Annotated in this window: 60 protein-coding genes, 3 tRNA genes and 2 pseudogenes (2 of these 65 only partly in view); 10 read left to right on the forward strand and 55 right to left on the reverse strand. The window is 53.5% G+C overall.

Going from position 1 to position 56,324, the window contains the following annotated elements; translation table 11 throughout:
• From B9L21_RS07955 to B9L21_RS07995, 9 genes and pseudogenes are all read right to left on the reverse strand, one after another.
• On the reverse strand, positions 1–2,165 hold the 5' portion of the coding sequence (locus tag B9L21_RS07955) for an MHYT domain-containing protein (protein WP_063857366.1). Its footprint begins 565 nt before the window's first position; the window shows 2,165 of its 2,730 coding nt (coding positions 1–2,165); the start codon lies at positions 2,163–2,165; its stop codon lies off the left edge, out of view.
• A gap of 527 nt (positions 2,166–2,692) precedes the next feature.
• A pseudogene (gene uvsE / locus B9L21_RS07960) lies at positions 2,693–3,654 on the reverse strand (UV DNA damage repair endonuclease UvsE).
• A 128-nt stretch (positions 3,655–3,782) separates the two neighbouring features.
• Positions 3,783–4,052 carry a hypothetical protein gene (locus tag B9L21_RS07965; RefSeq protein ID WP_063165917.1) on the reverse strand — a complete coding sequence of 90 codons (270 nt, stop codon included), beginning with the start codon at positions 4,050–4,052 and terminating at the stop codon, positions 3,783–3,785.
• 24 nt (positions 4,053–4,076) lie between these two features.
• Entirely contained in the window at positions 4,077–4,577 is a 501-nt protein-coding gene (locus tag B9L21_RS07970; RefSeq protein WP_063165918.1) for a hypothetical protein, read from the reverse strand.
• A gap of 300 nt (positions 4,578–4,877) precedes the next feature.
• Positions 4,878–5,066 (reverse strand): hypothetical protein, encoded by a 189-nt coding sequence (locus B9L21_RS07975; RefSeq protein WP_063165919.1) that lies wholly within the window; start codon positions 5,064–5,066, stop codon positions 4,878–4,880.
• Complete coding sequence (locus tag B9L21_RS07980; protein WP_063165920.1) at positions 5,063–6,292, reverse strand: DNA polymerase IV; 1,230 nt, start codon at positions 6,290–6,292, stop codon at positions 5,063–5,065. The genes B9L21_RS07975 and B9L21_RS07980 overlap by 4 nt, the downstream gene beginning before the upstream one ends.
• A 128-nt stretch (positions 6,293–6,420) precedes the next feature.
• Complete coding sequence (locus B9L21_RS07985) at positions 6,421–7,047, reverse strand: LysE/ArgO family amino acid transporter (RefSeq protein WP_063165921.1); 627 nt, start codon at positions 7,045–7,047, stop codon at positions 6,421–6,423.
• Positions 7,044–8,486, reverse strand: a complete 1,443-nt coding sequence (locus tag B9L21_RS07990) for a PH domain-containing protein (protein WP_063165922.1) — start codon at positions 8,484–8,486, stop codon at positions 7,044–7,046. Before B9L21_RS07990 ends, B9L21_RS07985 begins: the two co-directional genes overlap by 4 nt.
• Positions 8,476–8,958 (reverse strand): PH domain-containing protein, encoded by a 483-nt coding sequence (locus B9L21_RS07995; RefSeq protein WP_063165923.1) that lies wholly within the window; start codon positions 8,956–8,958, stop codon positions 8,476–8,478. Before B9L21_RS07995 ends, B9L21_RS07990 begins: the two co-directional genes overlap by 11 nt.
• Before the next feature lie 206 nt (positions 8,959–9,164).
• Between B9L21_RS07995 and B9L21_RS08000 the strand changes: the two genes are divergently transcribed.
• Positions 9,165–10,538, forward strand: coding sequence for an amino acid permease (locus B9L21_RS08000; RefSeq protein WP_063165924.1), 1,374 nt, complete (start codon positions 9,165–9,167; stop codon positions 10,536–10,538).
• A 115-nt stretch (positions 10,539–10,653) separates the two neighbouring features.
• On the opposite strand, the gene B9L21_RS08005 is transcribed toward B9L21_RS08000, so the two are convergent.
• The 4 genes and pseudogenes from B9L21_RS08005 to B9L21_RS08020 form a co-directional block, all read right to left on the reverse strand.
• Positions 10,654–11,238 carry a YdhK family protein gene (locus tag B9L21_RS08005; RefSeq protein WP_063167351.1) on the reverse strand — a complete coding sequence of 195 codons (585 nt, stop codon included), beginning with the start codon at positions 11,236–11,238 and terminating at the stop codon, positions 10,654–10,656.
• 8 nt (positions 11,239–11,246) lie between these two features.
• Positions 11,247–12,689 (reverse strand): annotated as a pseudogene (locus B9L21_RS08010) (heavy metal translocating P-type ATPase); the annotation flags it as partial.
• A gap of 14 nt (positions 12,690–12,703) precedes the next feature.
• Complete coding sequence (locus tag B9L21_RS08015) at positions 12,704–13,021, reverse strand: metal-sensing transcriptional repressor (RefSeq protein WP_063165925.1); 318 nt, start codon at positions 13,019–13,021, stop codon at positions 12,704–12,706.
• A gap of 182 nt (positions 13,022–13,203) precedes the next feature.
• Positions 13,204–13,404: a CUE domain-containing protein gene (locus B9L21_RS08020; RefSeq protein WP_225995635.1), complete on the reverse strand. Its 201-nt coding sequence runs from the start codon at positions 13,402–13,404 to the stop codon at positions 13,204–13,206.
• A gap of 50 nt (positions 13,405–13,454) precedes the next feature.
• Here B9L21_RS08020 and B9L21_RS08025 point away from each other — a divergent pair, with 50 nt between their 5' ends.
• Positions 13,455–13,991: an endonuclease/exonuclease/phosphatase family protein gene (locus tag B9L21_RS08025; RefSeq protein WP_063165927.1), complete on the forward strand. Its 537-nt coding sequence runs from the start codon at positions 13,455–13,457 to the stop codon at positions 13,989–13,991.
• Positions 13,992–14,013: 22 nt separating this feature from the next.
• Here B9L21_RS08025 and B9L21_RS08030 read toward each other — a convergent pair whose 3' ends face one another.
• From B9L21_RS08030 to B9L21_RS08040, 3 genes are read right to left on the reverse strand one after another with little or no spacing between them, the layout of a single operon-like run.
• Positions 14,014–14,559, reverse strand: a complete 546-nt coding sequence (locus B9L21_RS08030) for a TVP38/TMEM64 family protein (protein ID WP_409071370.1) — start codon at positions 14,557–14,559, stop codon at positions 14,014–14,016.
• Positions 14,560–14,613: 54 nt separating this feature from the next.
• Positions 14,614–15,294 carry a response regulator transcription factor gene (locus B9L21_RS08035; RefSeq protein ID WP_063165929.1) on the reverse strand — a complete coding sequence of 227 codons (681 nt, stop codon included), beginning with the start codon at positions 15,292–15,294 and terminating at the stop codon, positions 14,614–14,616.
• The gene (locus B9L21_RS08040) at positions 15,294–16,670 is read right to left on the reverse strand and encodes a sensor histidine kinase (protein ID WP_063165930.1); all 1,377 of its coding nucleotides are present in this window, start codon (positions 16,668–16,670) and stop codon (positions 15,294–15,296) included. The genes B9L21_RS08035 and B9L21_RS08040 overlap by 1 nt, the downstream gene beginning before the upstream one ends.
• A 353-nt stretch (positions 16,671–17,023) precedes the next feature.
• On the opposite strand from B9L21_RS08040, the gene B9L21_RS08045 reads away from it, so the two are divergent.
• From B9L21_RS08045 to B9L21_RS08055, 3 genes are all read left to right on the forward strand, one after another.
• Positions 17,024–19,114 (forward strand): DNA topoisomerase III, encoded by a 2,091-nt coding sequence (locus tag B9L21_RS08045; protein ID WP_063165931.1) that lies wholly within the window; start codon positions 17,024–17,026, stop codon positions 19,112–19,114.
• Positions 19,115–19,229: 115 nt separating this feature from the next.
• Complete coding sequence (locus B9L21_RS08050) at positions 19,230–19,427, forward strand: hypothetical protein (RefSeq protein WP_063165932.1); 198 nt, start codon at positions 19,230–19,232, stop codon at positions 19,425–19,427.
• Entirely contained in the window at positions 19,427–20,254 is an 828-nt protein-coding gene (locus B9L21_RS08055) for a serine/threonine protein kinase (protein WP_063165933.1), read from the forward strand. Before B9L21_RS08050 ends, B9L21_RS08055 begins: the two co-directional genes overlap by 1 nt.
• Before the next feature lie 633 nt (positions 20,255–20,887).
• On the opposite strand, the gene B9L21_RS08060 is transcribed toward B9L21_RS08055, so the two are convergent.
• The 5 genes from B9L21_RS08060 to B9L21_RS08080 form a co-directional block, all read right to left on the reverse strand.
• Positions 20,888–21,667 (reverse strand): enoyl-CoA hydratase/isomerase family protein, encoded by a 780-nt coding sequence (locus B9L21_RS08060; RefSeq protein ID WP_063165934.1) that lies wholly within the window; start codon positions 21,665–21,667, stop codon positions 20,888–20,890.
• A 165-nt stretch (positions 21,668–21,832) separates the two neighbouring features.
• Entirely contained in the window at positions 21,833–22,603 is a 771-nt protein-coding gene (locus B9L21_RS08065) for an SDR family NAD(P)-dependent oxidoreductase (protein WP_063165935.1), read from the reverse strand.
• 69 nt (positions 22,604–22,672) lie between these two features.
• Positions 22,673–23,425 (reverse strand): SDR family NAD(P)-dependent oxidoreductase, encoded by a 753-nt coding sequence (locus B9L21_RS08070; RefSeq protein WP_063167352.1) that lies wholly within the window; start codon positions 23,423–23,425, stop codon positions 22,673–22,675.
• A gap of 272 nt (positions 23,426–23,697) precedes the next feature.
• The gene (locus B9L21_RS08075; RefSeq protein ID WP_063165936.1) at positions 23,698–24,006 is read right to left on the reverse strand and encodes a hypothetical protein; all 309 of its coding nucleotides are present in this window, start codon (positions 24,004–24,006) and stop codon (positions 23,698–23,700) included.
• A gap of 44 nt (positions 24,007–24,050) precedes the next feature.
• Positions 24,051–24,329, reverse strand: a complete 279-nt coding sequence (locus tag B9L21_RS08080) for a hypothetical protein (protein ID WP_225995636.1) — start codon at positions 24,327–24,329, stop codon at positions 24,051–24,053.
• Between the two features lie 195 nt (positions 24,330–24,524).
• Here B9L21_RS08080 and B9L21_RS08085 point away from each other — a divergent pair, with 195 nt between their 5' ends.
• Together B9L21_RS08085 and B9L21_RS08090 are read left to right on the forward strand one after the other, a co-directional pair.
• Positions 24,525–24,731 (forward strand): hypothetical protein, encoded by a 207-nt coding sequence (locus tag B9L21_RS08085; protein WP_063165937.1) that lies wholly within the window; start codon positions 24,525–24,527, stop codon positions 24,729–24,731.
• 35 nt (positions 24,732–24,766) lie between these two features.
• Positions 24,767–26,149: a trehalase family glycosidase gene (locus B9L21_RS08090; RefSeq protein WP_225995637.1), complete on the forward strand. Its 1,383-nt coding sequence runs from the start codon at positions 24,767–24,769 to the stop codon at positions 26,147–26,149.
• A 33-nt stretch (positions 26,150–26,182) separates the two neighbouring features.
• Here B9L21_RS08090 and B9L21_RS08095 read toward each other — a convergent pair whose 3' ends face one another.
• From B9L21_RS08095 to chrA, 6 genes are all read right to left on the reverse strand, one after another.
• Complete coding sequence (locus B9L21_RS08095; protein ID WP_063165939.1) at positions 26,183–26,968, reverse strand: ABC transporter ATP-binding protein; 786 nt, start codon at positions 26,966–26,968, stop codon at positions 26,183–26,185.
• Positions 26,965–28,044, reverse strand: a complete 1,080-nt coding sequence (locus B9L21_RS08100) for a nitric oxide synthase oxygenase (protein ID WP_269465523.1) — start codon at positions 28,042–28,044, stop codon at positions 26,965–26,967. The genes B9L21_RS08095 and B9L21_RS08100 overlap by 4 nt, the downstream gene beginning before the upstream one ends.
• Before the next feature lie 562 nt (positions 28,045–28,606).
• Positions 28,607–28,849, reverse strand: coding sequence for a hypothetical protein (locus B9L21_RS08105; RefSeq protein WP_063165941.1), 243 nt, complete (start codon positions 28,847–28,849; stop codon positions 28,607–28,609).
• 89 nt (positions 28,850–28,938) lie between these two features.
• Positions 28,939–29,373, reverse strand: a complete 435-nt coding sequence (locus tag B9L21_RS08110) for a DMT family transporter (RefSeq protein ID WP_063165942.1) — start codon at positions 29,371–29,373, stop codon at positions 28,939–28,941.
• Between the two features lie 446 nt (positions 29,374–29,819).
• Positions 29,820–30,038: a hypothetical protein gene (locus B9L21_RS08115; RefSeq protein ID WP_225995638.1), complete on the reverse strand. Its 219-nt coding sequence runs from the start codon at positions 30,036–30,038 to the stop codon at positions 29,820–29,822.
• A gap of 25 nt (positions 30,039–30,063) precedes the next feature.
• On the reverse strand, positions 30,064–31,266 hold the full coding sequence (gene chrA / locus B9L21_RS08120) for a chromate efflux transporter (protein WP_063165943.1): 1,203 nt from the start codon (positions 31,264–31,266) through the stop codon (positions 30,064–30,066).
• A 72-nt stretch (positions 31,267–31,338) separates the two neighbouring features.
• On the opposite strand from chrA, the gene B9L21_RS08125 reads away from it, so the two are divergent.
• Positions 31,339–31,842 carry a QueT transporter family protein gene (locus B9L21_RS08125; RefSeq protein ID WP_063165944.1) on the forward strand — a complete coding sequence of 168 codons (504 nt, stop codon included), beginning with the start codon at positions 31,339–31,341 and terminating at the stop codon, positions 31,840–31,842.
• 188 nt (positions 31,843–32,030) lie between these two features.
• Here the strand turns inward: B9L21_RS08125 and B9L21_RS08130 are convergent, their stop codons facing one another.
• The 20 genes from B9L21_RS08130 to B9L21_RS08230 all read right to left on the reverse strand — a co-directional run bounded on the left by B9L21_RS08130 (position 32,031) and on the right by B9L21_RS08230 (position 46,984).
• A complete protein-coding gene (locus B9L21_RS08130; RefSeq protein ID WP_225995639.1) occupies positions 32,031–32,210 on the reverse strand; it encodes a hypothetical protein in 180 nt (59 codons plus the stop codon).
• Positions 32,207–33,208 carry a multidrug resistance efflux transporter family protein gene (locus B9L21_RS08135; protein WP_172796443.1) on the reverse strand — a complete coding sequence of 334 codons (1,002 nt, stop codon included), beginning with the start codon at positions 33,206–33,208 and terminating at the stop codon, positions 32,207–32,209. Before B9L21_RS08135 ends, B9L21_RS08130 begins: the two co-directional genes overlap by 4 nt.
• A gap of 454 nt (positions 33,209–33,662) precedes the next feature.
• On the reverse strand, positions 33,663–34,862 hold the full coding sequence (locus tag B9L21_RS08145; protein ID WP_063165946.1) for an ABC transporter substrate-binding protein: 1,200 nt from the start codon (positions 34,860–34,862) through the stop codon (positions 33,663–33,665).
• A gap of 131 nt (positions 34,863–34,993) precedes the next feature.
• A complete protein-coding gene (locus B9L21_RS08150; RefSeq protein ID WP_063165947.1) occupies positions 34,994–35,701 on the reverse strand; it encodes an ABC transporter ATP-binding protein in 708 nt (235 codons plus the stop codon).
• On the reverse strand, positions 35,694–36,458 hold the full coding sequence (locus B9L21_RS08155) for an ABC transporter ATP-binding protein (RefSeq protein ID WP_063165948.1): 765 nt from the start codon (positions 36,456–36,458) through the stop codon (positions 35,694–35,696). Before B9L21_RS08155 ends, B9L21_RS08150 begins: the two co-directional genes overlap by 8 nt.
• A gap of 2 nt (positions 36,459–36,460) precedes the next feature.
• On the reverse strand, positions 36,461–37,498 hold the full coding sequence (locus tag B9L21_RS08160; RefSeq protein ID WP_063165949.1) for a branched-chain amino acid ABC transporter permease: 1,038 nt from the start codon (positions 37,496–37,498) through the stop codon (positions 36,461–36,463).
• Positions 37,498–38,361, reverse strand: a complete 864-nt coding sequence (locus B9L21_RS08165; protein ID WP_063165950.1) for a branched-chain amino acid ABC transporter permease — start codon at positions 38,359–38,361, stop codon at positions 37,498–37,500. The genes B9L21_RS08160 and B9L21_RS08165 overlap by 1 nt, the downstream gene beginning before the upstream one ends.
• Positions 38,362–38,422: 61 nt before the next feature.
• Positions 38,423–39,004, reverse strand: coding sequence for a TetR/AcrR family transcriptional regulator (locus tag B9L21_RS08170; protein ID WP_063167355.1), 582 nt, complete (start codon positions 39,002–39,004; stop codon positions 38,423–38,425).
• Positions 39,005–39,024: 20 nt separating this feature from the next.
• Positions 39,025–40,194 (reverse strand): thiolase family protein, encoded by a 1,170-nt coding sequence (locus B9L21_RS08175; protein WP_063165951.1) that lies wholly within the window; start codon positions 40,192–40,194, stop codon positions 39,025–39,027.
• Between the two features lie 102 nt (positions 40,195–40,296).
• A complete protein-coding gene (locus B9L21_RS08180; RefSeq protein WP_063165952.1) occupies positions 40,297–40,701 on the reverse strand; it encodes a MaoC family dehydratase in 405 nt (134 codons plus the stop codon).
• Positions 40,698–41,147 carry a MaoC family dehydratase N-terminal domain-containing protein gene (locus B9L21_RS08185; protein ID WP_063165953.1) on the reverse strand — a complete coding sequence of 150 codons (450 nt, stop codon included), beginning with the start codon at positions 41,145–41,147 and terminating at the stop codon, positions 40,698–40,700. The genes B9L21_RS08180 and B9L21_RS08185 overlap by 4 nt, the downstream gene beginning before the upstream one ends.
• An 18-nt stretch (positions 41,148–41,165) precedes the next feature.
• The gene (fabG, locus tag B9L21_RS08190; RefSeq protein ID WP_063165954.1) at positions 41,166–41,930 is read right to left on the reverse strand and encodes a 3-oxoacyl-ACP reductase FabG; all 765 of its coding nucleotides are present in this window, start codon (positions 41,928–41,930) and stop codon (positions 41,166–41,168) included.
• A 36-nt stretch (positions 41,931–41,966) separates the two neighbouring features.
• Positions 41,967–43,145, reverse strand: coding sequence for an acyl-CoA dehydrogenase family protein (locus B9L21_RS08195; RefSeq protein ID WP_063165955.1), 1,179 nt, complete (start codon positions 43,143–43,145; stop codon positions 41,967–41,969).
• Between the two features lie 170 nt (positions 43,146–43,315).
• The gene (locus B9L21_RS08200; protein ID WP_063857367.1) at positions 43,316–43,669 is read right to left on the reverse strand and encodes a methyl-accepting chemotaxis protein; all 354 of its coding nucleotides are present in this window, start codon (positions 43,667–43,669) and stop codon (positions 43,316–43,318) included.
• 65 nt (positions 43,670–43,734) lie between these two features.
• Positions 43,735–44,289 carry a permease gene (locus tag B9L21_RS08205; protein ID WP_318825733.1) on the reverse strand — a complete coding sequence of 185 codons (555 nt, stop codon included), beginning with the start codon at positions 44,287–44,289 and terminating at the stop codon, positions 43,735–43,737.
• Between the two features lie 559 nt (positions 44,290–44,848).
• The gene (gene nfsA, locus B9L21_RS08210) at positions 44,849–45,598 is read right to left on the reverse strand and encodes an oxygen-insensitive NADPH nitroreductase (protein ID WP_063165958.1); all 750 of its coding nucleotides are present in this window, start codon (positions 45,596–45,598) and stop codon (positions 44,849–44,851) included.
• 96 nt (positions 45,599–45,694) lie between these two features.
• Positions 45,695–46,528 (reverse strand): pirin family protein, encoded by an 834-nt coding sequence (locus tag B9L21_RS08215; protein ID WP_063165959.1) that lies wholly within the window; start codon positions 46,526–46,528, stop codon positions 45,695–45,697.
• 200 nt (positions 46,529–46,728) lie between these two features.
• Positions 46,729–46,821 (reverse strand) — tRNA-Ser (locus B9L21_RS08220).
• 9 nt (positions 46,822–46,830) lie between these two features.
• Positions 46,831–46,903, reverse strand: a tRNA-Ala gene (locus tag B9L21_RS08225).
• A 7-nt stretch (positions 46,904–46,910) separates the two neighbouring features.
• A tRNA-Pro gene (locus B9L21_RS08230) sits at positions 46,911–46,984 on the reverse strand.
• A gap of 194 nt (positions 46,985–47,178) precedes the next feature.
• Between B9L21_RS08230 and B9L21_RS08235 the strand changes: the two genes are divergently transcribed.
• Complete coding sequence (locus tag B9L21_RS08235; protein ID WP_063165960.1) at positions 47,179–47,943, forward strand: hypothetical protein; 765 nt, start codon at positions 47,179–47,181, stop codon at positions 47,941–47,943.
• 15 nt (positions 47,944–47,958) lie between these two features.
• Positions 47,959–48,429, forward strand: coding sequence for a hypothetical protein (locus tag B9L21_RS08240; protein WP_063165961.1), 471 nt, complete (start codon positions 47,959–47,961; stop codon positions 48,427–48,429).
• A gap of 163 nt (positions 48,430–48,592) precedes the next feature.
• Here B9L21_RS08240 and B9L21_RS08245 read toward each other — a convergent pair whose 3' ends face one another.
• The 8 genes from B9L21_RS08245 to B9L21_RS08285 form a co-directional block, all read right to left on the reverse strand.
• Positions 48,593–49,573: an ABC transporter permease gene (locus B9L21_RS08245; protein ID WP_063165962.1), complete on the reverse strand. Its 981-nt coding sequence runs from the start codon at positions 49,571–49,573 to the stop codon at positions 48,593–48,595.
• Complete coding sequence (locus tag B9L21_RS08250) at positions 49,566–50,480, reverse strand: ABC transporter ATP-binding protein (RefSeq protein WP_063165963.1); 915 nt, start codon at positions 50,478–50,480, stop codon at positions 49,566–49,568. Before B9L21_RS08250 ends, B9L21_RS08245 begins: the two co-directional genes overlap by 8 nt.
• Positions 50,477–51,280: an SGNH/GDSL hydrolase family protein gene (locus B9L21_RS08255; protein ID WP_063165964.1), complete on the reverse strand. Its 804-nt coding sequence runs from the start codon at positions 51,278–51,280 to the stop codon at positions 50,477–50,479. Before B9L21_RS08255 ends, B9L21_RS08250 begins: the two co-directional genes overlap by 4 nt.
• 117 nt (positions 51,281–51,397) lie before the next feature.
• Positions 51,398–52,357, reverse strand: coding sequence for an MBL fold metallo-hydrolase (locus tag B9L21_RS08260; protein ID WP_063165965.1), 960 nt, complete (start codon positions 52,355–52,357; stop codon positions 51,398–51,400).
• A gap of 380 nt (positions 52,358–52,737) precedes the next feature.
• Positions 52,738–53,625: a sulfite exporter TauE/SafE family protein gene (locus B9L21_RS08270; RefSeq protein WP_063165966.1), complete on the reverse strand. Its 888-nt coding sequence runs from the start codon at positions 53,623–53,625 to the stop codon at positions 52,738–52,740.
• A 366-nt stretch (positions 53,626–53,991) separates the two neighbouring features.
• Positions 53,992–55,350, reverse strand: a complete 1,359-nt coding sequence (glnA, locus tag B9L21_RS08275) for a type I glutamate--ammonia ligase (protein WP_063165967.1) — start codon at positions 55,348–55,350, stop codon at positions 53,992–53,994.
• Positions 55,351–55,574: 224 nt separating this feature from the next.
• Entirely contained in the window at positions 55,575–55,964 is a 390-nt protein-coding gene (locus tag B9L21_RS08280; protein ID WP_063165968.1) for a gamma-glutamylcyclotransferase, read from the reverse strand.
• A gap of 259 nt (positions 55,965–56,223) precedes the next feature.
• Positions 56,224–56,324: the 3' end of a thioredoxin family protein gene (locus B9L21_RS08285; RefSeq protein ID WP_063167356.1), read on the reverse strand. Its footprint extends 463 nt past the window's final position; 101 of the gene's 564 nt are visible here — the last part of the coding sequence; its start codon lies off the right edge, out of view — the gene reads right to left on this strand; its stop codon occupies positions 56,224–56,226.

The following is a 56,324-nucleotide window of genomic DNA, read 5'->3' on the forward strand; positions in this document are numbered from 1 at the left end:
TCGCTTCCCTTGCCAAGTTTGCTATTTACCGCTATTGTGCCGCCAAGCAAGCGCACGACTTGTTTAACGAACGCTAGTCCAATGCCATTGCCATCAACTTGATTGCCTCGGATTCGATAAAACGGCTCAAAAATGTTTTCTTTCTCCTCATCCGGGATGCCGATTCCACTGTCTTTGACACGGATCGTGACTTTCCCCTGCTCCTCTGTTCCTTCGACCACCACCGTACCGCCATCACGGTTATACTTAATGGCGTTATCAAGCAAATTCAGTAATGCTTGTCTGAGTCTTGTAGCGTCTGTATATAAGTACACATGCTCGCTCGAAAAAGCTTTATAGATGAGGCTAATGTTATTTTTCTTAGCGAGTGGTTCCATCCATTTCACACTTTCCTCAATGACTTCATTCGGATGCACCACATCGTATAGCAAGTGCGATTTTCCCGCTTCCATCTTAGCTAAGTCTAACATGTCATTCATTAAACGCAGCAAATGTCGGGCGCTTCCTAAAATTTCTCGTACCAATTCGCGCTGCTCGGTATTGAGAGAATCATCCATCTCAAGCAATTGGGCAAACCCTAACACACCATTTAGCGGAGTCCGAATTTCATGACTTAGACGCGAGATGAAATGGGACTTTGCTTCGTTGGCTTTTTCCGCCTCTTCTTTAGCCTGCCATAACGCTTTCTCCATCATCTTTCGTTCTGTAATATCGATTGCCGAGCCGATGATTTCCGTTACTTGGCCGTTCTCTTTGATTGGGCGCAAGCTGACTAAGTAGTCAATTCCGTTGATATTTCCTTCATAGTACAACGCTTCCCCCGTTTCCCACGCATACTGATAATATCGTTCTTTTTTGTCGGCGATGGGCTTGGGCAAAAAATCGTGCACTGTCTTGTCCAACACGTGTTTTGGATCAATTCCTAGATGGTGAAACAACTCGCCGCCGCATAACGTATGAACGAATCGGCCGTCTCTTTTGGTGAATTTAAAGATAAGCCCTTGTTGTTGGCAGATGGTGTTCCACAAATCTTGTTGCACTTTCTTTATACGTTCCTGATATTCGACTAGTTCGGTGACATCCTTTCCGATCATAAACAATCCAATGACATCCTTGTCTCCTATAATCGGGATCAAAGTAAGTTCCATCATCACCGGGTTGTCGCGGTCAGTTTTTATGGGCACAGACAAAACGGAAGATTCCCCCTTTTTCGCCTTTGCTAAGCATTCCTCAATTTTTTGATGATCCTTCCTAAAAAACAAGTCATATACATTGTCTGGCAGGTCACCTTGACGAACTTGTAACATCTCTATTGCTTTTGGATTGATGCTCGTAATCCTCCCATTAAAGTCCACGGACAGTACGAGATGGGGATTGCGGTCCACTAAACATTGATAATGGACCTCGGTTAGCCGCTTTTGCCGCAATACCTCGCGCCGCTCGATATGGATCATAGTGCTGGTCATGATCAATATAGCCAGCGTAATAAACGCAAGAATGTCAGCCAAGCCGTCAGTCGGGATCGCTATCGTCTGTTCTATGGGCCGTGCTTCCTGGCCATGAGGCAGCCGGAACGACATTCCTTTCATTGCGGTATAATGCATGGCCGCGATTCCGCACCCCACCACGATAGAGCTAATGGTCTTTTTGAACACTTGACCGCTATTCGTGCGATAGACCATAAAAAGAATAAACAATGCTAGAAACGAAGCAAAAAACGACAGAACAATCGACAGACAAACAAAAAACGGATGATGATGCATAACCATCTCCGTTTTTATCGCCACCATCCCTACATAATGAAGCAAACTAATGGCCGTTCCCATGAAACTGCCGCTCAGGGCAAAATGCCAACCTTTTTTTCGATGATAAGAAACTATATACAAAGCATGAAACGACCAGCACACTGCCAGTAAAAACGATAAAACAGCCGGAGTCGCTCTGTAAGACACAGGAAAAGGTAGCCGATACCCAAGCATGGCAGTAAAATGCATAGACCAAATTCCCAATCCAATAATGATGGATCCTAAAAAGACCCAAGCAGCTTTCCCTTTATCACTTTCGGCGACCTTCGCTGAAATGGCCAAGGATACGTAAGAAGAAACAACAGCAATCACTGCGGAAATGACGATGAAATATGGATCGTGGTATCCTGTAATTCCCATCATACTTCCCCATTCATAAAAAAATCGGGAATCCCCTACTTCATGATAAAAAAAGACCGTAACATTGACAACAGAGTCATCTACCTACTCTTTCCCCTATTTACTACCAAGACAAAAGGCGGGCGAGAACGTTTTGAGCAATCCGCCCTAGCGTTCTTAACCGTTTACGGCACTGATTTTGCCGATGTTCTTTGTCCGGTTAGCTATGGTGCAAGTCATTTCTTTCATGTCCAAGTCTTGTTTGTCCTACCATCGATTTATGCTGCGAGGCGAAGAACATGTTTCGGTTCACCATGTTTTCTTCCATCTTTCTATTGCCTGCTATTATTTATCGCACAAAAAGGCGATGAGCTTCTTCTGCCTATGCGTCATTCTGGAAACAGGGAATTTCTCAGTTAAAAGCCCATCCCGGTTTGTGGGGATGGGCTCGATTAGCGAGGCCCTTCGGCCGTCTTTTGTGGTCTATCAGCTTTTCGCTGCTCGATCTAGCGGAGCATTTGGCCAAAAGTTTGGCGGATAGGGATTGATTATTTGACAAAAAAACTCGCCCCGTCGATCCATTCGATGTCGTCATATTGTTTGAGGTCGCGTACAAGCTGGAACAGCGCTTCATCTTTTTGTTTCGCTTCGATCATGCAGTCAAGCTGCCGGACGGTGCCTTTGACTTCTCGCAAAAAGCGGATGAACATCTCAGCATCGACAAAATCGTGATGGGCGCGGAACTGTCTGTCGCTTTTTGGGCTTGAGAGATGCATTTTCATCGGCAGCGGCGAGTGGCGCCATGTCGCCACGATCCGTTCCCAGTCCGGCCGCCAGTCTTCTTCGTCGTGATTGGCGAGATGATGGTGCAAATCAAAAACGAGCGGCACGCCGAGTTTTTCGCATGCATAGAGGGCATCGCGCAACGTAAACACCGTATCATCATTTTCGAACATGATCATTCGCTGCAGCGGAGCGGGGATGTACGCCCAATTATGGATCAGCTGCTCCAACGCTTTTCTTTGTCGCCATACCCGCCGCCCATGTGGAGCACGCACCGGTGTTCTAGGTCAATCCCCATCCCTCGCAGCAACTCCCCATGCAGCTTTAGCGCGTTCAACGAGGCATGGAAGACATCGGAGTCAGGAGAATTGAGCACGACAAAATGCTCCGGGTGGAAATCAAGCCGCATCGGATACTCATGCAAAAACAGCGCGATCGATCGCAACGCTTCACGGATCGGAGCGAGATAATCCCAGCTCTCTAGTTCCGGATGATTGGCAAGCGGAATGAGCCGCGAGCTGAGGCGGAAAAAACGGATGTCATGCGCCTTGTTATATTTGAGCAGGCGAAGGCAGTTTTCGACATTGGAGAGAGCAATCCGCTCAAGCTTGCGGATCGCCGCCTCGCGATCGCGAATGGCGCGAAATCGCGCCACGGTCATCGTTTGAGAGGGAGAGCAATGGGGAACGTGCACACTCATAGCGACATAGCCAAGCCGGACGACGATCATAACCTTCACCTCGATAGTTTAGCCAACGATCCATTTCCGCCCGTTTTGGCGGACAACGTTATTATGCGGCCGAAACCGATCCGTTATGCAGCTACACGTTCCTCTTGCTTTTAAAGCGGACACCGTTAAGAAGGAAAATAGAGCTCTACAGCCCGATGCTGGCCATAAAACCGATAATGCCTCGGGAAATCGTGTACGATCTCATAGCTTGGGTAGTCATCCAACCGAATGGACCAGCGAATGCGCCCATCTTTGATGAAAGATAGCAGACCGTTTGATCGCTCGATGCCATCAAAGAAAAACCCGTCACGCGCCACCAGCTCGTCTTCTTCATAGAAGTTGACGACAACTTGGCGATGGCGGTATTCCGTCAGCAACGAAAGCAAGTCACCCACGTTTTCTCTCTCCCTTACACGTGATTAGATCGGCCAAAAGAGATGAAGGAGAAACAAACCGGCAAACAGCAAGGCAGAGACAAGATGAAACTTTCTTCTCCACCCTGACGCTTTTTGCCGGCGGAGGACGCCGGCAAATAAGGTGATGGCCAACATCGTGAGGCTTGCATAACCGGTCACTAGCTTCCCATGGCCAAAACCGATCACCGCTCCGAGTTTCCATGCCATCATTGCTCCATGGAGGACAATCAAGCTCGTTCCAGCGACGGCAAGCGGGATGTGGGCTTTCATCATGCTTCTTGCTATCCGCGCTAACGTGACTTTGACCTTCCGGATTTTTGTTTTGCGGATGACAAGGAAGATAAAATACATATTGACATTGACCAAAAACAGCAGCACCGCCACTTGCGCCAGCCATTTTCCTGCCAACACCGCAGCCGAGTCGTTCGGGCGGAACAGCCAGATATAAACCGCCGTGCCGATCACCAACAGCGCATTAATGATCATCCAAACATAGTGGGCCATACATCCCTCCATGGTTGTTCCGTTTACCATCCATTTTACCCCAAAAAACCATCCCGCCGGAGTGAGGATCATCACACCACAAACGCAGGGGGGTGGCACTTCCGATGCCTAGACGCTTCCCCTCATTGGCGGTTTTCACTCAACCAACGCCAATCGATTCATCCCATGTCCAAGAGAGCGACGCTCTGCCTGAGATGAACCGATGGCTACTTTGTCACCAGGGCTCGATGGTCCATAACCGTTTGTCTCTAACCGGTGCCGCAGCATCTAAACTCGACGGCGGGCATCGTCTTTCGCTTGTTATAACGCCAGATATACCCCGATTCCTGCCGCTAGCACAATGGCCAATCCGGCATAAATCAACGCTAGGCGGGTGAGATTGCCTTTGGTTGCTGATGTGTACTGTTCGTCTCCCCGCCCCGACAGCGCGAGCGTGCCGATGAGGCCTGCAAGCATCACGACAGCCGCGGCAATTAGTAAGATCGTCAACGTTCTTCCCCCTCTTTCGTTTGTCTGTCGGACGAAAGCAGCTCAACACCCATCTGCAAGGCGCGGGCGCCAAACTTCGCCCGCAGCTGTTCCACCGCTTTCCAAAGCGGTTCCATTTTCGCCTCTTCTTCATATTGAAACAAATCCAGCTGCTTCACCGCCCTGGCCCGGTCAAACACATGGAGCGCGGCGACGCCAAGAAGACGCACCGGACGGCCGTCCCAATGCTTTTGGAACAACCGCGCCGCATAGGAAAAGATTTCTTCGCCGTCCGATAACGGCTCGATTCCAGTTTGGCTGCGGGTGATCGTGTGAAAATCGTGGTAGCGAATGGTCAGTTGAACGGTTCGCGAGGCAACCCGCTTTTCGTTCATCCGGGCGCCGACCGATTCGGCCAGCTGGCGCAAGACAGCGAGCAGTTTCTGTTCTTCCTCGATATCGTACGGCAGCGTTGTTGAGTGTCCGATCGATTTTCGCTTTTCCGCCGCTGTTGGATCCACCGGACGCGGGTCGATGCCGTTCGCCCGCTCGTAAAGGCGCGAGCCATAAATGCCAAACGTCTGGCGAAGCCGCTCGCGGTCAGCTTTGGCGAGATCGCCGATCGTATGGAGGCCAAGCGCATGCAGCTTCTTCGCTGTTTTGTCGCCGACGCCATGCATCTGTTCGACCGGAAGCGGCCATAACACAGACGGGATATCGCGCTTGCGCAGCACGGTGATGCCAAGCGGCTTTTTCCTGTCGCTTGCCATTTTCGCCAAAAACTTATTCGGGGCGATGCCGATGCTCACCGGAATCGACAGCCGTTCAAGCAGCTCTTGTTGGATATGGCGCGCCAATGCGAGCGGGTGAACCGTCGGCATCCGCCCGGTCACGTCCAAATAGCCTTCATCAATCGAGGCCCGCTCCAAAACAGGCGAGAAGCGCTCGAGCCATTGGAACAAGCGGCGGCTCATTTCGCGATACAATGGGAAATCCGGCGGCCGCACGACGAGCGATGGACAGCGTTTTTTCGCTTCCCAAAGCGGCATCGTCGTATAGATGCCAAACTGTTGTTTCGCCACATAACTGGCCGCCAGCACAATTCCTTTCCGTTCTTTCGGGTCTCCTGCCACAACGACCGGTTTTTTCTGAAGCGACGGATCACGGGCGATCTCACAGCTGGCGAAAAACGAATTGGCGTCTACGTGAAAAATAATCCGTCCATGCGATTCGCGCTCCGTTTGCATCTTTCTCTCCTTCTTTTCTTTCGTTGATTCCTATTTTAGCAGATCATCCGTTCGCTGGGAACAACTCAGGCCGCTTCAAGATACGGTTTCGTTGTATTCATGCTAGGTGCGCCATCCCTTCGGACGTCTTAGGGCAGCCAATCACGAAATAGCTTCATGAGCATATATCCGCCCACTCCCCAAATGAGGAGCGCGGAAATCCGGTTCATCCAGCGCAGTCCTCCCCCGCTGCCGTCGAAACGGCCAACCATTCTTCCGGCGAGGGACAGCCCCACAAACCAAATCCAGGAGACAACAATGCACGCCGCCGCAAATATCGCTTTCTCCATTCCCGTATAGCGGAGCGAACCCGTGCCAATGACGCCGATCGTATCGAAAATGGCATGAGGGTTCAGCAGCGATACCGAGGCGGCAAAAGCGATTTGTTTGCGGGGCGGAAACCGTTCCGCCGCTTCGCTTCCGCCAGCGGCGGGGGCGCTTTTCCATGTACTCCAGCCCATATACAGCAAAAAAAGAATGCCAGCTCCCATCACGGCTGTTTTCAGCCAAGCGGAACCAAGCCAAACGAGCGAGACGCCCAAAACGGCGAGGAAAATCAACAACGTATCACACAACGACGCCGTCAGCACCGCCGGCAAGGCATGCCGCCAACGCCGCTGAACCGCTCCTTGGGTCAAAATGAACACGTTTTGCATCCCCAGCGGCAAAATGAGTCCAAACGCAAGGATAAGCCCGTGAAGAAAGGCCTTCATCATGCTTGGTTCCTCCCTTTCCCTTGCAGCCAGCGATAGATTGAAGCCGCATCCTCTTCATCCACATCGACGACGCGGGCGCGGGTGCCAAGCGGCATAACAGCGGCGGAAATCGTGGCTAATCGTTTTCGCTGTTGCCACCATGTCGCCGCCACCTCAACCGCTTGCAGGCGATGTTTCAACATGTATGTGGTCGTTCGGCGGAACCAGCCGCTGCGGAGTGTTAACTGCCTTGAAGAAAGCGCCCAGCCGGCTGCTTGATAGCGCCGCGACCCGATCCACAGAGCAAGCGGCAGCGCAAACAAAAGCCCCGCTCCCCATGGACGCTCGATGTAAGCAGCCAATGCCAGCGGGGCCGCTAACCAATAAAGCGGCCGAAGCATATAGCGGATTTGAGCCCGCTTCGGCAATGGACGGAACGCAACACCGAGATCGTACTCCGGCAGGCACGCGTGAATAATCGAGGAGACGCGCTCTTTTTTTACAAGCGGGCAAAGAACCACATCCCCCGGTGGACCGCCATCAAGCGCCCCGCCGGCATGAATGAGCGATACGGTCGCATACCCGAACAGACGACGCAGCCAGCTCTCATGGATCATCACCCCTTGAACGCGGCCAATAGGGACTGAAACCGTTTGGCGTTCGAGCCAACCGCGGGTGATGACAATCGTATCTTCTTGCCTGCGCACGGCAAACGAAGCGAAACGGATCATATTTTGCCCGATCGCCACCCCATACGCGGCCAACAGCGCCACCAAACCGATGACTCCGATGTACCACCGCCCATGTCCGTTCCATGTCGTCTGTACATTGCGAAAGAGCGCTTCATACGGGATCAGGTCGCCAAGTTGGGACAAAAAGGTCCAAACGGCCGCCACGACGCCAAACGCTCCCCCGCTTGTCACAGCGGCAAGCCATACTTCCTTTATCGAAAGCGTAAATAAAGGAAGAGACAATGGCCGATTCCCGTGCTCACACGGCGGCCGCCCCCCTGCCTGCTCTTTTGCCCGCTCAATCTCGCGCTGCAAGCGGTGCACTTCTTCCCTCGACACGGCGGCAAGCGCCACTTCTGCTTCCCCAAGCCCGCCCCCGGCGGTTTCAATATGAACTTTTACGACTCCAGCTAGCCGCTGCCATATTCCTTCCGTTGTAGAAATGCCTTGAATGCGCTCAAACGGGATCGTCCGTTTTTTGCGGACAAACAACCCTTCTTCCACTTCCAGCGTTTGGCCGTCCCAGCCGTATTTGAAACGAACCCAGGAAAGAACGCCGGCAACGATCGTGTAGGCGAGCACAAGAAGCGGCATGACGAGATCCCGCCAAGAAAAATCACCGCGGCTGCCAGCTATGACAACTACCAAAAGCGGGAGCAGCACGTGTTTCAGCTCCCTCCCTACTCCCGTTACCATCGCAATGGGATGAAGACGGCGCTTAGTCATCATCCTGATCCGCCGCCTTCGCCCGCTCGGCGATCAGCCGGCAGAGCCGTTCCGCCTCCGATTCAGACAGAGCGGGGATTTCATGGACGGTAGCGGCCGTGAAAATCACGACCGAAGCCAACCCGTACCGTTTGAGCAAAGGGCCTTGCCGGACATCGACATGTTGGACGCGATTCATCGGAACTAACGTCCATGTCGTTGACCAAACGCCGTGCTGAATTTCTATGTCTTCGTCGCGAATATCGTAACGCCATCGTTTCTGGCGCAAGGGAGGCAGCCATCCGATCCATAAGACCGCTTTCACTCCCCAAATGCCCGCCAACGGCGCTAACCACCACTCAGGAACATGGAAGCGCGACAACACCCAAGCGATTGCACCGATGATGACGCCGCCAGCCAATGTTCCCAACACTCCGGTCAAGCGCCAGACGGTGATGGCTTTTTCCGAAATCGGTTTGCCGCTGTTGCCAAGCATCCTACCAATCTCCTTTTGGCGAGTTCAAAACCTGTTTCCAGTATAACAAAACATTTCCACATTGACGACGTGTTTTTTCGCGAACCATTGACAGAAAAACAAAACTATTATATTCTAAAACTATCTTTTTTGCTTAACTGCATAAAAGCGTAAAAGCAAAAAAGTACATCATGGAATGAACTTCGTGTGAGAAAGGTTGTTGCTGTATGGAACATTCCCGCCCCTCATTGCAAAGAGGGCTGCTGCCCCGCCATGTGCAATTGATGGCGCTAGGCGGCATGATCGGCACCGGCATTTTCAAAGGGAGCTCTGATACGATTCACATGGCCGGACCGAGCGTTATTCTTACGTATTTGCTCGGTGGCGCGCTGTTGTTTCTCATTATGGCCGCCTTAGCGGAGATGGCCATCGCCTATCCGGGCGAAAACGTTCAGCATTTGATCCGCCGGGCGTTTGGCTTTCGCTGGTCGTTTCTCGTCGGGTGGCTGTATTGGGCGAACTGGACGTTGGTCACCGTCGTCGAGCTGCTGGCGGCAGGCAGTTTTTTGCGCTATTGGATGCCGTCGGTGCCGCTTTGGCTGCTCGCTCTGAGTTGCGCGCTGTTTATCATCGCGCTGAACTTGTTTCCGGTTCGCTACTATGGGGAAACAGAATTTTGGCTCGCCGGGTTGAAAGTGGCGGCGCTGGCTGTGTTCATCTTGCTTGGAGCCGGCATGTGGTTGGGAGTGATTGAAGGAGCGGACGGAAACCCATGGAGCCGTTATGCGACGTATGACGCCTGGTTTCCGCATGGGGTCGGCGGCATGATCAGCGCCTTGCTTGTCGTCATGTTTTCATACGGCGGAGCCGAGTTGATCGGTGTAGCGGTGACGGAGATGAAAGATGCTGACCGGGTGCTGCCGCGGGTGATCAAAACGACGGTATGGCGGGTCATCGGCTTTTACGTGCTGCCGATCGCCATCATTTGCGGCATCATGTCATGGAACGCCGTATCGGCGGAAAACAGCCCGTTCGTCCAAGTGCTCGAGGCCACCGGCATTCCGGGTGTCGCCCATGTGATGAACGCCGTTTTGCTCATTGCCGTCTTATCGGCAGCGAACACCGGGGTGTACGCCACGTCCCGCTTGCTCTTTTCGATGGCCGAACAAGGAGAAGCGAGCCGCCGCTTGTTGCGGACGACGCGACAGGGGGTTCCGATCTACGGGATGGGAATGGTCGCTCTCTGCATCGCGTTAGGGATCGTTGGCGCGTACTTGGCGCCGGGGCGAATCATCGGCGAGCTGATGACGATCCCCGGGTTTACGGTGCTGATCGTCTGGATGATGATCGGCGCGGCCCAACTGAAACTGCGGCCGCATTACGATACAAATCCGTTCTTCCGCGTCAAAGCATTTCCGTACACGACACTCATCGCCGTCGTGTCGCTCGGCGCGATTTGGGTAAGCTTTTTATTTCAGCGCGATCATCGAATCGGGTCAGTTCTTTGCCTGGTGATCCTGGCGGTTCTGGCGATGTATGGGGCGGTCAAAGAAAAGCAAAACCGGCGGCCGGAACAAAACGTCGACGAACAATCCGCCTAAATAAGAGTTCAGAAAAACAGGCGCTCGTGCCGTTATGGCCGGCGCCTGTTTTCTGTCGTCCCCAAACGAAGCGCTCAAGCTCACGACTTGGGAAGACCCCCTTGCCATCGATTCCTTATTTCACCGGCGACAGTTCGTCTTCGGTCACCCATTTATGGTTGGTCACTTGTTCGCCGGTCTCTGTATCGGTGTAATCGACCATATACACCGTCGTTTGTTGAGCGGAGTCGATGACGGCTTTCGCGCCTTTCATCCCTTTCATATGGTCAGCGTTCAAAACGACTTCGTCGCCCGGCTGAAACGGCTCATCCCCGGCGTTTTCGATTTCTTTGTGGATCACCCATTTATGGTTTTTGACCGGAGGACCGCCCGTTGTCGGCGTGTACGTCACCGTATAGACAGTCGTGTCAAACGCCCCGGAAACGGTCGCTTCCGCCCCGTTCATCCCCGGCATATGGTCGGCGTGAATGATGACTTTGCTTCCGACCGGGTAGGTTGGCTGTTTCGCTTCTTCCAATCCAGCCGGGACGTCGCCTGAACCGGAGTGATTCATTTCCCCGTGGCCGGCATGAGGGGTGTTTTCTTCTTGGCTGGCGTTTTCTTTTGGCGCCGCTTCGTCATTTCCAGCGCCTGCGCAGGCGGACAGCAACAAAGCCGCTGCCAAAGAAGCAACTCCCCATACGATTCTCCTGTTTTTCACGTTTTTCACCCTCCTTTAAAGAGAATGCCGTATTCCGCCCCCTTGCCGGTGCCGACCATAATCGATGTCGGCGTCGCCAAACCGAGCGCGCACGGACAAGCGATGACGAGCACGGCGATGGCCGCCTCTAGAGCGGCGGTGACGTCGCCCGGCGCCACGAAAAAGTACCAAACGAGAAACGAAACGGCCGCGATGGCAACGACAATTGGGACAAAAATGCCGGAGATGACATCGGCCATCCGCTGAATCGGCGCCTTGGACCCTTGCGCTTCCTCGACGATGCGGACAATGTGGGCAAGCGCCGTATCTTTCCCGACTTTTTCCGCCCGGATGGTCAACACGCCGTTTTGGTTGATCGTCGCGCCAATGACAGAGTCGCCTTCTTTTTTATCGACCGGAATCGATTCGCCCGTGATCATCGATTCGTCGACCGATGAGGCCCCGGCGATGACCGTTCCGTCCACCGGAATTTTTTCACCGGGCCGCACGATGATCGTATCGCCGACAACGACTTGTTCAAGCGGCACGTTTTGTTCGGCACCGTTGCGGATGACAGTCGCCTCTTTGGCCTGCAGGCTCAGCAGCTTCGAAATCGCTTCTGTCGTCCGCCCTTTAGCGAGCGCCTCGACATATTTGCCAACGAAAACGAGTGTAATCAACACCGCGCTTGTCTCAAAATACAATCTTGGCGCATAGCCCGGGTCAGCCAGCGTTTTGAGCGCCTCATACAAGCTGTAAACATAGGCCGCCGACGTGCCGAGAGCGACAAGAACGTCCATGTTCGCGCTCTTGTTGCGCAACGCCCGGTACGCACCGAGATAAAACGGGCCGCCGATGTAAAACTGCACCGGAGTGGCCAAGAGAAGCTGCACCCATGGATTCATCAGCCCATGCGGCATCGGCAGACTGAGATCGAGCGGCAAATGGGCGACCATCGTATACAACAGCGGCAGCGAGAGCACCGTTGACAACATGAGCCGGCGCCGCTTTTGTTTCCATTCGTCTTCATGGCGGACATCCGTTTGCTCCTCACGGGGGCGTCCTTTGTAGCCAAGATGCTCGATTTTCTTGAGAATCTCCTCGATGGACAGCACGCCTTCTTCGTATTCGACGACGGCGCTGTTCGTCGCTAAGTTGACCGTCGCCGCGGTGACGCCTTCCAACCGTTTTAACCCTTTTTCAATCCGCGTCGCGCACGCCGCGCACGTCATCCCGGCAATATCGAGCGTCACCTTTTCCTTTGCCACGCCATAGCCTAGTTGCTCAATTTTCGTTTCAATATCCCGAAGGCGCTGCTTTTCGGAATCGTATTGAATCGTCGCCCGCTCCATCGCCAAGTTGACGTTCGCCTCGACTCCGTCTAGTTTGTTCAACACTTTTTCGATCCGGTTGGCGCAGGCGGCGCACGTCATGCCGGTGATGTGAAGCGTCGCCGTTTTCCGTTCTCCCATCGGTCACCCCCCCCTTATTTCGAAACGTGTTTGATCACATCCATCAGCTCGCGAAGCGATTGTTCGCCGTTTCCTTCGCGGATCGCTTTCGCCACGCAATGGCTGGCATGACGTTCAAGCAGCTGCATTCCTACTTGGCGCAGCGCCGCTTGGATGGCGGAAATCTGCACTAAAATATCTATACAATAGCGATTGTCTTCCACCATTTTTTGCACGCCGCGCACTTGCCCTTCGATGCGCTTCAATCGTTTCATGATGTTCTCCACTTCCTCTTTCGTGCGCGGAACCATCGTCCGGTGAACCGCATGTTCTTCTTGCGGCGGGTGGGTCATCCTGTTCACCTCTTTCCTCGATCTATATACATTATACCCGAACGGGGTATATAGATGCAATGAATTTCCTTCTTTTTAGGACAAAAAAGAAAAGCGGCCCGATCGGCGACGGATGATGGCACTTGTCCATCCCTTCCTTCATAAACCCGCCACCTTGCGATGCAAGCCGCTTCTTTTGTTTGCTAAAACCGATTCATCATCGTTTGAGACGGCTGGCCCGTTTTTCCTCCGTTTCCCCCATGGCAGGCGTTATACATATCTTGCAACTGCTGCTCCGACAAGTTCGGATGCATGCTTTTCATATGAGGGAGCATTTGGTCAAACGTGAGCGGACCGTTCGTATCGGCCAAGACAACCGTTCCTGCCCCTAGCGCCAACGCCATCGCCAACAAGCCTCCTGCGGCTTTTTTCATGGCTTGCCAAAGAGTTGCGTATGCATCATGCGTTCAGCCCTTCCGTCTCATTAGGGGCAAACCAACTCGGAATCGCCCGCCAATACGGAAACGGGCTGTTGTCGCGCTACCCGATCGCCACTCACCAGAGTCATTCGTTGAATATGGGGCTCAAGATGGCCGAAGGACGGTCGCTGCTTGAAGCCATCATTGACGTTCAGGGCCAACCGTTTGCGGGCTATGTCACCCACTTAAGCCTCAACCCGTTTTTGCATCGAAGACAGACCGATTTCATTATCGGCCAGCTAGACCGTCAACCGTTTCCGTCTCTCATCATGGGTGACTGGAACATGAGGCCTGGCTCAAAGCCTTGGAACAAAATGACCCGAAAAATGGATGATGTGTGGCAAAAAGCAGGAACGGGAAATGGCGATACGTACCCGTCTTTTCGCCCGCGGCGGAGGCTTGACTATATCTTTATCAGCCGGCAGCTTCACGCTATAGACGCACAAGTGGTGGCCATCAGGCCGACAGCGTCCGACCATTTGCCGCTAAGGGCGACGCTGCGCCTAGACTGACCGTCTTTTTGGCGGATTCATGTCATTCGGCCTTGTTTCGCCTTATCTTCCGCCAGACGAAAAGAAAGATCGCCGCGGATAAGGCGGCCAAAATGAGCTTTCCTTGCCATGTGGCGCGAAGAAGTTGATGGACAGCATACGCCTCCATCCATAAGGCCGGGAGCTTGCCAAGCGAACTGGCGGCCGCAAAGACGGGAAGAGACGTACGGCCGATCGCGGCGACAAACGTCACGACCCCTGATGGCATGAGCGGCAGCAACCGGAGCGAAAACACAAGCCAAAACGCCTCCTTGCCGCTTGCATGAAGCAGCGGCTTCACGTTTGGATGGGAAAGCCATGTCGTCTCACGCAGCCGGCGAAATCCTTTTCGGTACAAGATGAACGAGACGACCGCCCCGAGCGCTTCGCCGGCAAACGAGATCCAAAAACCGGGCCAAAACCCGAAAACGGCTAAATTGGCCGCGGTCAAAAACGCGCTCGGGACGACCCCGAGCACGCTGATGGCGAGGTTGGCGAGCAGGCTGAGGAGATACGCCGCCTCGCTATATGTTTGCAGAACATCGATCATGTTGTCTTTCACGCGATCGACCGCCTCTCTTTCTTAGAAGCCGTGCGGGCTAGACTACGATTTGTGCCTTTTCCATTTGTAGCCGACGCCCCAGACCGTCTGCAAATGTTCATCCACCGGAAACCCGGCCCGGCGCAGTTTTTCGCGGATGTTTTTCATATGGGAGTCGATCGTTCGTTCCTCTGTCTCCGCAAGCGCCCCCCATAACGACGTAATGATTTGCCCGCGGCTGAACACTTGATTCGGGTGTGTTAACAACAGCCCTAAAATGGCGAACTCTTTCGGCGTCAGCGCAATCGGCGTTTCCCCGTAGCGGACCGTATGTTCCTGTTCATCCCAGACAAGCCCAGCTGCACGGATGACTGAACGGCTGCCGGCCGTGCGGCGCAGCACCGCTTCAATGCGCGCCAATAACTCCGCCTCATCAAACGGTTTGGTCACGTAATCATCCGCTCCGATTTTCAATCCTTGGACGATATCGGCCGTCTCGTCACGGGCAGTGACCATCATGACCGGAACATCGGAAAATGAACGGATGCGGCGGCACGTCTCCCATCCGTCCATCTCGGGCATCATCACATCGAGCAGCACTAAATCAGCATGATGATGCCGCAAATAATCAACGGCTTCCGTTCCCGAACGCCGCTTCACGCAGCGGTAGCCGTTAGGAGCTAAATACAATTCCAACAAATCCAGCATTCGCTCTTCATCATCGACCAACAATAGCGTGTACATCACGATCCCTCCGGCAGCGTCATGATGATGGTCGTTCCTTTTCCTTGTTCGCTTCGAGCGGTGATCGTCCCCCCATGCGCCTCGACGATCTCTTTGGCAATGGAAAGCCCAAGCCCCGTCCCGCCGCTTATTCGCGATCGCGACTTATCGACGCGGTAAAACCGTTCGAAAATGCGGGGCACGTCTTCTGGCGGGATGCCGGCTCCTTGATCGGAAACGGCCACGACGACCTCGCGTTTTTGCGGATGGACGGCAATCTCCACCGTTGTGCCAGGAAACGCATATTTTCGCGCGTTGTCGAGTACGTTGATCATCACTTGCTCAAACCGCTCCTGGTCGATCGCCGCTGTGACCGAACCGGGGCACCGGCACACAAGCGACAGCGATTTTTCCTGAAACGCCGGGCGCAGCTTTTCGCACAGTTTGGCGAAAAACGAACAAAGATCGGTCGGCTGCGTTTCGATCTGGAACGAGTGCCGCTCGAGTTTAGCTAGTTCAAACAAGTCTTTCACCATTTTTTCGATCTTTTCCGCCTCTTCATAAATGATCGCCGCGTATGTCATTCGCTCGTCCTCGGCAAGGTGCGGCCGTCTGGCGATGTCTGCGTACCCTTTCACATACGTCAGCGGCGTGCGCAGTTCATGAGAGATGCTCGCTAAAAATTCGCTCCGCTCTTGTTTCAAATACGCCAAATCGTTCGCCAGCGTTTGAATGGCTTTGCCTAACTGCGCCAGCTCATCGTCTCCTTTCACTTCGACGCGCACGGAAACATCGCCTTGGCTGAGCGCTTCGGTCGCCCGCTTCATGCGAAGAAGCGGCATCGTAATGGCGCGGGAGAAAAAGGCGATCGTCATCATCGTAATCGCCACGGACAGCACGCCGACGACAACAAAATGATGTTTCAATTTGTACACCATCGTCCGGACCGAACGGGTGTCTTGAAACATATACACATACCCGCTCGTTTCGCCGCCGATTTGGATCGGGCTGACGGTGGCGATATGAGACGCCCGCTTCCAATCGGTTTCGACCATCATGCCTTCGCGGGGAATGGAGCGCCCGTGAGTCAACGGAATGAGTTCCCTAGCAAACGGGACAATGCCGCTAGAAGCCGATACAATCTGGCGCTTGGCATCGGTGATGACGACATCGGTTTCGGCTTCGGACTCCATCATCACGACATGCTCAACCGTCGTGTGATCGTAGTTTTTTTCCAACACATTGCGATGGCTGTTTCCCCGCGCCAGAAGCTGCGCGAATTCTTCCTCGATGCGCGCGTGAACAAGCGTCGCATAGAGAGAAACGAACAGCACCATTTCCACAGCCAGGACGAAGGCAAAAAACAGCATGCCGAGTTTCCAAGAAAGCTTTTGCACGTGTTTCTCTCCTTATCGATGAAGACCGTAGGATGGTTCCAATTTTACTATTTTATCCTGAAAATGTGCAGAAAGTATGGATATGACCGAAAAGAACGAAAAAACCGTGATGCTAGAACAATGGCCATTTGGTTGTAAATTGAAGCCAGGAGAAAAACGGCCTTCATCTCCATGCTCTCTTTCATGCGTGCAACGAGCGATACCGTGCGCCACCGCCCTTTCCAAGCGGGCCTTGCCGCCTCCGCCATTCCGTTTCGTCAGGCGCCAAGCCTAGCGGATGCGTCTTTTTCTTTCTTCCATTATACTAGTAAACAGACCGCACTCAGTGGGAGACGACAGAAAGGAGTTTGTTTATGAAATCGCTCGTGTTAGCGGAAAAGCCGAGCGTCGCCCGCGACCTTGCCCGCGTGCTCGGCTGCAAAGAAACGCATAAATCGTATATGGAAGGACCGCGCTACATCGTCACGTGGGCGCTTGGGCATTTGGTCGAACTCAAAATGCCGGAAGACTATGACCGGAAATACGAAACGTGGCGGCTTGAGGACTTGCCGATCATTCCGAAACAAATGGGCTTGAAAGTGATCCGGCAAACGAGCCGCCAGTTTCGCGCCATTGAACATTTAGCCAAACGCCGCGATGTGAAAGATTGCATTATTGCGACCGACGCCGGCCGCGAAGGAGAGCTGGTCGCGCGCTGGATTTTGCAAAAAATCGGCTGGACGAAGCCAATTTGGCGTTTATGGATTTCGTCGCAAACCGATCAAGCCATCCGCGACGGGTTTCGCCAGTTAAAGCCCGGGTCGCAGTTTGACCGACTGTATGAATCAGCCGTCTGCCGCGCCGAAGCCGACTGGCTGATCGGGTTGAACGTGACGCGCGCCTTGACGACGAAATACAACGACCCGCTCTCGGCCGGGCGCGTGCAAACGCCGACGCTGGCGATGATCATCGAACGCGAGCGGGAGATTCAATCGTTCGTTCCCGTTCCGTATTGGACGATTCATGCCCGCATCGGTTCTGTCGCGGCGGTATGGGAACGGCACGGCGGGAAGCGGCTGTTTGATCAAGACGAGGCCAACGGGCTGATGGCTCGTCTCAACGGCCAGCCGGCGCGCGTCACATCGGTCAAGCGGAAACGGAAAAGCGAACCGGCCCCGCTGCCATATGACTTAACTGAGCTGCAGCGGGAGGCGAACAAACGGTTTGGCTTTTCGGCGAAAAAGACGCTCTCGGTGTTGCAGCGGCTGTATGAACAGCACAAGCTCGTCACGTATCCGCGCACCGATTCTCGTTATTTGCCAAGCGACATGACATCGACGATGACGGATCGGCTTTCGGCGATGAAATCGGGGTATGAGGACATCATCGCTCCGCTTCTTGCCAAGGGCAAGGCCAAAGCGGCCAACCGGGTGTTTCAAGATGACAAAGTGACGGACCACCACGCCATCATTCCGACCGATGAACGGCTTGACCTCGGGAAGCTGTCGGCCGATGAGCGCAAGCTGTATGACATGATCGCCCGCCGCTTTTTGGCGCTCTTTTACCCGCCGTATGAATATGAAACGACAACCGCCACTTTCGAAATCGGCGGCGAGACGTTTGTCGCCCGGGAAACAGCGGTCGTGAACGCAGGATTTCAAGCCGTTCTTGGCAAGGAAGAAACAGAAGTGAAACCAACATGGCTCCATCTATCGGAAGGTCAAACGCTCGCACCGGTGCAGCTTGAGATGGAACAATCGTTCACCGAACCGCCGTCCCGTTACTCGGAGGCCGACTTGCTCGCGCAAATGGAGAAATACGGGCTCGGCACGCCGGCGACAAGAGCGGACATCATCGAGCGGCTCGTCGAAACGGAAGTCGTCGAGCGGAAAGACGGCCGCTTTTATCCGACGAAAAAGGGAAAACAACTGATCGAGCTCGTCAATGAGGAGCTGAAATCGCCGGAGTTGACCGCCCGCTGGGAGCGCGAGCTCGAGGCAATCGCCCGCGGAAAAGGGAATCCGAAACAGTTTTTGGCCAGCATCCGCCGGCAGACGGAGCAGCTTGTCGCCGAAATCAAGCAGAGCGAGCGCGTATACAAAGCGCCGAATCTCACCAATCTCGCCTGCCCGGAATGCGGCGCGCTCTTAAAAGAGCGGAAAACGAAAGACGGGCGGATGCTCGTCTGCTCGAACTTATCATGCCGCTACCGCCGGAGGCGCGACCCGAAGCTCTCGAACCGCCGCTGCCCACAATGCCATCGGCGCATGGAAATGCACGAAGGGAAAGCCGGGCTCTATTTCCAATGCCGCCCGTGCAATAGGGTGGAAAAAGCGGAAGAAACGAAACGCACCGCCGCGAAAGGAAAGGAGCGGGCGCTGCTGAAAAAATACAGCCCGTCCAATGAATCGTTTGGCACGAGTTTAGGAGAGCTGCTCAAACAGGCACTCGAAAAAAAGGAGTAATCGCCATCAACCGCCAGAAGTGCAACGCTGGCGGTTGATTTATCTCTTTGAATCCGAAACCTTCTTTTTGTTGTTCCGTATATATAAGTAAATCTACCGTAAAGGAGCGATCAAGATGTTCAAGAAGTTGTTAAAGGCGCTGTTGGGGCAGCACCATCACTCGTCGCACTATAAAAAGCATCATAGCAGCAGCGATTACCACCATTACGGCCCGAAATATCATTCACACCAGCCCCCGTCCCAGTACGGCCATCACCATTACAAAAAGAAACATCATAACGGCAGCTTTTTCTCGAGCTTTTTTGGCAGCTGATGAAGCGATTCATTGACCGCCATCCGCTTATCGCTCGCTGGGTTGACCGCCCGCACCGGAGCGGAAAGGTGCTGTCTGGCCGCTACGAAATCATCGAAGAACTCGGGATGGGGAGCTACGGCATCGCCTATAAAGGACGCGATTGCGCCAACGGGCGCGCTGTTGTCATTAAACAGGCGCGGCGGACAAAAGGGGAAGACGGCCGTCGCCTGCTTCAGCGCGAAGCAGACGTGCTCGCACATTTACGCCATCCGCAAATTCCGGCACGATACGATACGTTTATCGAAGGCGGACAGCCGCATCTTGTGATGGACTATATCGACGGAGAAACAGTGGAAGATCGGATTTTTCACCTCGGGGTCATGTACACGGAACAGGCGGCGTTTCGATTGTTGCTCGATGTGCTTGACGTCGTGCGGTATATCCACGCTTTTGGCATCGTCCACCGCGATTTGCGCATCCCGAACATCGTCTGGCGCAATGGAACGGTATTTGTCATCGATTTCGGACTGGCGTGCCGCATCGGCGAACGAGTAGATTTCCGCGATGACGATCCGCTTGAAAAGCGGCTGCGACGCGAACCGCACCCGCGAAGCGACTTTTATGCGCTCGGGCATTTCACGTTATTCTTATTATATTCCGCTTACGAGCCGATAAGTGAGGATGAAAAAAGCTGGGAAGAAGAGTTGGATCTGTCTCCGAAAGCTCGGGCAATCTTGCGGAAGATGCTGCAGCTGGATGCGCCGTATGATCACGTCGACGAGCTGATGATGGATGTGAGGCGGCTATTGGCCGAGCGCGGCCAAGCGCAAACGGGTGTGCGTTGACACTCGACACGGCGGATGTTTGGAACGTTAACTCCCTCATCCCCCTCTCGTTTGGACAACGCCGACGTTTGGGGCTGTGTCCTCGGCTGATCTCATCGGGTTCCCCTGCCCGATAAGCGACGCACCGGCGGTCGATGCGCTAGTTCGGCCCTCTATCCTGAAAATACCTGAATGTGAAAATGGGCCAAGGTATTTTCATTCTTCCGATGGTGACGAATTTTTCCCGTCATGAGAGTCTATCCTAAAATCGCTTGGGCGATGCCGATCGGGCCATCGAAGCCGGCGCCCATGGCGGCGGCCGCGTTTTCAGAATGAAATGCCAAGCTTGTTCCTAGAAAGGCAAACAGCTTTCGGGAGTGAGTGCGCGTTTTATTAATGAAAAGCCAAGCCCCTCCCGCCTCTTGAGGCGCGACAGAGGGGCTGATTCGTTATAAGAGCATGTCGCGCCGAAACTCGCGGCGGACATGATTCTTGAACGATTGGCAAAGAATGTGTTCGATAGGTTAAGCATCGCGGTAGAAACAAATGGACCTTTTAACAGTTTTTACACGAATCCCCGCTTCAAGCGAAGGAGTTAACATCATTGTCCGCTTGGTCCCGCTTCTCGTTCGAATGAACTCAACAGTGGGCTGACTATTTGCCTTGAAACACCGGCTTTCGTTTCTCCTGAAACGCCGCCACCCCTTCGCGATGGTCGTCCGTTTCGACCATCAATCCTTGGATGAGCCGCTCTTCTTCGAGAATCTCTTCGAGTGTCGCGGTCAAGGCGTGCTCGATCAGCCGCTTTTGCTTGCCAATCGCTTTCGTCGGCCCGTTGGCCAGTTTGGCAGCGAGCGCTTTTGCTGCTTCGTGCAGCCCCTCGGCCGGAACAACCTCACTTAAGACGCCAAGTTCATACAAACGGCGGGCCGGAATCGGCTCGGCCGTGAAGAAAAATTGCTTGGCTAAATGTGGGCCGACAAGCCGCGGCAGCCAATAGGAGCCGCCCCCGTCGGAGACAAGGCCAACGTTCGCAAAGCTCAAAATGAACTGGCTGTCTTCTGCAGCCAAGATGAGATCACAAGCGAGCGCCAAATTGAATCCCGCCCCAGCAGCAACCCCGTGCACGGCGGCGATAATCGGCTTTTCACACGCTTTTATCGTCACAATCAACCGGTTGAGGCGGCCGATATGCTCGTACGCCTTTGGGGCATTCGATTGCCCCATCGTTTTGACGTCGCCGCCGGCGCTGAATGCCCGGCCGGCGCCGGATAGAACGATCGCCCGAACGGCATCGTTCGCGGCGGCGCGTTCGATTTCACGAGTCAACCCGGCGATCATCTCCGGGCTGAAGGCATTGAGCCGCTCCGGACGATTTAAGGTCAACCATAGGATCGCTCCCGATTGTTCCACAAGCAAATGCGCGGTTTCCATCTTCCTCTCCCTTTCCTTTTTTCTTCTTGTCGCCTTTTGATAAGTTTGGGAAAAGCGAATTCGGCTCTCGTCAGCCCCCTCGTGCTCAACGGAGCCGGTTGCATGGAGCTTTCATCCAATTTTTGACGCCGCCCTTCTTTTCGCAAATTCATCGAAGCATGACCGCTACTTAATGAGCCAACCGCCATCGACCAGCACATCAGAGCCCGTCATGTACGACGCTTCCGAAGAGGCAAGAAACGCAATGACGTTGGCGATCTCTTCCGGCGCCCCCACCCGGCCTAAGGCGGTATTGCGCTCAATGGCTTTGACAAACCGCTCGTTTTGCAGGCCGCGCTCGGTGAGCGGCGTCTCGACAAAGCCAGGCGAGACGGAGTTGACGCGAATGCCGTATGGGGCCAGCTCCAAGGCGAGCGATTTCGTCAAGTTGATCACACCGGCTTTGGCAGCGCTGTAGTGCGGAATGTGCGCTCCTGCCTGATGTCCGGACAGTGACGCGACATTGACGATCGCCCGGTTGGAGCGCTCCCGCTTCGCCCCTTCGATCATCAGCGGAGCGAGCGTTTGCGAGACGAGAAAGACGCTTTTGATATTGACCCGCTGCACATCATCCCACTCTTGTTCCGTGAGCTCAAGCCATTTCGTATGGGTCGAAATGCCGGCATTGTTGACGAGCACATGCAAGTCGCCGTACTGATTTTGGACGTATGCGGCCAAGGCGCGCACTTGTTCACGGTCCGTGACATCGGCCGCAAACCGATCGGCCGTCCCTGGCGCCCCAAGACGCGTGATGTCTTGCACGGTTTCTTCCAGTTTGGCAGCGGTGCGGCCGACAAGCACGACGGTCGCTCCTTCCTGAGCGAGGCGGATGGCCGTCGCCCGGCCAATGCCGCTTCCCCCTCCGGTAACCACAGCGACGGTATTTACAAAACGCATTCGTTTCCTCTCCCTTCTCGTTTGTGCACCTTTGTTTTCATCCGTTGTCCCGTATCAGTCGTCTGACGTCTAAAACGTCAGTCCGCCGCCGTCGACCGACAATGTCGCCCCGGTAATAAAGGAGGCCTCATCGGACGCCAAAAACAATACCGCATTCGCCACTTCTTCCGGCGTTCCGATGCGGCCGAGAGCGTTCGCTTTCGAGATGATCGGCCATTTGCGCGCGTCTTGTTTCCAGGGCGTAATGATGTTCGTGTCGATGACACCTGGGGCGACGGCGTTGACGCGAATATTGAATTTGCCGTATTCGAGCGCTGCATTTTTCGTTAACAAAATGACTCCGGCTTTTGAGGCGTTGTAGGCCGACTCGTATTTTTTTCCTTTCATTCCAAGCAGGCTCGATGTATTGACGATGGCTCCGCCGCCCGATGCTTTCATCGCCGGCACGGCGTATTTGATGCCGAGAAACACTCCTTTCAAATTGACGTCGATGACCCGGTCCCACTCCTCTTCCGACAAGTCGGTGCTTCGCACTTCCGAATGGCCGATGCCGGCATTATTGAAAAGAATATGTAGAGCGCCGAACGAATCGATGGCGGTTTGAACGAGATCGTTCACTTCCTTCGAGTGGGACACATCCGTCTTGACGAAGATTGCTTCGCCCCCGCGTTCCCGAATGAGGCGAACCGTCTCCTCCCCGCCTGTTTCATCAATGTCGCTCACGGCGACTCTCGCTCCCTCATCCGCAAACCGAATCGCCGTCGCCCGGCCAATGCCGCTAGCACCGCCGGTGACAATCGCGGCCTTTCCGTTCAGTCTCACGATCCTCCCGCCTTTCCCCTCTTTTTTGAATCCGCTTCCAAAAAACACGGTATACTAACCGGTTGGTATGTTTTTTCTTTTATTATACACTCTATTTAAAATATTTCAAATGTTTTTATCAATCCGTCGAGGAGTCTCTGCTTTCGGGTGGGGCAGAAGGGGAAACGGAGGTGTTATTCCGCTCGCTTCGCGGAAGGGGCGCTTGAATCGTAAGCAGGGAAGGCAGTGAGAGCCATCAGCAAGAAGAGAAGCCCGCATTGTTGGCTTCCCGTTCATTGGTCCATAAGATCAGCAGCGCCGCCATCGCCGCGTCCTTCGTCTTCTCCCCCGCCCTCTTGAGACTCGAAAAACGACCGGCAAACCGCATCGAGCGATTGCAGCCGCTCAATCAATCCTTGCAAATCGCACGTATGGAACGTGTCGCTCAGTTCTCGTCTCTCTTCCGTCACCAAGTATAAATGAATTTCCATGCATCCGTCCCAGCGGACGTTGGCATCAAGCCAGCCATCTTCGCTTTCTAGTTCGAGCGCAGCCGTCTCTCCGTCTCCGTTCTCATGCTTCGCCTTGATGACCCATACCATTCCTACCCCGCCTTTCTTCCCCCTGCCTTGATGATCATTGACGCTTATCCTCGTTCCTGTTCCGCTCCTATTCCTAAAATCGGGGAGCCGGTTGACGTATGTTCGTTCACCCAGCGGAGCGCCGCATCCACTACAGCTTCAGCGTTAGGAAGCGCAGCGCGGTGCTCAATGACCCAGTTGAGTCCATCTTGCGGATCTAGGTTGCGCGCTACACATTCCGCTAAAAACGCTTGAACACAAGCCGTGTCGCTACGCTCCCACGCTCCGCATTGGCGGCGCCAAATCGCCTCCACCATCGCGCAGTTGCCCCCTAAATCGGCCATCACGTTGCCTCCTTTCCATTACAATAATATAGATGTGAAAGCCCACTTTTTTAGAGGTGGGATGAAACAGGCCTCATCGTTTATAGTATCCCTCAGGCGACTGTTGCCGCTCTAAAAAGAACTGGGTGGAAAGGATAACATTTCCATTCGTATCCCGTCGGGAAACAGCGATACTAAAAATGGAGGTGCATTGGCATGATGGATCGCTGGGATGAATCAGGCGCTGTGTTTGGCGTTCCGCGCTATACTCCGGGAACCGGCCTTCCTGATGAAATGAGCCCGATTCGCGATATCGCCCGCGGCTTTGAAAACGGCCGGCCGCCGGTCATTGAAATCACGCCCGCTGACGGCCGTCAACAGGCGGACGATATCGATTTTCCGCCCGTTGACCGGGCGTTTTGAAGCGTTAGGTAGCAAAAAAGAGGATGTCACGCCGTTTGGCGGACATCCTCTTTGCGTTGATGGCGCTATGCGGTGATGGCGCTATGCGGGTTGGCATGACAGTCCATTTGCTGCAATATGATAGTAACAAGCGATTGCAGCAGGCGGAGGAGGGAAAGCTATTGGGCGTTCGCATTCCGGAGGTAACGATCAAGTGTCCCGATCCAACGATTGAACGTGTGCTTTCTGCCATCCACCAACTATGGGGGCAATTAACGAAAACAAGTCCGCCTTATTCCAAAGGAGAGCTGTTTTCTCTTCCTTTTCCTTATGTCGTTCCTGGCGGAGTATACCAGCAGCTGTTTTACTGGGACAGTTACTTCATTATTTTAGGGCTGAACGTTTCGAAACTATACGAACTCGCTAGAGGCGTTGTGAACAATTTCTTTTATGAATTGAAAACATTTGGCATGATCCCTAACAGTTCTGAACTCGCCCACTTAAGCCGCTCGCAGCCCCCGTTGTTGACGTCGATGATCGAAGAGGTATGGCGCGGAGACAAAGAGTGGCTCCGTTTGGCTTATAAATGGGCGAAAATCGAATACAAGGAAGTCTGGATGGACAAAAACACTCATTATCATCCCGATATTGGCCTCAATAAGTACTACGATCGTTTGGAGTCGATGCTGCGGGTAAAGGGAGAAGCGTATCTCCATTTTGATGAGGTGTACATCCCACCTGCGTTTTGGCATGAGAGAGTAGAAGCGGAATCAGGATGGGACTACACCGGCCGCTTTCATCGGCAATGCGGCTATTTCATCCCGGTTGATCTCAATGCCTTGCTTTATAAGTACGAAACCGACTTAGCAGCGTTTGCCCGCCTGCTATCCCTAGAGAACGAAGCGAACCAATGGGAACAAGCCGCCCGACGGCGAAAAGATTTGATGAATCGGTATTTATGGAACGAGCCGCTCGGTATGTATTTTGATTATCATTTCCCCAGTGGGCGGCAGCACCGCTATTATTCGTTGGCTGCCTTTTATCCGCTATGGGCCCGGGCTGCCTCCAAACGGCAGGCGGCCGAAATAGTCCGGCACTTGCCTTTGTTCCTTCAGCCTGGGGGACTGGCCGCCTCCAATATCCAAACCGGATTTCAATGGGATTTTCCTAACGGCTGGGCTCCGCTCCACTGGATCGTCATTAAAGGTCTACAAAATTATGGATATCACCGCGAGGCGCAGGAGATCGCCCGCCGCTGGATCCGGCTTTGTACGCACGTGTATGTAGAAACCGGCAAATTATACGAAAAATACAATGTTGTCGATATGAGCATCCGCACGGTTGGCCGCTACCCTTCCCAAGAAGGATTCGGCTGGACGAATGCGGTTTACGCCAAAATAGCGGTCGATCTCCTCGGATGCACAGTCTGCTTGCGCTAAGCGCGCAACCTAGAGGCGGCGGAAGCAGCCGGCTTAGCGGCGTACGGACACCCACGGCCGCCCGCCTTCCCAATGAACGCGAATATGGAGGCGAAACGCTTCGGAAAGCTGCTCATCGGTCAGCACTTCCTCTTTTCGCCCAGCGGCGGCAATGCGGCCGTCTTGCAAGAGCAGCACATGGGTGATCGATTCCACAATCTCTTCAATATAATGAGTGACGTATAACACATGGCACGGCCGAGCAGCGATCTGTTCGATCAAGGAAAGCATCTCTTCACGCGCCAATAAGTCTAGGCCGACAGTCGGCTCGTCCAAGATCAGCAGCTTCGGATTCGTCATCAGCGCCCGGGCGATCAACGTTTTTCGCTTTTCCCCTTGTGACAGCGTCGCATACCGTTTTCCTTTGATGGCTTCGAGGCGGAACGATTCGATGAACGATTCCGCCCTAGCCCAGTCATCGTCGGTAACAGCATCATACAGGCCAATCGTCGCAAACTTGCCGCTGAGGATGACATCTTCAACCGTCTCGGTTTGCAGCGTGTCGTGAAATTGATCAAGGAGCGAGCTGCTCACAAACCCAATATGACGTCGCAACTCCGGCAGACTCGCCTGTCCAAACCGATAGCCTAATACTTCCACTTCCCCGCGCGTCGGGTATTGATAGCCTGTGACGATATTAAGGAGCGATGTTTTCCCGGAGCCATTGAGGCCAAGAATCGCCCATTGCTCGCCTTCTTTTACTTCCCAGTTGACCCCGTGCAAAATCGTGCGCGTCCCCCGCATCCATGACACGTTGCGCATGCGGATGATGACGGTCATTGTACCTCTCCCCTTTGTTGTTCGTATGGACGATCCTGATAGAAAAAATTGGGCAACATGGTCGTATTGTCATAATTCCGATGAAAAATGTGCGTTGTCGCCGGAGACAAAGGCGGAATCAGCCATGTCCAGTCGCCGGTGACATGGCGGCCAGCTGCGTTCTCTTGCTGTTCAAACAACTGAAATTGGCGCGCGGCGGTATGATGATCAACGATGCTGACGCCCGCCTTTTTGTAGGAATATAAAACAGCGATATTCAATTCGACCAACGCCTTATCTTTCCATAATGATGCGTTGGAGCTGGTGTCAAGCCCCATGCAAGAGGCCACTTTCGGAAGCATGTTGTAGCGATTGTCATCGGCAAAATTGCGGGCGCCAATCTCCGTGCCCATGTACCACCCATTAAACGGTGCGGCCATATAGCTAATGCCACCGATCTCTAGACACATATCTGAAATAATCGGGACGGCGTACCATTTTACCTGCAGATCACGAAACCACGGAAACTGCGGATGTTCAATTGGCACCTCCAGCACCAATTCTTTCGGAACCGGTGTCCAAACGGGCTTCTGGCCGCCTACCTGGATCACCAAAGGCAACACGTCAAAGGGCGTCTTTTCCCCCTTCCATCCAAGCTGTTCACAGGCACGAGTGAAAGTGAGAGAGGATGGGTCACCGATCGTCCCTTCTTCGGTTTCATAACCGGCATAACGAATCAGTTGATGATTCCAAATGCGCACTTCCCCATTTGGACGGAAGAGCGTGATCGCAGGCCGGATTTTCCCCCCATTGGTCGCAAACTCAATATGATGGAATAGATAAGAAAACACCTCGTCGACGGTCGCCGCCTCTCTCGCATCAATGACATGGAGCGATTGCCAAAACAGGCGACCGATGCAACGGTTGCTATGCCGCCAAGCCATCTTAGCCCCATAGCTTAACTCTTCGTACGTATGGCTATATGTGCCGGTTTGTTCCACTTCCCAACGGATTTCGTTCAACCGCCGCTTCATTTCTTTCTCACTTTTTCCAAGCTCTCGATAGCTTACTGTGATAAACTGTTCTGCCTTTTTCATCAACTTCACATCATGCTGTCTAACCCTTGTTTGATTCATATCATTCTCGATGTTTACCATATATGCTCTTTTTCCTCCACTTTCGATCGATTGGACTTTTGGTGGCCATTCCAACCCCAATCAAGAAACAAATTCCCCCGACCCACCAAATTTGCTCGATAAACATCGAAATCGCCAAAAAAATGAGCGCAAAACCAAGCAGTCGACGGATCGTCATGATTCTCTCCCCTTTTCCCTGCAAGGAGCGCCCTCCCATCGTGCAAACGGAATAGTGGACAGTGCTTTAGGGCGCCTTTCCCACGGGGCAATTGAAAATGGAGCAACGCTCCCGTCCCTATTGTAGCAGATGCTTCCGAAAGAAAATAGAGAAAGTCTTTGAGCGAAACAACCCGCTTTAGACGGCTTTCTCCTTCGGCGCGCATCCATGGGCTCAAGTTCACGCAGCCGAGTGATCTTCTCTCCGGCATCTGTCGGATGTTGTTTCACTAGTTCGGCTGTTCTTGAACAGACACTAGCTTCCGAACACCTTCCATTCCTCGTTTCTGCGCGACAAATCGCGATCCTAACTGGTGGTTGTTTTTAAGGTCTTGGCGATCTCATTTCCAGCGTGAAACCGGCAACGAGCCAGCTCCGCCCCGCGTTCTTCGTTCACTGCGCCGACCGGTAAATCCTCTGTATGGACATAAGTGTCAATCCAAGCGTAAAGCGATGGAAGAACAATTAGATCGAAAGCCGAGATGGATGCGGCCCAGTTGGTCTTGAGATGTTTCAAATCTTTCGCATAAATGCGCCATGCCTGTTTCACTTTGATCCACTTCTTCTTTCGAGTCGATCATGCTATTGTTAGTATGAGCGGATCACGGAAAACGAAACCAACGTGGCCAGTCCAGCTGTTCATTTGCGGAAAAAAAGCCAAAGCGCCAAAAACAGAAAACCTATGGCGGCGAAGCGCGTCAGATCGAACGGGATGCGCTGCCCGCCGAACAAACCAAAATGGTCAACAATCGAACTCATCACGAGCTGCCCGGCAACCACGGCCATCAACGAATTGGCAACGCCGACTTTCGGAACGATGAGCACCATAACAAACACGTAAAAGGCGCCGAGAATGCCGCCGATCAGTTGCCATTTCGGCACGGAAAACATGGCGATGAGCTCGCCTTTTCCGAAAAACAATTGCACCAAAAACAACACGATCGTCCCGATCAAAAACGAAACGAACGATCCTTCCAACACCCCGACCCGTCTCCCAAGGCCGCCATTCACCCCCGCCTGTATGGAGACGGCCATCCCGGCCGCTAAAGCCATCGTCATCCATAACCACTTCATCTGTCTCTCCCCTTCCCTTTTCGCTGTCCCGCTTTATCGAACATTGATCCGAGGCTTAGAAGACCGGCGATTGAACGAAACATCCCGCTCTCCAGCATGGTTTCCCACATGAGGGAAAATGGTGGCATCAACTTCTCATTTCGCTGGCCTCATGTCGGCTAGAAATGATCCCTCTTTTCACTAACCTTCTAAACTTGGGGACACGGCTGTTGACCCGTTTAAGCCACCTCTTGTTGACTGAGCCAACCTGTCTGACGTTCACGCAACGGAAACAAGCACTTGTCCCCATATCGGTAAAGAGATTTGACACAGCGGTGAAAAATCCTTCTTTTCACCAAAGGAAAAGAGGAGGGGGCAAACAAAAAACGGACGAATCTTTCCTGTTAAGATCCGTCCGCATGTCCGTCAATTCAGCTCCAGCAACAAGGAGAGACCGTTCCGTTGACTTAGCGATTCGCTGGCTTGCTTGCTGTTCCAGCAACGAACAGCCGCAGCGACCAAAAAGCGGCGAGCACGATGGCCAACGCGATCATCATGCGGCCGAGCGCGTTTTGTTGGCTGAGCAAGTAGCTGTTGCACACGCGCGCCGGCACAGCTAAATACAGCCAACCCATGACAACGAGCATCGAGATGACATTCGCATGAACAACGCCGAGGAAATACACCCAAACGTCCGCCAGGCATCAAACATTAACCGAACAACGCGCGAAGCCACCCGCCGACGAAGGAAACAAGAACAACCGCCCACGCCGGCCACTTCCAAACGGCAAGCAAAAGAAAGGCGACGAGGACAAACGCGAAATCGGCCAGCTCGTTCACCGCTTTTGTCCAAATCGGATCATACAGCGCCGCGAGCAAAATCCCGACGACAGCGGCGTTAATGCCGGCAAGCGCCGCTTGGAAGCGCGGCTGACGGCGAAGCCAGTGCCAAAACGGAAAAGCGCCGAGCACAAGCAAAAAGGACGGAAGAAAAATCGCTGCCGTAGCCACGAGCGTGCCTTTCCAACCGAACGCAGCCATTCCGATGTACGCAGCAAACGTAAACAGCGGCCCCGGAACGGCTTGCGCGGCGCTGTAACCGGCTAAAAATTGATCGGCGGTGACCCACCCTTGCGGCACCACTTCCGCTTCCAAAAGCGGCAGCACGACATGCCCACCGCCAAACACGAGTGCCCCGGCGCGGTAAAAGCTGTCAAACAGCGCCCAAAGCGGCGAATGAACCCAAGCGCGGGCAAGCGGCAGCGCGACAAGCAGCACGGCAAACAAGGAAAGCAACAGAAAACCGGTGGAACGACGAATAAAAGGAGGGATGCCCACCAAAGACGGTTCGAGTGTTTTTCGCCGTCCGATCGCGCCGATGGCCCCTGCGATGGCAATCACCGTCACTTGGCTCCATGCCCCCGGCATGAGAAGCACGGCGATCGCCGCTGCGACCGCAAGCGTTGCCTCAAGGCGGCCGGCAGCGAATTTGCGCGCCATCTCCCATACCGCCTGAGCGACGACCGCGACAGCCGCCAACAGCAAGCCGTGCATCCAGCCCGCCTCTCCCAAAGAAGCATGTTGCAGCCAGACGGCAACCAAACTAAGCGCAACCGCCGATGGCAATGTAAACCCAAGCCAAGCCGCCAGCGCCCCCCAGACGCCGGCGCGCATCAGCCCGATGCCGATGCCGACCTGGCTGCTGGCCGGGCCAGGGAGAAATTGGCAAAGAGCGACGAGGTCGGCGTACGTTTTGTCGTCGATCCATTTTTTTCGTTTCACGTACTCTTCATAAAAATAGCCAAGATGGGCCACCGGACCGCCAAACGACGTCAAGCCAAGGCGAAGTGCCGTGATCCCGACCTCAAAGACGGAGCCGCGTCGGTCTCCTGCCCGTCGATTCTTTGCAGTCATGGATTCTGCTCCTTTCGTTCACGAGATGGTCATGCTACAATCATATCATCATTCACGAGAGGAGAGAAGATGATGAACGTTCGAACGATGGCGACCAACGGTTTGATCGCCGCCGTGTACATCGCGGTGACGGCGCTCATTCAGCCGTTTGGCTTTACGAATATTCAGTTTCGCGTATCAGAACTATTGAACCACCTCGTCGTATTTCGCCAAACATACGCCATTGGCATCGTGCTTGGTGTCTTTTTCGCCAATTTATTTTTCTCGCCGATTGTTGCGTATGACCTCGTATTCGGCGTCGGCCAGTCGGTGCTGGCGTTTCTGATCACGATCGTTTCCATGCGCTATATCAAGAACGTTTGGGCGCGTATGGCGGTCAATACGTTGTCGTTTACCGTTACGATGGGTCTCATCGCCCTTGAACTAAAACTCGCGCTCGGCTTTCCGTTTTGGCTCACATGGCTGACGACGGCCATCGGCGAATTTGTCGTTATGGCACTCGGCGCGCCGATCATGTACGCTGTTGGCCGCCGCTTAGCGCCGGAGCTGTTCAATTCCGCCCATCAAGGCCGTTAGCAGCCCCCTTGCGCCTCAGGCAGGGGGCTCGCTTCATTCGAAAGGCGCATTCCTCGTAGGCCCGCAAGGAAAGCCTTGATCAACCGTACGGGCTTTCCATATCCATTTTGATTACGGCATCGAACGAACAGCCCATTCAATGACCAGCGACATCACAGCAAGCAAGATGACTCCCGCCGTCGTGATCTTCAGCGCCCCTCGCCATCTTGGCGATAGGCCCCGCCCCGCCCGAAGAACAGCAAGGCCGATCGCGATTCCGCCCCCCACATGAAAAGGCCCGCCGGGGTGACAAGCTGACGCCAATCGCTGATCCAAGCGCAGATGATAAGCGTCTGGCAGACAAGCAGGATGCACACGATGATTCTCATCGTTCTCCCCCTATGCGCTTGAGACGCCGAGCTGTTGAAATCGGCAGCGACGGGTGTTTGACCGTCCTTGTCGATTCGAAACTATGCCAGCAAATCCCGATGATGATGACGGCCAAACCAACGAACGCCCATCCGTTTGGAAGCGGAGCGGACAAGAACAGCGCTTCGCCGATGACGGCAAACATGACTTCCGCGGACTGCGTCGCTTCCACAGCGGCCAGTTTCCGTTCGTTCCCTTTTGCCCGATCGGTAGCAATAAAAAACAACGTCGTCGCAATGACCCCGGAACTCATGGCCACGATGAACGACTGCATCGTTTGCCCCGCCGACGGCACCCCTGATGTCAGCCAGCCCATCAACGCGACAATCAGCCAAAACGGCAGACTGGCCATCGTCATCCCCCATACGCGTTGAAACGCATCAAGGCGCCCGGCGCAATGTTCGATCATTTTCCGATTGCCAAGCGGATACGCAAACGCGGCAATCAGTACAGGAAAGACCCCCAACACGATTTCATTCCATGCGAGATGGCCTGCTTGCTGGAACTGGATCAGAACGACGCCGAACAAAATCAAAAGCGAAATGAAGAGCGCCCGTTTTTCAATCGGACGGCGCACGGACATCGTTCCGTTTTGCGTTTCAATGGTTTTCGTAAACAGCGGGCTAAGCAGAACACCAGCCACAATCGTGCACTGCCATGTCCCAGCCACAAGCCACCCCGGCCCGTAGGCAGCCGCGTAGGTGAGCGGCGCGTAAAACAAGCCGAATCCGACCGTCCCCCAGGTGATCCACACCCGCGGATGGCGCTTGATGTCATGCCAAACCGGGCCGATGTTGCGGCGGAACAGAACGATGGCAAACAGCAGCGGCACCATAAAGAAAAAGCGAAGCGATGAACTCCACAGCCAGCTGCCGCCAGCTAATTCCATGGACCGATTCAAGATGAACGTGACGGCAAAAAAGAACGAAGCGACAAGCCCGATGGCCATTTCCCTCATCATTCCCATCCCCTTCGCAATGTCACAGAACAGTTTTATTGTATCTTATTATTCGAAATTTTCCTATTTGTTTTATTGATTATTTAGAACATAGTTTTATTTAATAAGATAACGGTTATTTTGTCCATTTTTCTCAGCAGCAAGCCATAAAAAAGGCGCCCACGCAAGAAAGTGGACGCGCGTTGATGATAGTTTGTTGGCCAGCATCAGCGGGACGCCGTCATTTTGGTTCCAAACCGACGGGAAGTAGTTGAGCGCCGACATACGGCGCAACTCCGATCGTAAATCCCGGCCGTTTGAAGCGCAGGACAAACCGGTTCTTTATAGCCGCCGCTCGGGTTTTTTTGCGGTTTGACCAGCACATACCGTGTCATTTTCAAAACAAGGAGCGCGAGCTGCTAGTCGCGCTTCGTCCGTGCGGCGTCCTGATGGAAATGCCAGTAAATAGATCGACTTATTTCTTTAGCTCGATCGGCACAACTTTGCCATTTTCCACTGCTGCAACAATAATTTTTGATTCAAAGCCGCCGTCATCGCCAACCTTCGGAACGACATACACTTGCTTGTCTTTCGGGATGTTTTTCAACCCTTCATTCATATGTTCGCGAATAGCGGCGGGATCATCGACCGTGCCAGCCGCCTTCATCGCTTCGACAAAGGCGTAAAGAGCCAAGTAGTTATAGGCAGACTCCGAGCTTGCTTCGGCATTGTACTTCGCCCGGTAGTTTTCCACAAACTGCGGGGCTCCCGGCTCTTTCGACTCAACGAGCGGCATGACGCCGATCGCGCCCTCAAGCATCTCGTAAGAGCCGACGACCCGCTTCATTTCATCCAACTTCGCCTGGTCCATGACAATAAAGCCGCCTTTAAAGCCAAGTTCGCGCGCCTGTTTCACCACTTTCGCCGTCGGCTCCGACGGTCCGCCGATAAACAAGACATCCGGCTTTTCTTTTAACGCGTTCGTGATGATCGTGAAGAAATCGGTGTCTTTCGTAAAGTCAATTGATGTGTTATAGACCACTTCTCCGCCTTGCTTTTCCCAATATGGCAACAGTTTTTCCGTCCAGTCTTTCCCGTATTGCGTCGCTGTCGGCAAGACAGCCAGCTTTTTACCAAACCGCTTCATCACATAATCGGTAAATGTCGGAATGTAGCCATCATAACGCGGCGGGATGCGGATCGTCAGCTTGTTGCCGGTCTGTGTGATTTTCGGCTCACTCGTATAGGCCGCGATAAGGAAATTGTCCGTTTGGTTGAACACTTGCAACGCCATGACCCCACCGCTGTGCGGAGTGAAAATGATCGGCGTATGATGTTCTTGGACAAGCCGTTTCGCATTGGCGGCTGTTTCATTTGGCAAATATTTATCATCTAACGACACCACATTGATTTGATAGGTCTTTCCGTTGACTTCAAACCCGCCGTTTTTATTGATTTCGTCCGCCGCCATCTTCACGCCGTTTAACGTCCGTTCCCCGTAGTAGGCGGCCGGACCGCTAAGCGGTCCGCTGTAACCGATATTGACGACGTTGTCGCCTCCACCTCCATTACCGCTTTTGGCATTATTGTTTGTTGTCGGGCTGTTGCATGCCGCAAGCATCAACGCCATGACGGCCGTCATCATGGCCGCGATCGGCCATTTTCTTTTTTTCATTCCGCTCCCCCCTATTTTTATTCTAAAATATATTTGGATGAATAAGTGCCGCGACCGTGGTTCACCTCCTTTCAATGCAGGCGCATCGCTTGCTTTCGCCCGCGAAATACGCCATTCGCGGCAATCGCTTGTCATGTTCCAATGTACGCCTTGCGGACATCGTCGTTGGCGAGCAGCTCCTCCGCTGTTCCTGAAGCAACGATCGTTCCATTTTCAAACACATAGCCGTGATGAGCGATGGACAACGCCGCATGGGCGTTTTGTTCGGCGAGCAAAATCGTCGTCCCCTCTTGATTGATTTGTTTAATCGTGGCAAACATTTGCTCGACAATGAGCGGAGCGAGTCCAACCGACGGTTCATCAAGCAAGAGCACCGCGGGACGCGACATTAGCGCGCGGCCGATGGCAAGCATTTGCTGCTGGCCGCCGCTTAGCGATCCGGCTGGCTCGTTTCGTTTTTCATGCAAAATCGGGAACAGCTCGTATACATGTTCCAGCGAGCGGCGGATGCCTTCCTTATCTTTTCGGTGAACATACGCGCCCATAAGCAAGTTTTCGTATACGCTCATGCGGACAAACAGCTTGCGCCCTTCGGCGCATTGCACGATGCCGCGCTGAACGATCCGGTCAGGCGGCAGCGAGTCAATGCGTTCGCCATCAAGGCGGATTTCCCCTTGCACCGGTTTATGCAGCCCGCTGATCGTGCGAAACAGCGTGCTTTTCCCAGCCCCGTTGGCGCCAAGCAACACCGCGATTTCCCCCGGCTTAACGAAAAACGTCACATCGCGAATCGCCGTGAAGCTGCCGTAGCGGACAGATACGTTCGTCAACTCAAGCAACGGTGCTCCCCCCTAGATACGCTTGAATGACCGCCTCGTTGTTTTGCACTTCTTCCGGCGTCCCTTCGGCAATTTTTTCGCCGTAATTGAGCACCATAATGCGGTCAGCGATTTTCATAATCATCGACATTTTATGTTCAATGAGACAAACTGTCAGGCCGCCCTTGACCATTTTGACAATCAGCTCTTCCAACCCTTCCGTTTCGTCCGGGTTGACGCCGGCAGCCGGCTCGTCAAGCAGGACGAGTTCCGGATCGGTCGCCAAGGCGAGCGCAAACGCCACCCGCTTCTTCTGCTCCTGCGACAGGTTAGCAACGAGCCGATCCGCCACATCGGTGAGCCCAACAAAGTCGAGCACTTCCATCGCCTTTTCTTTGCATGCCTGTTCCTCGCGGCGGTGCCGTTTTGTGCGCAAAATGGCGTCAAACACATTCGATGTGGTGCGCAGCCGATGGCCGATGATGACGTTGTCCATCACCGTCGACTGTTCAAACAAATGGGTCGTTTGAAACGTGCGGGCGATGCCGAGCTTCGCCCGTTCATTCGCCGGCAGGCGGGTAATGTCGCAGCCTTTAAACGTAATCGTGCCGGATGTCGGCCGGTGCAAGCCGCTAATTAAATTGAAAAACGTCGATTTCCCGGCGCCGTTCGGGCCGATGATGGCGTTTACTTTCCCCTGTTCGACGGAAAACGTGACGTCATTGACCGCCAGCAACCCGCCAAACCGTTTCGTCAACCGTTCGACGTGCAAAAACATGGTTATCCCTCCTCTACGTGCCGTTCGCTCCGTCCTTGGCGCGAGGCCGCCAGTTCAGCAGCGGTCCGGTTCGCCCTCTGTTCAAGGCGGCGCACCTCTGCACGTTTCGCCTGATAACGGATGAAGCCGCCGGCAATGCCGTGCGGATAAAAGATGATCAAAAGCGTCAACACCGGGCCAAAAATGAGCATTCGGTAGTCTTGCAAAAATTGCAGCTGCTGGGATAAAAACGTAATGAGCAGCGTGCCGACGACCGGTCCGGCAAGCGTGCCGATGCCGCCGACAAGCAAGTACGTTAAAAAGTCAAACATGACGGTGACGTATGCGATATCCGGGCCGAGAAAGCGAATGAATGACGCATACAGCGCTCCGGCGAGCGACGTAAAAAAGACGGACAGCACAAACGAGGCGAGCTTGTTTTTCATCGTCGAGATGCCAAGCGTCAACGCGAGCTCTTCACTGTTGCGAATGGCGATATACGTCCTTCCCGTCAGCGAATCAACGAGCCGGTACATCACAAACATGACCGCAAGCAAGAAAAACAAAACCAAATAATATTGGGCGACCGGCGTCTGAAACGACAGCGGTCCGATGTCGCCTGGCGCCGGAATGCCGATAAAGCCGCGCACTCCGCCGGTCAAGCTGTCCCATTTATCAATCACTAAATAAATGATATACCCGACACATAGCGTATAAATGGCGAAAAAATGCTCTTTCGTCCGCAAGGCGACAAGGCCGATCACCAGGCCTAGCAGCGATGTGAATGCGCACGAGAGTACGAACGCCCACCAAAACGGAAGCCCAACTTTCACGGTCAAAATGCCGAGCGTATAGGCGCCAACGGCAAAAAATCCAGCGTGGGCAAGGGACAAATAACCGGTATAGCCAGCAAATAAGTTCAACCCGTAAACGGCGATCATCCAAATAAAGGAGATCGTCATCATGTGCAAGTAATAGCCGTTGGTCACAAGCAGTGGGAAGGCGAGTGCCAACGCCGCGAGAACAGCAAGCCATAGGCGTCGTTTTTCGAAAACGGCCATCAATGTCCCTCCTTGGCAAACAGTCCGTTCGGTTTGACCGTTAAAATGATGACAAGAATGACAAAAGCAATAATGTCTTTATAGTCATTTGACACGTATGTCGCCCCTAAGCTTTCACTAAATCCTAAAATATAGCCGCCGACAATCGCGCCAGGAATGCTCCCCATGCCGCCGAGAATAATGATGACGAACGCTTTCAAGATGACGAGATGACCCATGCCGGGAAACACGAGGTTGATCGGCGAAGCGAGCGAGGCGGCGAGCGCTGCCAAACCGCCGGAAAGAAGAAACGTCATCATGGCGACTTTGTTCGTGTTAATGCCGACTAAATTCGCTCCTTCGCGGCTTTGTGCCATTGCGATGATCGAAGCACCGATGAACGTCTTTTTCAAGAAGAGGTAAAGCAAGATCATGATGACAACAGTGGATGCGATGATGAGGATGCGTTGAACCGTGAGCGTCAAGCCGAAAACGGTGATGACATTGCCGTATGGCGTCGGCATCGTTTGATAGTCCGCCCCCCAGACGTATTGGGCGAACGCTTCCAAAAACAGCAAAATGCCGATCGCCGCAATTTTATCATGAAGCGGCGGCGCGTCGCGAAGCGGATAAAACACCAACCGCTCCATCAAGACGCCAAGCAGCCCGACCGCCACCATCGACACGACAATGGCAAGCCCATACGGCAGCCCAGCTTGACTCATGGCGGTGAGCGTGACATAACCGCCCATCATATACAGCGCGCCGTGGGCAAAGTTTGGGATATGCAAAATGCCGTAGACGAGCGTTAAGCCTAAGGCGACAAGGCTGTAAACGCTTCCAACCGTCAGGCCGTTTAACAGCTGCTGGATAAACAATTCCATCCCGATCCCCCTTATCTCGTGCATTGGAAGCGGACGAGCCGCCCTAACGGTTCGATGGAGTCTACTCTTTTGGCCGTTCCTCCGCCCGAATGCCGTTTAAAATTAAGTCGACGTAAATGTCGGTTAATTCCTCTTCCGAAACGCCTTTGCCCGGTTGAAACCAGTAATAGCTCCAATTCGTGATGCCAAGCAGGCCGAACGTGATCATTTCCGCATGAAGCGACGGCTTAAATTCGCCGCAGGCGACCCCTTCTTGAATGAGCTGTTCATACTGCTTGCGGAACGCCCGCCGCTTCCCGAGGATTTCCTCCAAATGGTCATCGGCCAAGTGCCGCATCTCGCGGAAGAAAATGCGGGCGCTTTTCTTCCGCGTGCGAATGTTGCGAATCACCATATAAACGATCGCATGCAACTTTTCTGTGCAGCTCTTCTCCGGCTCCTGCAACAGGCGTGTCTGCTGGTCAAGCAAATCCTCGATATAGGAGATGCATATATCGCGCAGCAGTTCTTCTTTGCTTTTGTAATAGTAATAGAACGCTCCTTTTGTTGCGCCGACCGCTTCAACGATTTCCTGTACGGACGTTTCTTTAAACCCTTTGCGTTCAAACAGCTCAATGCCGGCTTCCATCAGTTTTTCTTTCATCATCGATTGTCTCCATGCGCTCAAACTCGTTCAATGATCGTCGCGATTCCTTGGCCGCCGCCGATGCACGCCGTAATGAGGGCGTATGTCCCGCCGCGGCGCTTTAGTTCATACACGGCTTTCGTAATCAAAATCGCGCCCGTCGCGCCGAGCGGATGGCCGTGGGCGATGGCGCCGCCATTGACGTTCACTTTTTCCGGGTTCATCTCAAGTTCGCGGTCACAGGCGATCACTTGTGCGGCAAACGCTTCATTGATTTCGATGATGTCCATCTCATCAAGCGTCAGTCCAGCTTTTTCAAGCACCTTTCTCGTCGCCGGCACCGGACCGATGCCCATAATGTTCGGATCGACCCCGGCGACCGCATGGGCGCGGATGACGGCAAGCGGCGTCAAGCCGAGCTGCTCCGCTTTTTCCCGCGACATGACAACGAGTGCTGCAGCGGCGTCATTGAGCCCTGAACTATTCCCCGCTGTCACCGTGCCGCCTTCTAAAAACGCCGGCGGCAGTTTCGCGAGCGCTTCCATCGTCGTGTTCGGGCGCGGGTGTTCATCTGTGTCAAAGACAAACGGCTCCCCTTTTTTCACCGGGACGGTAATCGGCACGATTTGTTCGGCAAACCGCCCTTCTTGCATAGCGCGCGCCATGCGCTGCTGGCTGCGCAAAGCGAAGGCGTCTTGTTCTTCGCGGCTGATGCCGTATTTTTTCACTAAATTTTCTGCCGTGATGCCCATCGGCGGATCGCCAATCTCTTTTGGCGACAACTGCGATTTGCGGAAGCTTGGCGGCGTCGAGCTGTACGGTTTTTCCGGGCGGTCCATCAAATACGGCGCACGGCTCATGCTTTCCACTCCGCCGGCGATATAGACGTCCCCATCGCCGGCCCAAATGGCTTGCGCCGCTAAATTGACGGCGTTAATGCCTGAACCGCATTGACGGTCGACGGTCAGCCCGGTCAACTCAAGCGACAGCCCCGTCTTAAGCGCCGTCAGCCGGGCAATGTTGCCGCCGCCGCTTAAGACATTGCCCATGATGACATCATCAACAAGCTCCGGACCGATGTTGGCCCTCCGCATCGCTTCTTTGATTACTTCCGCTCCGTAAACGTGCGCCGGCAACGTCGCCAAGGCGCCCCCTTGGCGGGCGATGGCCGTTCTTACGGCGGATACAATGACGGCATCCCGTTTCATTGTCACTCCTCCTTATCTTTTTTCAACCGGACGCAACTTGCGCGCCTTTTGAAGCGGGGGAGGACGATCATCCCCCGCTTGCTCCTTGGGCGGAAGAGCCCTTTACTCATACAGCGAAAAGACCGCTTCGCCTTTGATGACTTCCTTGCCGTGCTGGTTGACGGCGGCGACCATAAACCGGATCGCTTTGTCATCCTTTTCTTTGACCGTTGCTTTTAACGTGACGACATCGTTTAAAAACACCATTGATTGAAAACGGACGAAATAATCTTGGACAAACCCTTCCTCGTAATACGGGGTGAACAGCTTCGCCAAGTTGCCCATCGTCCACATGCCGTGGGCGATAATCCCCGGCAGGCCGGCTTTTTTCGCTTCGTCGTCGATCGTATGAATCGGGTTGTAGTCGCCCGACGCTCCGGCATATTTGATTAAGTCAAGCCGGGATACAGGCGGAAGCGTCACCTCGGGAAGCGACTGCCCGACTTGCCATTCGCGAATCGTCGTCATACGCTCATCGCCTTTCTAACCGCCTCATTGATAATGATCGTCGAGGTGGAGGTAAATAAGAGATTCCCGTCAGCGTCTTCGCCGTTGTTGGCGATCACTAAAAAGCCGAGCTGGCCCATGCTGCTTTGTTTTTCGTAATAGTCTTTGACCTCTGCATAGCAGTACAGCTCTTCGCCGACAAACAGCGGGCGCTTATAATGGAAGCGCTGCTCGCCGTGGATCAGTCCTTTTGCCGGCAATTTCAACCCTTCGATCACACCGTAGTCAAACACGCGCGGGAACGTCGGCGGCGCGATGTTACGCCCGTAGCGCGATCGTTTCCCTGTCTCTTCGTCCCAATAAATCGGGTTCAAGTCGCCGATCGCTTCGGCGAATTTTCTCACCGCTCCGCGCTCGACAACGTTTTTCACTTTCGCCGATCGTTTTCCGATATCATTTTGATACATGACCCGTTCCCTCCGCCTTCAGCATTTCGGGCCGCCGGCGACATATAGCACTTGGCCGTTGACGAACGATGATTGTTCGTCGGCGAAAAATGCGACCGCGTTGGCGATATCTTCCGGGCGGCCGCTTCGTCCGACCGGGATGGTGGCGACGCTTGCCTGAATGAGCTGCTCAAACGAAATGCCAAGCCGCTCGGCGGTCGCTTTCGTCATATCGGTTTCAATGAATCCCGGCGCGACGGCGTTCGTTGTAATGCCGAACTTGCCGAGCTCAATCGCCAACGTTTTCGTAAACCCTTGAATGCCGGCTTTCGCCGCCGAATAGTTCGCCTGGCCGCGGTTGCCGAGCGCCGAGGTCGATGAAACGTTGATGATGCGGCCGTATCCTTTTTCGACCATATATTTTTGCGCGGCGCGGGCGCAATAAAATGCCCCTTTCAAATGAACGTCCATGACCGTTTGCCAGTCGTCGTCCGTCATTTTAAACAGCAAGTTGTCGCGGATGACGCCGGCATTGTTGACGAGAATATCGAGCGAGCCGAACCGTTCGACCACTTCTTGAATCGCCGTTTCCACTTGTTCGCGGTCAGTGACGCTCACCACTTTGGCGTAAACGTCATACCCGTTTTCCCGCAGCTCGGCTGCTGTTGCTTCAAGCGCCTCCGCGTTTAAGTCGATGAACGCCACTTTGGCCCCTTCTTCCGCAAAGCGGGTAACAATGGCCTTGCCGATGCCGCGGCTCCCCCCCGTCACAAACGCCACTCTTCCTGCAAACCGTTGGCTCATGTTTTTTCTCCTCCCTTTTCGGTAACGCTTTCATTTTTAGAGAAACTGCCCAAGCTTGACGTGTCCTTTAATTAAGTTGCGGGCGATAATCAGCCGTTGAATTTCATCGGTGCCATCGTAAATGCGCCATAACCTCGCCTCACGATACCAGCGCTCGATCGGCATCTCTTTCGTATAGCCCATGCCGCCATGAATTTGCATGACGCGGTCAACGACGCGGTTGCCCATATTCGCGCCAAACAGTTTCGCCATCGAGGCCAAATGGCGGTTGTCTTCCCCTTGGTCGAGCGTGAATGCCGCATTGAGCACAAGCCATTTTGCCGCTTCAATTTCCACTGCCGAATCAGCGATCATCCATTGAATCGCCTGTCGTTCCGCGATCGGCTTGCCGAACGTGACGCGCTCTTTCGCGTAATCGATCGCCATTTGCAACAGCCGCTCCGCCGCTCCAACCGCACGGGCGCCGACGACCCAGCGGGCGTAGCCGATCCACTCAAGGCCGAGCTTGTAGCCGTGGTGCAGCTCGCCTAAAATGTTTTCTTCCGGCACGCGCACGTTTTCAAAAATCAAGCTGGCCGGTGTTGACGGTCCCATCGTATGTATCGGCTCAGAGCGCCAGCCCATGTCGCGGTCGACGATAAAGCACGTTACCCCTTCGCGCCCGTTTGTCGCCTGATGCCGCCGTTTGTCGGTAATGGCGATGACCATAACGAAATCAGCGTCATTGCCCCCGGTGATAAACGTTTTTTCCCCATTTAGCACCCATTCGTCCCCGTCTTTGACCGCCGTCATTTTAATGTTGCGCGTATCCGACCCTGCGCCCGGCTCGGTCATGGCAAAGCACGATTTTTTCTCGCCGTTGATCGTCGGGATTAAATATTTTTTCTTTTGTTCTTCATTGGCGTAATACAAAATGTTGTCCGCCGACCCGCCAAACTGGAACGGAACGAGCGTTTTTGCCACCTCCATGAGCACAATCGCCTGCATGACATGGCCGAGATTCGCGCCCCCGTATTCCTCCGGCGTGTTGATCCCCCAAAAACCTGCTTCCTTCGCCTTTAATTGCAGCTCTTTTAATTTCTCCGGCGCAAGCCCCGGCTTCCCTTCCCGCTCATTGCGCAAGACGTCATTTTCTAGCGGCATCAATTCTTTTTCGACAAACTTGCGAATCGCCTTTTGAACCATGCGCTGCTCATCGGTTAAGCGCAAATACATCATTGTCCCCCCTGTTTTCGTTGCACTTTGAAACGAAATCCCACTCCCACAAATACCAACCGGTTGGTATGTTACCTCTATTATATTCGAATGTTCTGAAAAGTACAATACTTTTTTATACTTTTGTCCAACAGGAAAACGTCAAGTGCGTTCCCCTGTTGGCGTAAGTATTACGAATCAAGGGGACTCAGCTTTTTAGTCGTTTGGACGATATGGCCAAACGCCGCGTTCAATTCTTGCAAACTGGCGGAGTGTTCTTCAGTAAATGCGGCAATATGCTGGATAGCACCATCAAACTCTTTAACCGCCTTTTGAATGCTTTCAAGCTGTTTTTTGATCTGAACTGCCGCGTTTTTGCTGTCAGCTGCCATTTTACGGATTTCACTGGCCACAACCTCGAAGCCGCTGCCGTGCTCTCCAGCTCGCGCCGCTTCAATGGCGGCATTCAACCCCAGCCAATGCGACTGATCGGCCACCTCCTGCACAAAGCGGACAACAGCATCGATTTGTGCTACATCCTCCATTACTTTCTGCGACTTCAGACATAGGAATATAGCTCCGTTATTTCCGCTCAAGTTGCCTCCGTATACTAGCCACCGTTATACACTTGCTGTTTGGAATGTTTCAGCATTTCTTCGAACCGATAGAACAATGAAGTTTGTGGTTTGCGTCTTTGTACCGGTAAGGAGACAGGTCGCCTCAGCTGATTCGAGGAAAAGAACAGACTGATGCTCCACGCAATCAACAGCGCGGCCGCAAAACCAAGCCCCATTCGCCATCCCGCGATCATAGCATCGTTTCCAAACGCCATATACGTCGATAAGATGACGATTGGATTAATCAGGGGACCGGTTAAGAGAAATCCCACTGCCGCCCCTAACGGCACGCCTTTGCCAACCAGCTTTCGCACGATCGGAACAATCCCACACTCACACGCCGGAAAAAGAGCCCCAACCACACATCCCATCGCAACAGCCTTAAAAGAATGGGCGGGAATCCAGCGCCGAATATGCTCCTCCGTTACAAAAATTTGAATCGCCCCTGCTACAATAACACCAATGAGGATAAACGGAAGTGCTTCGATCACCATACTTAAAAAATAGTCACAAACTGTCGAAACGAGTCCGGAATCTCTGCCGTCCATAACGCCCCAAACCACTGGCTAAATACGATCAAATACGCTGCGACCCCTATAACCACAATCCCCGTCATATCAACTAACATCGACGAAAACAGGCGCCTCATTCCTCTTCCCCTCCCCCCGACATCCACGGTTAAGACATTTTTTCATCCCAGGCTAAGTCTAGGAACATAAACGAGCCGATATACATCGATTTATTGTATTAAAGCGTAACCGTTCTTATTTACAAACGATATGTCTGACCGCCCGATTACATGTCCACTTTTATACGACAAGTTTTTCTTTCAACTCTTCTTGAAATAGGCTGCTGGGCGGCTTTATCCTCGACTACATACGTGTCGTCCTTTCGCTCGGCGATCCGGTAAGCAGGCAATTACCAAACGATCTTAATGAATAGCAAACCAACTTCCCCAAAGGCAGAGACAATGTACGAACTATCACCAGTGCATGCCGTTCGTTGTGGACAAAATAATGTTTACATAAATCGCCGTTTATTTCCGCTAGCAGTTCTGTGATTAAAGCGCGCAGACAGCGAAAAACCCCGCTTCCGCATGAAGCGAGGCTATTGTAAATTAAACCCTTTCCTCTCCACAAATTCTTTCATATACATCCGGACCGGACGGCTGAGCATGTTGGCCATCTGCCCCGTCCATGTATCGCGGCGACGGCCGTTTGTCCGCTGCTCGTAGTAAGCTGACACCGTTTCATTATACCGCTGCAACTGCTCGATGAACCGGCCGCGGTCTTGATCGTATTCATCCTCATGATACACGTGATCTAACGGCAACCGCGGCTTTGGATCCGGCGTTTGCGCAGGATAGCCGACGGCAAGCCCAAACAGCGGAATGACCCGTTTCGGCACCTTCAACAGTGCACATACGTCCGGCAAGTGGTTGCGCAGCCCGCCGATATAGCAAATGCCAAGCCCCATCGACTCGGCGGCAATGGCGGCGTTTTGCGCGGCAAGCGCCGTGTCGATGAGCGCCACCATAAACTTTTCCGTGCTCTCAAGCGACGGAATCACGTCTTTTCTTTCAAGCTCCCCGATGAGTTCATGGCGGTGAAAATCGGCGCAAAAGACAAAGAAATGGCCGTTATGCTCGACATAGGCTTGATTCCCGGCCAGTTCGGCAAGCTTTCGCTTTTTCTCCGGATCTTTCACCCCAATGATCGAATACGCTTGGACGTAGCTTGAGGTCGACGCCGCCTGGGCGCATTCAACGATCGTGCGAATTTGTTCATCCGTGAGCGGCCGATCTTCGAAGCGGCGGATCGAACGGTGCTGCAAAATCATTTCGATAACGGGATTCATCTTGTACACACCCTCCTGTACAATGAATAGCTTGCCATCGATGATTATCATAACAAAAAAGAAAGAGCCGAAAAAATGATCGGCTCTTTCCTGCCATTACTGTCCAAAACGCCCTTCTTGGTAGTCACGAATCGCTTCGCGGATTTGTTCCGGCGTGTTCATGACAAACGGCCCATAGGCGACGACCGGTTCGTTTACCGGCTCACCGGCGTAAAGAAGGAGGCGCAGTTTTTCGCGGGCGGTCACGTTCAGCTCCGTTTCTTCGCCGCGGTCGTGGCGGCTTAGCCACAACACTTGCCCGGCTTTTCCTTCCGTGTGGTCAGCGCCAAACGTGCCGCTTCCTTCTAAAATATACAGAAAACCGTTGTAATGGCCCGGCAAGTCTTGCGCGACAGTAACTCCCGGTTCAACCGTCATTTCGACCATCGTCACCGGAACGATATTTTTCGTCGGCGCCTGCACCCCTTTTGATGAGCCGGAAAAGACGCGAATCGTCACCCCTTCTTCTTGCCGTACAGGCATATGTTCGGCGCGCAAGTTTTGGTAGCGCGGCTCGATCATTTTATGCGTGCTCGGCAAATTGACCCATAGCTGAAGGCTGTGCACGGTCGAACCGGGCGCCGGATCTTCCTTATGGACGACGCCGCGTCCGGCGGTCATCCATTGTACATCCCCAGGCCCGAGCGTGCCGTGGCCGGCTTTGCTGTCGAAGTGTTCGAGTTCGCCGCTGATTACGTACGTGACCGTCTCAATGCCGCGGTGCGGGTGAACATCAAAGGCGCCCCGCTGAAAAATGTCCTCCATCAATAGCAAAAACGGGTCATACTCTTGCCAATTCCCGGGCTCGAGCACCGGACCGCTTTGGTGAATCGGGCTGTGGGCGGTGATTTGCACCGTCTTGATATGGCGAATGTGGCGTTGAACAGCCATAACCTCTCCTCCTCTTTTTTTCCATACCGGACACAACCGGGAGAGGGGACAGCCGCCCGCCGCCAACTGTCCCCTTCTCCTCCATCGTATCCGATTCCGCCAAAAATAGGCAAATCATCTGCTCAGCAGCCGGCCGCCGCCCAAGCTGACAAAAACAAAAAACCTGCCGGCAATCGGCAGGTTGACGTTCGTATGTAAGATGGCGGAGGAAGAGGGATTCGAACCCCCGCGGGCTGTGACACCCCTAGCGGTTTTCGAAACCGCCCCCTTCAGCCAGACTTGGGTATTCCTCCGTATGAAAATGGAGCCTATCGGATTCGAACCGATGACCTCCTGCGTGCGGGGCAGGCGCTCTCCCAGCTGAGCTAAGGCCCCATAGTGATCGGGAAGACAGGATTTGAACCTGCGACCTCACGGACCCGAACCGTGTGCTCTACCAAGCTGAGCTACTTCCCGTTATTTATTTCCCCTTGCGACAATTTATATTTTATATGAACCTCTTAAGAAAGTCAATAGCTTTTTATGATTTTTTTTGCGCACAAGACGGAAATCCATTGCTTTTTCCGCTGCCTGTTGCATAGCCACCGCCCCTTTTTTCCTATACTAAAGACACGGCAGTCGTGCGGCAACATCGAAAAGGGGGCGGTTTCGTGAAACTCATTCCACCAGCGCGACGCAAACGGGCTCATTTGTCGCAGTTTACCACAACCCATATCCATTTGCGCCACCCGCTGGTCGTCGCCTTTTTCTCGTTTTCGTTTCCCGGGTTCGGCAATTTAATGCAGCACCGTTACGCCACGGCTTTTATTTTAATCGTTTGGGAGCTGTTTATCAATACAAAAGCGCACGTAAACACAGGTATATTATACTCGCTCCTTGGTGACTTTGAAAAGGCAAAAGCGGTGCTCGATGAACGATGGCTCATGTTTTATGTTGCGATCTACGTATACGGCATTTGGGACAGCTATCGCGGCTCGGTCGATATGAATAAGCTGTATTTGCTCGCTGACCGGGAAGATGCGCCGATCCCTCCTATTCGCATAGGGGTTTGGGACATCAATTACTTAGACAAACGCGAACCATGGCTGGCGCTCGCCTGGTCGGTGCTCGCTCCAGGGCTTGGTCATTTATACGTCCATAAAGTGATCACCGGTTTGTTCGTTTTCGCCTTTACGATCATCGTTTCCTATTTGGCCCACTTGCCGGAGGCGATTATTGATACGCTGACCGGCCGGTTTGATGAGGCGGTGCGCACCTTAAATATGCAGTGGGCGTTGTATTTGCCGTCCATTTATTCATTCATCTTTTACGATGCATACGTTTCAGCCGTCGAGTACAACAAACTGTTTGAAAAAGAGTTATCCAACTATTTGCGCCGCCGCTGCCAGCCGAAACAATTCCCGTGGCCGGTTTGATTAGGAGGCTGTTTCATGATTGTCGTCGCCACTTTTGAAAATCATTTGTTCGTGGAGCTGGCGATTTCCGCCCTCCGCCAAAAAGGGATCGCCCCGCACCATCTGTTCGCTGTTCCCCTTGATCGCCGTACAGAACCACCGCAGCTGCTCGATTCGATCCACCGTGCTGACGGCTTCAGCTTCCTTGATTTAGCCGCGATTTTTGGAACATGTTTCATGCTGCTCGGTTCGATTTACGGCTATGTGTTAACATGGGGGCCGATCATTTGGGGCATTATCGGGGCGGTGGGCGGCATCGGGTTCGGCCTGTTGTTGAAATGGTGGCTCAACCGAAACACAGCGCGCCGCCAAACGAACATGCGCGCGGAAATCGTGCTCCTCATCCGCTGTGATGAAACGCAATGGCCAATGATCGAACGGCTGTTATGGGATCATCATGCGCTCGGCCTCGCCGGCATCCGGGATGAGAAGGCAGGCGGCCGCTGACAGCGGCGCAAAACAAAAATGTCAGCTTCCCATCGGCGGTCGGCATCAGGGCGGCGGTTCCTAAACAATCGCCCGCATACGGAAGCGAAGTCGCTGAAGATCCGGACGCATGAACGCTCGCTGAAACACCCGCGGGGATTCCCCCGCGGGTGTTTGTTGCTTCTCAATACACATCCCGACGCGTAAAAACAACAAAAGCGACGATGAGGGCGATAAGCCCCCAAACGGCCAGCACCGCCATCGAAAAGCCGAGCGTCATCCCTTCCACCGGCGGCGCCGTTCCTTTAATATAGTCGGTAAGGCGCAAATTAACCATAAACAAATATTTCGCCGAATGCCATGACGACACCATATTGGATAAAATGGCGCCGGAAATGAGCGCCGCCAGCATAATGCCCATCACCGCGGCTGTGCTGCGCAAGAGTACGGAAAGCATAAACGTCAACGTGCCGACAACAACGCTGACAAACGCTGCTAGACCGAGCTCAATAAGCACGTACTTCCATTGCGGAATCATATGAACGTTCGTTGTATCGAGATCCTCCCCTTGAGGGACAAATCCGGTCAATAGCGGCAGATGAAAGCCGCCGTACCCGAACACAAGGCCGGAAATGACATACGACAACACCGCGGCCGTCAACATAATAAACGATACAGACAACAATAGAGCGATATATTTGCTGAGCAGCACTTTCCACCGTTTCACCGGACGGACGAGAAGCAGCTTGATCGTTCCGGCGCTCGCCTCCGACGAGACGAGATCAGCCGCCACCACCATCACGAGCAGCGGCAAAAACAAATCGATGGCGTTTTCGATAAAAATGCGCATAAACGTCGGGGCACCGGGAGCAGACGGGTTAATGTCATGCTCTAGGTAATATTGTTGCTGCTTTAGGCGGATTTGCAAATATTTGCGCCACTCCTCGGACATGCTCGGCGACTGGAGGCGGTTTTGCAAGTCGACGATTTGCTGCTGCAGCTGCGTCCGCCAGTCGGTCGTGCCAAGCCGCTTTTTCAGCTCCTCCGCCTCCCGGTATTGGGCGTATGTAAATAAGGCGACGAGCACCGCCACGATGGCGGCGATCACCCATAGCCGCTTTTTTCGGACAATTTTCAGCATTTCATTGTACACGAGCTTACTCAATCGTTTCGCCCCCTGTCAGCTCGATAAACAAATCTTCGAGCGTCGGCAGCCGCGGTTCAATCTCAGCGACCGCCACCCCGGCGTGGACGAGCTTAGCGTTCCAGTCAGCGAGCTTGGCTGGCTCATACGGCGTAACAATCTCCTCCTCGTCCGCCCGCAGCACTTCCGTTTCTTCAGCGAGCAGTGCCCGCGCCTTGTCAGCCGGAGTGGCTTTCCAAACAACGCGCGCCTGTTCGTTTAACAGCCGCTCGACCGTATCGACGGCCAGCAGCCGCCCTTTTGCCATAATGGCAACGCGGTCGCACATGAGCTGAATTTCGCTTAACAAGTGCGATGACACGAGAACGCTCAGCCCTTCCGTTTTTGCCAAAAAGCGAATAAAGGCGCGCATTTCGCGGATGCCGGCCGGATCAAGGCCGTTGGTCGGCTCATCCAAAATCAGCACCCTCGGTTTCCCGAGCAGCGCCTGGGCGATGCCGAGCCGCTGCCGCATGCCGAGCGAATACGTGTTCACCCGGTCGTGAATGCGCTGCTCAAGCCCGACGAGCCTCGCCACTTCCATGATCCGCTCCGCGCCGACTTCGGGCATCATGCGGGCGAAATGTTCGAGGTTTTCCCACCCCGTTAAGTACGGGTACATTTCCGGATTTTCGACGATGCAGCCGATTTGGCGGATCGCCTCGGTAAACTGGCGGTGAAGGTCATATCCGCCGATCACCACCGTCCCGGATGTCGGCCGAATGAGCCCGACAAGCATGCGGATCGTTGTCGTTTTGCCCGCCCCGTTCGGCCCTAAAAAGCCGAACACTTCCCCTTCGTGCAATTCAAACGAAATGCCTTGAATAATTTCTTTGCCGCGAATCGTTTTCCGCAGTTCGTTGACTGCTAACGTCACCTGTTTCGTCATCGACCATTCTCCTCCGTCAGCGTAATGAGTGAAGCGACGCGCTCTCCGATCCGCTTGTACCCCTCTTTGTTTGGATGGAAATGGTCGCTGTACAAATAGTCGTTGACATGCAAAGCAAATAAATCAAACGTCGGCACCGCGACGATGTTCGGATAACGGGCTGCCACTTCTGCCGAGGCAAAGTTCCAGTCTCGGACGACGGCTGACGTTCGTTTGGCATCATCTAAATCGCTGAACGGATTGTACAAGCCGATCGCAAAAATGACCGCTCCGCTGTTCAGGCGCCGGAGCATGGCAAAAATGCGGTCAAGGTTCGCGACATACTGCCGTTTCGCCGCATTCAGCTCTTTCATATTCAACTCAAGCGCTTCTCCGCCCCGAAACAGATCATTGCCGCCGATCGTCATCACAATCAGATCGGCCATGGCGATTTGCCGCTGAATCTCAGGCTGGCCGAGCTGGCGAAGCAAGCCATCGGAGCGCAGGCCGCGAATCGCCAAGTTCGTGACGCGAATCGATGCATCCGACTGTTTTCGAAGATCATCGACCATATAGCCGACATACCCTTTGCCGCTTTCATCGCCCGTTCCCCGCGTCAACGAGTCGCCTAAAGCGACAATGTCAATCTCCTCATCGCGCTCCTTTATTTCGTTGGCTGGCGGCTGCTTTTGCTCGACCGGCGGCTTCGCGGCCGTAAAAAACTGGTCTTGCACCGCCAGGGCGAGACCGCCGAGCCAAAGCACCGCAGATAGCGCGGCAACAGCGATCACAAGCGCCACAATGCCAGGTCTAGGTCGCATGCAACCATCCTTTCATTGTTTTTCGTTATCTTTTATCATACACAAATAAGGCGGACAATACCTAATCTCCTGTTTACAAAAAAAGCTTGGCCACTCGGCCAAGCAGAACGGAATCAGCTATTGCTGCTTCTTTTTCCAATAATCGATGATCCCCATCGCACACACTTGCAAGTCGAGCTCAATCGCGGCATAGGCTGGCGAAGAGGACGGGACGCCGTGTTCGTTCAGAAACGCGATGATGTCATGACGCAACCGTTGCGCGGCCGCTTTCGCCTGTTCGGCCACCGGCGCCTCAGGATGGCGGGCGATCGCTTCGTTTCCGGCCGCAACAAACTTCGGCAGCCAAAAACGGAGCTGCCGGAACGCCTCCCCTGGTTGATCGAGCGCGCCAAAATGACCGAAATAGATGCGCGTCGGGTTCAGCTTCTCGAGCCGCTCGGCCGATCGTTCCATCGCTTCAGGGTCAAACTGGTTGGGCGAAGTCGACGGCAGGCAAAACGCAAGCCCCGCCTCTTGCAGCTGCGGATAAAAAACACCGATCGTATCGCCGGTAAACACACCGCCGCTGTATGAATCATAAATCGAAAAATGGTGGTTCGCATGTCCCGGCGTATCGTAAAACGTGAGCGTCCGCTCCGCACTCAGCACAAGCGTTTCCCCATCCTCTTTGACGATCAGTCTCTCTTCCGGAACCGGAACAATCGGATCAAAGAGGGCGTCAAATTGCGCCCCGTATACCGCCTTCGCTCCAGCGATCAAACGCGACGGATCGGCCAAATGCCGCTTCCCTTTCGGATGAACGACAACCGTGGCGTTCGGGCAATGCTCAAGCAACAGCCCCACACCGCCCGCATGATCCAAATGAATATGGGTAACGATGATATAGCGAATATCGGTCGGATCGATCTGAAGCGCTTTCAACCCAGCAAGCAAATGCGGCACCGATGGGCTCGGCCCCGTTTCAATCACCGCCACGTTTTCTTCATGAAGCACGTATGTACCGGTGCGCTGCGGCATGCGCAAGTCGTATAAGTCGATGAGCGACATACGGTAACCAAGATCAACCGGCTTTGTCATTGTTCTCCTCCCTCTCATATTTTGTGTGCAGAATATTCTAACATAAAGATAGAATTCGCGCTACCAATGACCCTCACACAAATCAACCAACAATTTCACTTTTCACAAATCAAAAGAGCCCCACGCCACCTTTTGACTTGGAGCTCCTTTTACTTATACTTATGCCAAATTACTATGCCGTTGAAATGCTTTTTGGTGCTCAACTTGTTGATTGTTCGCGTATTGCAAACAGATAGCGTCCAAAATCAAGTGCGTACATTGGTCAAATAAGGAGCCTAGCGGTTGCTTGCTTTGTGTCTCATAACCATTCATCCCGTACAATAACCGATACGTAACGATCATATGACTCGAACAGTTATGAGCTAAACTTCCGTGATTGCTTATGACGCCATCTCACCGCTGGCTACTTTTCCTTTCCTCCTGTTTCTTATCGCCAGCCATACCGCGGCGGCCCATCCCATAACGATCAGCCCATAAACGGCCGAATACACCGACGCTGATACCTCCCAAGCGTGGAGGAGTGTGCGGACGTTCGTCAAAATGATTAATCCCCCAACGAGCACTCCGAGCAAATGGGACGGCAACTTGCGCACGAGCCAGGCAGCAATTGGTGCCGCAACGATGCCGCCGGCCATAAGCGTCAGCACCCAGTACCAGTCGACTTGCTCCCAGCCAAGGGAAATCGCAAATCCTAATGTCGCCGACAACGCGATGGCAAATTCGGACGTATCGACTGTGCCGATGACTTTGCGCGTTTCCATGCTTTTATTCGCCAACAACACCGGCGTCGCGATCGGACCCCAGCCTCCGCCGCCGGTCGCATCAAGGAACCCAGCCGCCAACCCGAGCGGGATGAGCTGCCTGTTTGACCATTGTTTTTCCGGTTTGGACAGCGAACGGCCGTTTAAAAACAAAAACCGGTAAATAATATAGAAGCCAAGCGTTAACAAAAACAACGAGATGTACGGTTTAATCAAATCCCCTGGCAACTTGCTTAAAAAGCACGCCCCAACAAACGCACCGACCGACCCAGGAATAATGAGCTTAACCACCATTGCGCGGTCAACGTTGCCAAATTTCCAATGGGATGCACCCGATGCCGCGGTCGTCACGACTTCCGCGAGATGAACGGACGCCGACGCGACAGCCGGGGCGATGCCGAACGTCAATAAGAGCGTCGTTGACGTGACGCCGTACGCCATTCCGAGTGATCCGTCAATGAGCTGGGCGATAAAGCCAACGAACACAAACACAATCCACTTTTTCACCTTTCTCCCTCCGTTTGCAACGTTTGAATGGATAGATGATGTATTTAATTTAATTCCAACTATTCATAGTTGTCAACTATGAATTTTGAAAAAATAAAAAATTCGGCCATTCACTTGCCGTTCTTGTCTGTGGTGCGCGAAAAATGCGCAAGTTTTGCCGTGGCGCGATCACTGACCGATGGTTTTTATGAAACAAACTTCGTTCGCCGCCTCGATCGGAAAACGGCCGCTTGCAAACCGATGATTGTCATATAAAGAAGTTTGATAGAAAAAGGGCGCCCTGAACTGCAGAGCGCCCTTTGTTTGCCCTAGTGAACTACTCCCACTTAGCTTTGCTTGAAGTGGGAGACTTCTTTCGGAATTATGTTAAAACTTCCCTTGATATTGTTCGATTTCCCACGTATGAACCGCCGTGCGGTAACTGTTCCATTCTTCTTTTTTCATCGCCACGTATTCATTGAATACATGCTCGCCGAGCGTCGCACGGCCGATTTCACCGCCTTCGAATGCCGCGATGGCAGCGCCTAAGTTTTCCGGCAAGTTGTCGATGCCAAGTTCGGCGCGGCGTTCTTCTGGCATATGGAAAATGTCTTCATCAATCGCCGCTGGAGGCGTTAAGCCTTTTTCCACACCGTCAAGGCCTGCTGCTGCGATGATGGCGTATGCCAAGTACGGGTTGGCCGACGGATCCGGGCAGCGCAGCTCGACGCGCGTTGCCATGCCGCGCTTCGCCGGGATGCGGATGAGCGCCGAACGGTTGGAAGCCGACCATGCGATGTAGCAAGGTGCTTCATATCCTGGCACAAGCCGTTTATACGAATTGACGAGCGGGTTTGTCACCGCAGCAAAGTTTTTCACGTTTTTCAACAAACCGGCGATAAACTGGTACGCTGTTTCCGACAGCTGGTTAGCGTCGTTTGGATCAAAAAACGCATTTTCCCCGTCTTTAAATAGAGAAATGTTCACATGCATCCCCGAACCGTTGATGCCAAACACCGGTTTCGGCATAAACGTCGCGTGAAGGCCGAATTTGCCGGCGATCGTTTTGACAACCCATTTGTATGTCGTCGCGTTGTCCGCCGCGCCGAGCGCATCCGCATATTTGAAGTTGATTTCATGCTGTCCTTCCGCTACTTCATGGTGCGATGCTTCAATCGTAAAGCCCATCGCTTTGAGGGCGCGGTAAATTTCGAGACGAACGCGTTCACCCAAGTCTTTCGGGGACGGTTCAAAATACCCGCCGTTATCATGGAGTTCAAGCGTCGGGTTGCCATTTTCATCCGCTTTGAACAGGAAAAATTCGAGCTCCGGGCCGACCGAAATCGTATATCCTTTTTCTGCTGCTCGCTCAACCGTTTTTTTCAGCACGTTGCGCGGATCGCCTTCAAACGGCGTGCCGTCCGGGTTAGCGACCGAGCAGAGGAAGCGCGCTTCCGCATAGCCCTCTTCGACCGTCCACGGCAACACCGCAAACGTATTTACATCTGGAACAAGGTACAAGTCGGAACGATTGATCGGCGAAAACCCTTTGATCGACGAACCGTCAAACATGATTTTTCCTTCGACGACGTCATCAAGCTGTTCCGCCGTCACCGTTACATGTTTTAAAATTCCTTCAATGTCGACAAACTGCAAATGGAGAAGCTCAACGTTTTTTTGTTTGATCGTTTCTTTAATTTGTTCCAACAACCCCGCTTGTGTAGAGGAAACGAACGTTTTTGACATGTCACATTACCTCACATTCGTGCGTTTATTTTTCTAACATGATTTTATTATAGAAAAAGAGCGGCCGTTTGGCAACCCTTTTTCATCAATTTTTCTGTATTTTTATAACGTTTTTTGCAATCGCTTTCAAATAAAGAGAGGGAAATGGATATTTATGCAAAAAAATAAACAGCTTGGGGAACGATCGTTTCCGTCAAGCTGTTCTTCGTCACTCGCTATCGATGTTACATTTTCTCCTCACGCCGCCGCCATGATCCGGACGGGATGGGCGGCAAGCCGGCCGCTTTTTCCGGAGGATAAACGTACACATACCCTTCAACCGGCTGACAGGCATCCCGAACCCATACCCGCTCGTATTCATTGTCGTCCCGCCCTTCCGCATAGTCTTCGAGCTCATCCATCGCTTTGAGCCCCTCTTCCGTCACCGTCAGCCATTCCCCTTCCACTTCCCCGTCTTCTCCGAGCACAAGGGCGGGGTACGAGCCGACGTTGTATAAACGGCCGTTTACTTTCCCTGGGCATACGGCGAGAACGTACGGAGCGGCGACATGATGGTTGTCCTCACCGGTCAGCAACGTTCCATACACAAACACCCGATATCGTCGTTTTGCCATCTCCTCGCTCCCCTTTTTGTTTACATAATGCAAATTATGAAAACTCAAAGGATGAAACAAAAACAATGGAAGCCCTGCCTCTCATCCATCCTTGCCGCTCCGAAGCGGCGCCAGTGTGAATTTGTCTAGCGATTGGCGGCAGCAAAAAAGCCGTGCCCGGTTGCACTCGCGAAGCAACGGCACGGCAGTGACGATTTCTTGACGAACGAATGACGCTTTTTCCATCATACCTGTTTGATCACGAAATGTCAATCGTTTTTTACGACGTTGGCTTCCATTTAATGCTGCAGCCGATGCTCGGCTTTTGGTTTTCCGGCACCGGACGACCCGCTAGCAAGGCGTCAAGCGCCGCGCGAATCG

Source organism: Geobacillus uzenensis (assembly GCF_002217665.1).
Lineage (GTDB): Bacteria > Bacillota > Bacilli > Bacillales > Anoxybacillaceae > Geobacillus > Geobacillus subterraneus.

What these genes read in the sequence shown, in the direction of transcription:
- B9L21_RS08125 (WP_063165944.1), top strand. Translation starts at nt 31,339, where the DNA reads ATGAACGTTCGAACGATGGCGACCAACGGTTTGATCGCCGCCGTGTAC.
- B9L21_RS08050 (WP_063165932.1), top strand. Translation starts at nt 19,230, where the DNA reads ATGTTCAAGAAGTTGTTAAAGGCGCTGTTGGGGCAGCACCATCACTCG.
- B9L21_RS07985 (WP_063165921.1), bottom strand. Translation starts at nt 7,047, where the DNA reads ATGATGAAGGCCTTTCTTCACGGGCTTATCCTTGCGTTTGGACTCATT.
- B9L21_RS08280 (WP_063165968.1), bottom strand. Translation starts at nt 55,964, where the DNA reads ATGGCAAAACGACGATATCGGGTGTTTGTGTATGGAACGTTGCTGACC.
- B9L21_RS08180 (WP_063165952.1), bottom strand. Translation starts at nt 40,701, where the DNA reads ATGACGACGATTCGCGAATGGCAAGTCGGGCAGTCGCTTCCCGAGGTG.
- chrA (WP_063165943.1), bottom strand. Translation starts at nt 31,266, where the DNA reads ATGACTGCAAAGAATCGACGGGCAGGAGACCGACGCGGCTCCGTCTTT.
- B9L21_RS07990 (WP_063165922.1), bottom strand. Translation starts at nt 8,486, where the DNA reads ATGATGACTAAGCGCCGTCTTCATCCCATTGCGATGGTAACGGGAGTA.
- B9L21_RS08250 (WP_063165963.1), bottom strand. Translation starts at nt 50,480, where the DNA reads ATGACGAAACAGGTGACGTTAGCAGTCAACGAACTGCGGAAAACGATT.
- B9L21_RS08205 (WP_318825733.1), bottom strand. Translation starts at nt 44,289, where the DNA reads ATGGACGGCAGAGATTCCGGACTCGTTTCGACAGTTTGTGACTATTTT.
- B9L21_RS08240 (WP_063165961.1), top strand. Translation starts at nt 47,959, where the DNA reads ATGATTGTCGTCGCCACTTTTGAAAATCATTTGTTCGTGGAGCTGGCG.
- B9L21_RS08260 (WP_063165965.1), bottom strand. Translation starts at nt 52,357, where the DNA reads ATGACAAAGCCGGTTGATCTTGGTTACCGTATGTCGCTCATCGACTTA.
- B9L21_RS08015 (WP_063165925.1), bottom strand. Translation starts at nt 13,021, where the DNA reads ATGACCCACCCGCCGCAAGAAGAACATGCGGTTCACCGGACGATGGTT.
- B9L21_RS08055 (WP_063165933.1), top strand. Translation starts at nt 19,427, where the DNA reads ATGAAGCGATTCATTGACCGCCATCCGCTTATCGCTCGCTGGGTTGAC.
- B9L21_RS08170 (WP_063167355.1), bottom strand. Translation starts at nt 39,004, where the DNA reads ATGAAAGAAAAACTGATGGAAGCCGGCATTGAGCTGTTTGAACGCAAA.
- B9L21_RS08080 (WP_225995636.1), bottom strand. Translation starts at nt 24,329, where the DNA reads ATGGCCGATTTAGGGGGCAACTGCGCGATGGTGGAGGCGATTTGGCGC.
- B9L21_RS08085 (WP_063165937.1), top strand. Translation starts at nt 24,525, where the DNA reads ATGATGGATCGCTGGGATGAATCAGGCGCTGTGTTTGGCGTTCCGCGC.
- B9L21_RS08020 (WP_225995635.1), bottom strand. Translation starts at nt 13,404, where the DNA reads ATGGCGTTGGCGCTAGGGGCAGGAACGGTTGTCTTGGCCGATACGAAC.
- B9L21_RS08215 (WP_063165959.1), bottom strand. Translation starts at nt 46,528, where the DNA reads ATGGCTGTTCAACGCCACATTCGCCATATCAAGACGGTGCAAATCACC.
- B9L21_RS08075 (WP_063165936.1), bottom strand. Translation starts at nt 24,006, where the DNA reads ATGGTATGGGTCATCAAGGCGAAGCATGAGAACGGAGACGGAGAGACG.
- B9L21_RS08025 (WP_063165927.1), top strand. Translation starts at nt 13,455, where the DNA reads ATGCATCATGCGTTCAGCCCTTCCGTCTCATTAGGGGCAAACCAACTC.
- B9L21_RS08045 (WP_063165931.1), top strand. Translation starts at nt 17,024, where the DNA reads ATGAAATCGCTCGTGTTAGCGGAAAAGCCGAGCGTCGCCCGCGACCTT.
- B9L21_RS08155 (WP_063165948.1), bottom strand. Translation starts at nt 36,458, where the DNA reads ATGTTTTTGCACGTCGAACGGTTGACGAAACGGTTTGGCGGGTTGCTG.
- B9L21_RS08165 (WP_063165950.1), bottom strand. Translation starts at nt 38,361, where the DNA reads ATGGAATTGTTTATCCAGCAGCTGTTAAACGGCCTGACGGTTGGAAGC.
- B9L21_RS08145 (WP_063165946.1), bottom strand. Translation starts at nt 34,862, where the DNA reads ATGAAAAAAAGAAAATGGCCGATCGCGGCCATGATGACGGCCGTCATG.
- B9L21_RS08160 (WP_063165949.1), bottom strand. Translation starts at nt 37,498, where the DNA reads ATGGCCGTTTTCGAAAAACGACGCCTATGGCTTGCTGTTCTCGCGGCG.
- B9L21_RS08060 (WP_063165934.1), bottom strand. Translation starts at nt 21,667, where the DNA reads ATGGAAACCGCGCATTTGCTTGTGGAACAATCGGGAGCGATCCTATGG.
- glnA (WP_063165967.1), bottom strand. Translation starts at nt 55,350, where the DNA reads ATGTCAAAAACGTTCGTTTCCTCTACACAAGCGGGGTTGTTGGAACAA.
- B9L21_RS08110 (WP_063165942.1), bottom strand. Translation starts at nt 29,373, where the DNA reads ATGAAGTGGTTATGGATGACGATGGCTTTAGCGGCCGGGATGGCCGTC.
- B9L21_RS08255 (WP_063165964.1), bottom strand. Translation starts at nt 51,280, where the DNA reads ATGCGACCTAGACCTGGCATTGTGGCGCTTGTGATCGCTGTTGCCGCG.
- B9L21_RS07970 (WP_063165918.1), bottom strand. Translation starts at nt 4,577, where the DNA reads ATGGCCCACTATGTTTGGATGATCATTAATGCGCTGTTGGTGATCGGC.
- B9L21_RS07995 (WP_063165923.1), bottom strand. Translation starts at nt 8,958, where the DNA reads ATGCTTGGCAACAGCGGCAAACCGATTTCGGAAAAAGCCATCACCGTC.
- B9L21_RS08175 (WP_063165951.1), bottom strand. Translation starts at nt 40,194, where the DNA reads ATGAAACGGGATGCCGTCATTGTATCCGCCGTAAGAACGGCCATCGCC.
- fabG (WP_063165954.1), bottom strand. Translation starts at nt 41,930, where the DNA reads ATGAGCCAACGGTTTGCAGGAAGAGTGGCGTTTGTGACGGGGGGGAGC.
- B9L21_RS08130 (WP_225995639.1), bottom strand. Translation starts at nt 32,210, where the DNA reads ATGAGAATCATCGTGTGCATCCTGCTTGTCTGCCAGACGCTTATCATC.
- B9L21_RS08185 (WP_063165953.1), bottom strand. Translation starts at nt 41,147, where the DNA reads ATGTATCAAAATGATATCGGAAAACGATCGGCGAAAGTGAAAAACGTT.
- nfsA (WP_063165958.1), bottom strand. Translation starts at nt 45,598, where the DNA reads ATGAATCCCGTTATCGAAATGATTTTGCAGCACCGTTCGATCCGCCGC.
- B9L21_RS08095 (WP_063165939.1), bottom strand. Translation starts at nt 26,968, where the DNA reads ATGACCGTCATCATCCGCATGCGCAACGTGTCATGGATGCGGGGGACG.
- B9L21_RS08200 (WP_063857367.1), bottom strand. Translation starts at nt 43,669, where the DNA reads ATGGAGGATGTAGCACAAATCGATGCTGTTGTCCGCTTTGTGCAGGAG.
- B9L21_RS08030 (WP_409071370.1), bottom strand. Translation starts at nt 14,559, where the DNA reads ATGATCGATGTTCTGCAAACATATAGCGAGGCGGCGTATCTCCTCAGC.
- B9L21_RS08135 (WP_172796443.1), bottom strand. Translation starts at nt 33,208, where the DNA reads ATGAGGGAAATGGCCATCGGGCTTGTCGCTTCGTTCTTTTTTGCCGTC.
- B9L21_RS08035 (WP_063165929.1), bottom strand. Translation starts at nt 15,294, where the DNA reads ATGTACACGCTATTGTTGGTCGATGATGAAGAGCGAATGCTGGATTTG.
- B9L21_RS08100 (WP_269465523.1), bottom strand. Translation starts at nt 28,044, where the DNA reads ATGAAAAAGGCAGAACAGTTTATCACAGTAAGCTATCGAGAGCTTGGA.
- B9L21_RS07980 (WP_063165920.1), bottom strand. Translation starts at nt 6,292, where the DNA reads ATGCAAACGGAGCGCGAATCGCATGGACGGATTATTTTTCACGTAGAC.
- B9L21_RS08000 (WP_063165924.1), top strand. Translation starts at nt 9,165, where the DNA reads ATGGAACATTCCCGCCCCTCATTGCAAAGAGGGCTGCTGCCCCGCCAT.
- B9L21_RS08065 (WP_063165935.1), bottom strand. Translation starts at nt 22,603, where the DNA reads ATGCGTTTTGTAAATACCGTCGCTGTGGTTACCGGAGGGGGAAGCGGC.
- B9L21_RS08195 (WP_063165955.1), bottom strand. Translation starts at nt 43,145, where the DNA reads ATGTATTTGCGCTTAACCGATGAGCAGCGCATGGTTCAAAAGGCGATT.